The sequence below is a fragment of the Campylobacter lari genome (assembly GCF_001017575.1).
GTDB lineage: Bacteria > Campylobacterota > Campylobacteria > Campylobacterales > Campylobacteraceae > Campylobacter_D > Campylobacter_D lari_C.
The window spans coordinates 1,438,587-1,496,257 of record NZ_CP011372.1 but is presented as its reverse complement, the minus strand read 5'-3'; the positions used below and the strand labels follow the sequence as shown (position 1 = coordinate 1,496,257).

Annotated in this window: 49 protein-coding genes, 8 tRNA genes, 2 rRNA genes and 3 pseudogenes (2 of these 62 cut by a window edge); 38 read left to right on the top strand and 24 right to left on the bottom strand. The window is 30.7% G+C overall.

Annotated elements, in window-relative coordinates:
• Both typA and CD56_RS07705 read left to right on the top strand, forming a co-directional pair.
• Positions 1-1,153, top strand: partial view of a translational GTPase TypA gene (gene typA / locus CD56_RS07710; protein ID WP_039629177.1) — the 3' portion only. 656 nt of this gene lie to the left of the window's left edge; the window shows 1,153 of its 1,809 coding nt (coding positions 657-1,809); its start codon lies beyond the left edge, outside the window; its stop codon occupies positions 1,151-1,153.
• The gene (locus tag CD56_RS07705; protein ID WP_047208693.1) at positions 1,153-1,785 is read left to right on the top strand and encodes a hypothetical protein; all 633 of its coding nucleotides are present in this window, start codon (positions 1,153-1,155) and stop codon (positions 1,783-1,785) included. The genes typA and CD56_RS07705 overlap by 1 nt, the downstream gene beginning before the upstream one ends.
• A gap of 11 nt (positions 1,786-1,796) precedes the next feature.
• Here CD56_RS07705 and CD56_RS07700 read toward each other — a convergent pair whose 3' ends face one another.
• Complete coding sequence (locus CD56_RS07700) at positions 1,797-2,537, bottom strand: carbonic anhydrase family protein (protein WP_052768394.1); 741 nt, start codon at positions 2,535-2,537, stop codon at positions 1,797-1,799.
• Positions 2,538-2,654: 117 nt separating this feature from the next.
• Here CD56_RS07700 and CD56_RS07695 point away from each other — a divergent pair, with 117 nt between their 5' ends.
• Positions 2,655-3,038 (top strand): GNAT family N-acetyltransferase, encoded by a 384-nt coding sequence (locus CD56_RS07695; protein WP_200897086.1) that lies wholly within the window; start codon positions 2,655-2,657, stop codon positions 3,036-3,038.
• Here the strand turns inward: CD56_RS07695 and CD56_RS07690 are convergent, their stop codons facing one another.
• The 9 genes from CD56_RS07690 to CD56_RS07650 form a co-directional block, all read right to left on the bottom strand.
• On the bottom strand, positions 3,039-3,668 hold the full coding sequence (locus tag CD56_RS07690) for a protein-L-isoaspartate(D-aspartate) O-methyltransferase (RefSeq protein WP_047208828.1): 630 nt from the start codon (positions 3,666-3,668) through the stop codon (positions 3,039-3,041).
• An 89-nt stretch (positions 3,669-3,757) separates the two neighbouring features.
• On the bottom strand, positions 3,758-5,275 hold the full coding sequence (gene dsbI, locus CD56_RS07685; protein ID WP_047208692.1) for a disulfide bond formation protein DsbI: 1,518 nt from the start codon (positions 5,273-5,275) through the stop codon (positions 3,758-3,760).
• Between the two features lie 10 nt (positions 5,276-5,285).
• On the bottom strand, positions 5,286-5,453 hold the full coding sequence (dba, locus tag CD56_RS07680; RefSeq protein WP_039619427.1) for a disulfide bond formation protein Dba: 168 nt from the start codon (positions 5,451-5,453) through the stop codon (positions 5,286-5,288).
• A gap of 124 nt (positions 5,454-5,577) precedes the next feature.
• Positions 5,578-6,600, bottom strand: a complete 1,023-nt coding sequence (locus CD56_RS07675) for an aerobic ribonucleoside-diphosphate reductase Ia, B2 protein subunit NrdB (RefSeq protein ID WP_039619426.1) — start codon at positions 6,598-6,600, stop codon at positions 5,578-5,580.
• Complete coding sequence (locus tag CD56_RS07670) at positions 6,597-7,013, bottom strand: RDD family protein (protein ID WP_039619425.1); 417 nt, start codon at positions 7,011-7,013, stop codon at positions 6,597-6,599. Before CD56_RS07670 ends, CD56_RS07675 begins: the two co-directional genes overlap by 4 nt.
• Complete coding sequence (gene pyrE, locus CD56_RS07665; protein ID WP_039629169.1) at positions 7,013-7,621, bottom strand: orotate phosphoribosyltransferase; 609 nt, start codon at positions 7,619-7,621, stop codon at positions 7,013-7,015. Before pyrE ends, CD56_RS07670 begins: the two co-directional genes overlap by 1 nt.
• A 2-nt stretch (positions 7,622-7,623) precedes the next feature.
• Positions 7,624-8,181: a ribosome recycling factor gene (gene frr / locus CD56_RS07660; RefSeq protein ID WP_047208691.1), complete on the bottom strand. Its 558-nt coding sequence runs from the start codon at positions 8,179-8,181 to the stop codon at positions 7,624-7,626.
• 12 nt (positions 8,182-8,193) lie between these two features.
• A complete protein-coding gene (secG, locus tag CD56_RS07655; protein WP_039619422.1) occupies positions 8,194-8,538 on the bottom strand; it encodes a preprotein translocase subunit SecG in 345 nt (114 codons plus the stop codon).
• Positions 8,539-8,640: 102 nt separating this feature from the next.
• A complete protein-coding gene (locus CD56_RS07650; protein WP_039619421.1) occupies positions 8,641-9,342 on the bottom strand; it encodes a Bax inhibitor-1/YccA family protein in 702 nt (233 codons plus the stop codon).
• A gap of 159 nt (positions 9,343-9,501) precedes the next feature.
• Between CD56_RS07650 and CD56_RS07645 the strand changes: the two genes are divergently transcribed.
• Both CD56_RS07645 and CD56_RS07640 read left to right on the top strand, forming a co-directional pair.
• Positions 9,502-10,143 (top strand): carbonic anhydrase beta, encoded by a 642-nt coding sequence (locus CD56_RS07645; RefSeq protein ID WP_039619420.1) that lies wholly within the window; start codon positions 9,502-9,504, stop codon positions 10,141-10,143.
• Positions 10,136-12,007, top strand: coding sequence for a mechanosensitive ion channel family protein (locus tag CD56_RS07640; protein ID WP_047208690.1), 1,872 nt, complete (start codon positions 10,136-10,138; stop codon positions 12,005-12,007). The genes CD56_RS07645 and CD56_RS07640 overlap by 8 nt, the downstream gene beginning before the upstream one ends.
• Here CD56_RS07640 and CD56_RS07635 read toward each other — a convergent pair.
• Together CD56_RS07635 and CD56_RS07630 are read right to left on the bottom strand one after the other, a co-directional pair.
• Entirely contained in the window at positions 12,004-12,318 is a 315-nt protein-coding gene (locus CD56_RS07635; RefSeq protein ID WP_047208689.1) for a hypothetical protein, read from the bottom strand. The genes CD56_RS07640 and CD56_RS07635 overlap by 4 nt on opposite strands.
• Positions 12,319-12,349: 31 nt before the next feature.
• Positions 12,350-12,712, bottom strand: a complete 363-nt coding sequence (locus CD56_RS07630) for a hypothetical protein (RefSeq protein ID WP_039629156.1) — start codon at positions 12,710-12,712, stop codon at positions 12,350-12,352.
• A 99-nt stretch (positions 12,713-12,811) separates the two neighbouring features.
• On the opposite strand from CD56_RS07630, the gene CD56_RS07625 reads away from it, so the two are divergent.
• The 4 genes and pseudogenes from CD56_RS07625 to CD56_RS08585 form a co-directional block, all read left to right on the top strand.
• Positions 12,812-18,097, top strand: a complete 5,286-nt coding sequence (locus CD56_RS07625) for an Ig-like domain-containing alpha-2-macroglobulin family protein (protein WP_047208688.1) — start codon at positions 12,812-12,814, stop codon at positions 18,095-18,097.
• Positions 18,094-20,298: a penicillin-binding protein 1C gene (gene pbpC, locus CD56_RS07620; RefSeq protein ID WP_052768392.1), complete on the top strand. Its 2,205-nt coding sequence runs from the start codon at positions 18,094-18,096 to the stop codon at positions 20,296-20,298. The genes CD56_RS07625 and pbpC overlap by 4 nt, the downstream gene beginning before the upstream one ends.
• Before the next feature lie 175 nt (positions 20,299-20,473).
• Positions 20,474-21,112, top strand: a pseudogene (locus CD56_RS08590) (PDC sensor domain-containing protein); the annotation flags it as partial.
• Positions 21,113-22,180: 1,068 nt separating this feature from the next.
• A pseudogene (locus CD56_RS08585) lies at positions 22,181-22,561 on the top strand (methyl-accepting chemotaxis protein); the annotation flags it as partial.
• 23 nt (positions 22,562-22,584) lie between these two features.
• On the opposite strand, the gene CD56_RS07610 reads toward CD56_RS08585, so the two are convergent.
• Together CD56_RS07610 and dnaG are read right to left on the bottom strand one after the other, a co-directional pair.
• Positions 22,585-23,568 carry an argininosuccinate synthase gene (locus tag CD56_RS07610; RefSeq protein WP_047208687.1) on the bottom strand — a complete coding sequence of 328 codons (984 nt, stop codon included), beginning with the start codon at positions 23,566-23,568 and terminating at the stop codon, positions 22,585-22,587.
• A gap of 65 nt (positions 23,569-23,633) precedes the next feature.
• Positions 23,634-25,418: a DNA primase gene (gene dnaG, locus CD56_RS07605; RefSeq protein ID WP_047208686.1), complete on the bottom strand. Its 1,785-nt coding sequence runs from the start codon at positions 25,416-25,418 to the stop codon at positions 23,634-23,636.
• A 74-nt stretch (positions 25,419-25,492) separates the two neighbouring features.
• Between dnaG and CD56_RS07600 the strand changes: the two genes are divergently transcribed.
• Genes CD56_RS07600 through CD56_RS07575 form a run of 6 tightly spaced genes read left to right on the top strand, consistent with a single transcriptional unit; the run spans position 25,493 to position 30,398 of the window.
• On the top strand, positions 25,493-26,455 hold the full coding sequence (locus tag CD56_RS07600) for a tetratricopeptide repeat protein (RefSeq protein WP_047208685.1): 963 nt from the start codon (positions 25,493-25,495) through the stop codon (positions 26,453-26,455).
• Entirely contained in the window at positions 26,452-26,892 is a 441-nt protein-coding gene (rnhA, locus tag CD56_RS07595) for a ribonuclease HI (protein ID WP_039619410.1), read from the top strand. The genes CD56_RS07600 and rnhA overlap by 4 nt, the downstream gene beginning before the upstream one ends.
• The gene (gene rnc, locus CD56_RS07590) at positions 26,885-27,553 is read left to right on the top strand and encodes a ribonuclease III (RefSeq protein WP_039619409.1); all 669 of its coding nucleotides are present in this window, start codon (positions 26,885-26,887) and stop codon (positions 27,551-27,553) included. The genes rnhA and rnc overlap by 8 nt, the downstream gene beginning before the upstream one ends.
• Positions 27,550-28,638 (top strand): chorismate synthase, encoded by a 1,089-nt coding sequence (gene aroC, locus CD56_RS07585; RefSeq protein ID WP_047208684.1) that lies wholly within the window; start codon positions 27,550-27,552, stop codon positions 28,636-28,638. The genes rnc and aroC overlap by 4 nt, the downstream gene beginning before the upstream one ends.
• Positions 28,639-28,692: 54 nt before the next feature.
• A complete protein-coding gene (locus tag CD56_RS07580; protein ID WP_039619407.1) occupies positions 28,693-29,736 on the top strand; it encodes a Cj0069 family protein in 1,044 nt (347 codons plus the stop codon).
• A 35-nt stretch (positions 29,737-29,771) separates the two neighbouring features.
• A complete protein-coding gene (locus tag CD56_RS07575) occupies positions 29,772-30,398 on the top strand; it encodes a trimeric intracellular cation channel family protein (RefSeq protein ID WP_047208683.1) in 627 nt (208 codons plus the stop codon).
• A gap of 190 nt (positions 30,399-30,588) precedes the next feature.
• Here the strand turns inward: CD56_RS07575 and CD56_RS07570 are convergent.
• From CD56_RS07570 to folE, 10 genes and pseudogenes are all read right to left on the bottom strand, one after another.
• Positions 30,589-30,663, bottom strand: a tRNA-Glu gene (locus CD56_RS07570).
• A 54-nt stretch (positions 30,664-30,717) separates the two neighbouring features.
• Positions 30,718-31,872 carry a Na+/H+ antiporter NhaA gene (nhaA, locus tag CD56_RS07565; RefSeq protein ID WP_039629139.1) on the bottom strand — a complete coding sequence of 385 codons (1,155 nt, stop codon included), beginning with the start codon at positions 31,870-31,872 and terminating at the stop codon, positions 30,718-30,720.
• Positions 31,869-33,029: a Na+/H+ antiporter NhaA gene (gene nhaA, locus CD56_RS07560; RefSeq protein WP_047208682.1), complete on the bottom strand. Its 1,161-nt coding sequence runs from the start codon at positions 33,027-33,029 to the stop codon at positions 31,869-31,871. The genes nhaA (CD56_RS07565) and nhaA (CD56_RS07560) overlap by 4 nt, the downstream gene beginning before the upstream one ends.
• A gap of 82 nt (positions 33,030-33,111) precedes the next feature.
• The gene (locus tag CD56_RS07555; RefSeq protein ID WP_039619400.1) at positions 33,112-34,083 is read right to left on the bottom strand and encodes a Fe-S cluster assembly scaffold protein IscU; all 972 of its coding nucleotides are present in this window, start codon (positions 34,081-34,083) and stop codon (positions 33,112-33,114) included.
• Positions 34,084-34,093: 10 nt separating this feature from the next.
• Positions 34,094-35,272 (bottom strand): NifS family cysteine desulfurase, encoded by a 1,179-nt coding sequence (locus CD56_RS07550; protein ID WP_047208681.1) that lies wholly within the window; start codon positions 35,270-35,272, stop codon positions 34,094-34,096.
• A 127-nt stretch (positions 35,273-35,399) separates the two neighbouring features.
• The gene (locus CD56_RS07545) at positions 35,400-36,545 is read right to left on the bottom strand and encodes a hypothetical protein (protein WP_047208680.1); all 1,146 of its coding nucleotides are present in this window, start codon (positions 36,543-36,545) and stop codon (positions 35,400-35,402) included.
• A gap of 77 nt (positions 36,546-36,622) precedes the next feature.
• A complete protein-coding gene (locus CD56_RS07540) occupies positions 36,623-36,802 on the bottom strand; it encodes a putative motility protein (RefSeq protein WP_039619394.1) in 180 nt (59 codons plus the stop codon).
• A 53-nt stretch (positions 36,803-36,855) separates the two neighbouring features.
• On the bottom strand, positions 36,856-37,344 hold the full coding sequence (locus CD56_RS07535) for a hypothetical protein (RefSeq protein ID WP_039619392.1): 489 nt from the start codon (positions 37,342-37,344) through the stop codon (positions 36,856-36,858).
• A gap of 53 nt (positions 37,345-37,397) precedes the next feature.
• Positions 37,398-38,709: pseudogene (fliI, locus tag CD56_RS07530) on the bottom strand (flagellar protein export ATPase FliI).
• On the bottom strand, positions 38,709-39,281 hold the full coding sequence (folE, locus tag CD56_RS07525) for a GTP cyclohydrolase I FolE (protein WP_012662169.1): 573 nt from the start codon (positions 39,279-39,281) through the stop codon (positions 38,709-38,711). The pseudogene fliI and the gene folE overlap by 1 nt, the downstream one beginning before the upstream one ends.
• Before the next feature lie 109 nt (positions 39,282-39,390).
• Between folE and tig the strand changes: the two genes are divergently transcribed.
• The 23 genes from tig to CD56_RS07410 all read left to right on the top strand — a co-directional run.
• Complete coding sequence (tig, locus tag CD56_RS07520) at positions 39,391-40,710, top strand: trigger factor (protein ID WP_047208679.1); 1,320 nt, start codon at positions 39,391-39,393, stop codon at positions 40,708-40,710.
• Complete coding sequence (gene clpP, locus CD56_RS07515) at positions 40,710-41,300, top strand: ATP-dependent Clp endopeptidase proteolytic subunit ClpP (RefSeq protein WP_039619386.1); 591 nt, start codon at positions 40,710-40,712, stop codon at positions 41,298-41,300. The genes tig and clpP overlap by 1 nt, the downstream gene beginning before the upstream one ends.
• Positions 41,301-41,314: 14 nt before the next feature.
• Positions 41,315-42,355, top strand: coding sequence for a GGDEF domain-containing protein (locus CD56_RS07510; protein ID WP_039619384.1), 1,041 nt, complete (start codon positions 41,315-41,317; stop codon positions 42,353-42,355).
• On the top strand, positions 42,352-42,876 hold the full coding sequence (gene def, locus CD56_RS07505; RefSeq protein ID WP_047208678.1) for a peptide deformylase: 525 nt from the start codon (positions 42,352-42,354) through the stop codon (positions 42,874-42,876). The genes CD56_RS07510 and def overlap by 4 nt, the downstream gene beginning before the upstream one ends.
• Complete coding sequence (locus CD56_RS07500; RefSeq protein WP_047208677.1) at positions 42,873-44,381, top strand: YifB family Mg chelatase-like AAA ATPase; 1,509 nt, start codon at positions 42,873-42,875, stop codon at positions 44,379-44,381. The genes def and CD56_RS07500 overlap by 4 nt, the downstream gene beginning before the upstream one ends.
• A gap of 8 nt (positions 44,382-44,389) precedes the next feature.
• Positions 44,390-45,079: an NYN domain-containing protein gene (locus CD56_RS07495; RefSeq protein WP_039619378.1), complete on the top strand. Its 690-nt coding sequence runs from the start codon at positions 44,390-44,392 to the stop codon at positions 45,077-45,079.
• A gap of 2 nt (positions 45,080-45,081) precedes the next feature.
• Complete coding sequence (gene rmuC / locus CD56_RS07490) at positions 45,082-46,422, top strand: DNA recombination protein RmuC (protein WP_047208676.1); 1,341 nt, start codon at positions 45,082-45,084, stop codon at positions 46,420-46,422.
• Positions 46,406-47,752, top strand: coding sequence for a bifunctional ADP-dependent NAD(P)H-hydrate dehydratase/NAD(P)H-hydrate epimerase (locus CD56_RS07485; RefSeq protein ID WP_047208675.1), 1,347 nt, complete (start codon positions 46,406-46,408; stop codon positions 47,750-47,752). Before rmuC ends, CD56_RS07485 begins: the two co-directional genes overlap by 17 nt.
• Positions 47,743-48,315 carry a phosphoribosylglycinamide formyltransferase gene (gene purN / locus CD56_RS07480; protein WP_039619373.1) on the top strand — a complete coding sequence of 191 codons (573 nt, stop codon included), beginning with the start codon at positions 47,743-47,745 and terminating at the stop codon, positions 48,313-48,315. The genes CD56_RS07485 and purN overlap by 10 nt, the downstream gene beginning before the upstream one ends.
• Positions 48,316-48,357: 42 nt before the next feature.
• Entirely contained in the window at positions 48,358-49,080 is a 723-nt protein-coding gene (locus CD56_RS07475) for a TerC family protein (RefSeq protein WP_047208674.1), read from the top strand.
• Positions 49,081-49,166: 86 nt separating this feature from the next.
• Positions 49,167-49,244: transfer RNA gene (locus CD56_RS07470), tRNA-Pro, on the top strand.
• A gap of 12 nt (positions 49,245-49,256) precedes the next feature.
• Positions 49,257-49,333, top strand: a tRNA-His gene (locus CD56_RS07465).
• Between the two features lie 3 nt (positions 49,334-49,336).
• Positions 49,337-49,413, top strand: a tRNA-Arg gene (locus CD56_RS07460).
• Positions 49,414-49,440: 27 nt separating this feature from the next.
• Positions 49,441-49,517: transfer RNA gene (locus tag CD56_RS07455), tRNA-Arg, on the top strand.
• Between the two features lie 5 nt (positions 49,518-49,522).
• Positions 49,523-49,607: transfer RNA gene (locus CD56_RS07450), tRNA-Leu, on the top strand.
• 152 nt (positions 49,608-49,759) lie between these two features.
• Positions 49,760-50,647: a choline kinase family protein gene (locus CD56_RS07445; protein WP_047208673.1), complete on the top strand. Its 888-nt coding sequence runs from the start codon at positions 49,760-49,762 to the stop codon at positions 50,645-50,647.
• Positions 50,647-51,513: a DMT family transporter gene (locus CD56_RS07440; protein WP_047208672.1), complete on the top strand. Its 867-nt coding sequence runs from the start codon at positions 50,647-50,649 to the stop codon at positions 51,511-51,513. Before CD56_RS07445 ends, CD56_RS07440 begins: the two co-directional genes overlap by 1 nt.
• On the top strand, positions 51,510-52,187 hold the full coding sequence (locus CD56_RS07435) for an NTP transferase domain-containing protein (protein WP_047208671.1): 678 nt from the start codon (positions 51,510-51,512) through the stop codon (positions 52,185-52,187). Before CD56_RS07440 ends, CD56_RS07435 begins: the two co-directional genes overlap by 4 nt.
• Positions 52,175-52,960: a LicD family protein gene (locus CD56_RS07430; RefSeq protein WP_047208670.1), complete on the top strand. Its 786-nt coding sequence runs from the start codon at positions 52,175-52,177 to the stop codon at positions 52,958-52,960. The genes CD56_RS07435 and CD56_RS07430 overlap by 13 nt, the downstream gene beginning before the upstream one ends.
• A 710-nt stretch (positions 52,961-53,670) precedes the next feature.
• Positions 53,671-55,184 (top strand): 16S ribosomal RNA (locus tag CD56_RS07425).
• Positions 55,185-55,279: 95 nt separating this feature from the next.
• Positions 55,280-55,355 (top strand) — tRNA-Ala (locus CD56_RS07420).
• Positions 55,356-55,362: 7 nt separating this feature from the next.
• Positions 55,363-55,439: transfer RNA gene (locus CD56_RS07415), tRNA-Ile, on the top strand.
• 455 nt (positions 55,440-55,894) lie between these two features.
• A 23S ribosomal RNA gene (locus tag CD56_RS07410) occupies positions 55,895-57,671 on the top strand; it runs 1,130 nt beyond the window's last position.
• Together the 16S and 23S rRNA genes with 2 tRNA genes alongside form the textbook arrangement of a ribosomal RNA operon.

Here is a 57,671-nt window from a genome sequence, read left to right as displayed (position 1 = left end):
AATAGGAATTGCAAGAATTTTTAATGGTAAAGTAAAGAAAAATCAAAATGTAATGCTTGCTAAGGCAGATGGTTCTAAAATCAATGGAAGAATTTCAAAACTTATTGGTTTTATGGGTCTAGAAAAAATGGATATTGAAGAAGCAGGGACAGGCGATATTGTAGCGATTGCAGGTTTTGAAGCTTTAGATGTGGGAGATAGTGTGGTAGATCCAAACAACCCTATGCCACTTGATCCTTTACATATAGAAGAACCAACTTTAAGTATAGTATTTTCAGTAAATGATGGTCCTTTAGCAGGTACTGAAGGCAAACATGTAACTTCAAATAAAATCGCAGAACGCTTAGAAGCGGAAATGAAAACTAATATTGCTATGAAATATGAAAGTACAGGCGAGGGTAAATTTAAAGTAAGCGGAAGAGGTGAGCTTCAAATAACTATCTTAGCTGAAAATATGCGTAGAGAAGGCTTTGAGTTTTGTATGGGAAGACCTGAGGTTATCGTTAAGGTAGAAGATGGGGTTAAAACAGAGCCGTTTGAGCATTTAGTGATTGATGTGCCTGATGATTTTACTGGAGTGGTGATTGAAAAACTAGGTAAAAGAAAAGCTGAAATGAAAACTATGACACCAACTGGAGATGGTCAAACAAGACTTGAGTTTGAAATTCCTGCGCGCGGGCTTATAGGATTTAGATCACAATTTTTAACAGATACTAAAGGCGAGGGTGTGATGAACCATAGCTTTTTAGAGTTTCGTCCATTTAGCGGGGCAGTTGAAAAAAGAAATAATGGTGCATTAATTTCTATGGAAAATGGTGTTGCGCTAGGGTATTCTTTATTTAATTTGCAAGATAGAGGGGTGTTATTTATCGATCCTCAAACAAAAGTATATACAGGTATGATTATAGGCGAGCATTCACGTCCAAATGATTTAGATGTTAATCCGATTAAAGGTAAAAATTTAACGAATGTTAGAGCAAGTGGAAGCGATGATGCGATTAAGCTTGTGCCACCTAGAAAATTAAGCCTTGAAAGAGCATTGGAATGGATAGAAGAAGATGAGCTTGTAGAGGTTACTCCACAAAATATTAGAGTTAGAAAAAGATATCTTGATCCTACTCAAAGAAAAAGAATGGAAAAGGCTAAGTCTTAATGGATTTTGAAGCCATAAGACAAGCTTTAAATAAAAGACTCAAAGCTTTGCAAATTTTAGCATTTGCTGAAGCTTTGGTTATATTTTTTCTTGCTTTTCAATTTAGCAAGGATGTGATTATAGCTTTATTTTTTGCTGTTTTAGCAGGAGTTTTGTTTTTTAGAATTTTAGGAAGAAAGCTTATGTGGGGACGCAATGAGCTTGTATTTAAAATGTGTGAAGAATTTTTAAAACAAAACAATGCTAAATTTGACAAACAAGGTTTTGATCAAAAAGATTTTGAAAAAATTGCTTTTGATTTTTCTTTAAAAACTTATCATTCTCAAAATTCTTTTATTTTCGATGATTTTATTCTTTATGATGTGAAATTTAAAGATGAATTTGGGAATTTCTTTTGTGGAATTTTGCTTTATAGTAAGAAATTAAAAGAAGATATTAACTCAAATGAAAGTATTTTTGAAAAAGTAAAAGATAAAGAATTTTCTGCACAAAGAGTTTTAAAAAAAGATGATTACTTGCTTATAGCAAGTTTGAAAAATCCTTTTTTTGCTGATTTAAAAATATCTTGCGAGTTAAATTTTAAACTTTTTAGAGCTAATTTAGAAAAAATTCAAGCTTTTATAAATGATTAAGTTTAGCTTACTTAATCATTTTGTTCTAAATTATTAATTTCTTGTATTTTTAAATTCTCATTTTTTCCCATTAAATTTTGTATGGTTTGGATTTGCTCTTTAGAGGCATAGCTCATATCTTTTAAAACTATCCAAGTGATTTTTTGATTACAAGGCTTGTTGAGTTTGTTTTTAAAGATATAAAAAGATTGAAGGTCATTTGGTAATAACTCATTAGCACTTAAGCCTTGAACATAAAGCTTATCGCCTTCTTTTTTAGGAAAAGCACGAATGATTTTTTTAATAAAAGGATTTTCCACGCCTTCTTGTAAAAATAATGCAACCACTGCTATATCGCCTTTTTGACTTACATGACTAAAATGAATTTCTAAAGGGTAAGACTTTTTATCAATAGAAATTTTTGATGGAGCGTGAAAGTGAAAATGAGATAAATTATAGGCTGTATTATCTAGCACGATATGGCTTCCATTGCTTGCAAAATGCATTTTTATAGTATAACCATCATTTATTAAGCCAAAAGAATCGTTTGAATAGTTAAATTCTAAAGAATGATTTTTATTTGTAACCTTTTTACTGTTTATATTGATAAAATCTTGATTTAATCCACTTTCACAATAAATCCAGTTTTTATCTAAATTTTTCCATTTGTCTTTGTCTAAGAAATTTCCATGTGAGGCATTTTGAGGCATTTGCTCATAGGCAAAAAGCATGCTAGTGGTAAATAAACCAAAAAGTATTTTTTTAAAACTCATAATATTCCTTTTTTAGTATAATTATAAAAAAATAAATCCTATAAGAAGCTTATGTTTAAAAATAATTATATTAAAATTAAATATTTTAAAAAAATTACAGATAATATTAAGGATAAATTGATTGATATATGGGAGGATAGTGTAAAACATTCCCATGATTTTTTATCTGATTTTGATAGAGAAAAGATTAAAAATGATCTTTTAAATTCTCAAGTATTCTTTGGTTTAAATTATTTGATTTGCTATGATAAAGATGAAATGATTGGATTTTTAGCATTTGTGGACGATAAAATTGAAATGTTGTTTTTAAGGTCAAAATATTTTAACAAAGGTATAGGCACTGCTTTAATATCTAAAGCTGTAAATAATTATCATTTGAAATATGTTGAAGTAAATAAAGATAATTATAAGGCATATAAATTTTATCGGAAAAATGGTTTTTTACAAGAGAGTGAATATAAAGATGAATATGGTTTTATTGTTTTAAAAATGAAATTTTAACTATTCTTTACCATCTTTGATAGGCACAAAAAGACATTCGTCTAAAACTTCTTTACTAATCTTGCCATCTTTTTTGGTAAATTTAGTGATAAATTGTTGATTTTCTATGAGTAAAGGAGCTACTAAAATTCCATTGTTTTCAAGTTGATCAAATAATACATTTGGGATATGCTCTATATAAGCTGAGAGTAAAATTCTATCATAAGGCGCATAATTTTTCCAACCATTTTGCCCATCATCAAATTTTACATGAATATTAGCATAGTTTAGTTTTTTAAATTTTTCTATAGCGCTAATTGCAAGTTTTTCAATGCGCTCTATGGTAAAAACTCTTCTAATAAGCTTACTTAAAATTGCAGCTTGATACCCGCTACCACAGCCTATTTCTAAAACACTATCTGCATCTTTAAAATCAAGCGCCATAGTCATTTTAGCTACGGTTAAAGGCGAGCTTATCCATTGATTTCCCATTAGAGGAAGTGCATCAAGCCTATAAGCATGCATTTTTAACGGTGAAAAAATTTCTCTTGGAGTAGAACAAAAAGCTTCAAATAATTCATCGTTGATAAACGTATTTTTGCGAATTTCTTCTGCCATTGTTTGACATTGTTTTTGTTCAAATATATGAATCAATAAGCACTCCTTGGTAAAAAAGTGTTATTTTATCTTAAAAATTATTTATTTATCTTAAAATTCTTAAGGCGTAGAACGCCTTAAGATTAATCAAGTGTATAAAGGATATTTGATCCATCTTGATAAGATAAGATGTGTGCTTTGCCATCTTTGAAGAATAAACTTCTTGCATTAGTGATATTTTCTGGATAAGAAATAGTTTTTACAATTTCTTCTTTATCTAAATCAATTACAGCAATAACATTATGTTTTTTACTTAATGCATAAATTTTACCATCTTTAAATGCCATTGAAGTTACATAAAGATCGCCTAAAGTTTTTCCTTCTTTTAAGTCAGCTTTAGGAGTAAATTCAGCTGAAAGAACTCTATCTGCTAAAGAAATTTTAGAGATTACAAAAGTTTTAGCATCTTTATTGTTTGGAACAGTAGCAAGATACATATATTTTCCATCTGTTGTTGTGCTTAAAACATGATGGAATTTAGCTCTAACTGTATCAATTCTACCACGACCAAGATCTTTACCTTGTCCTTCGAAATTATTTGCTCCTCTCATAAAATCAGCATATTGTAATGTTTCATCTGCATTAGGATTTTGAGTAAATCTCAAGAAAGATTTATTAGAGCCCATTAAGATGTATTTATTGTCCAAATAAGGAATAATTCCTACAATAGGGTTAATTGTAGCTGAAAAATATGGATCTAATAGAAAGTCTGCTTTAGTGCTAAAGTTATCATCTAAGAAAAATACTTCCCATTTAGAACTTGCAACATACTCTCCATTAATATAATCAAGAGTATTAATAGCCTTAGGAAGATCAATTTTCATTTCGCCTGTAATTTTTAGATTATCATCAATATTTGCAAATGGAGCATTGCTAATGTTATTATCAAATTGAATACCTAATTTTTCACTAGCAGGTGCAAAAGCAAAATCAGGTTCCTTAACATCGCGTTTTCCTAAGAAAGAAACACTTTTCCAGCTTTTACTCCAGCCTGAATCATCCCAAATGATGTATTTTGGATTTAAACTAAAGCGAACTGGATCGCCTTGTCCACTATATGGAATAGGACCAGTGCTTACGAAAGCTTGAAATACATTTGAAGCTACAATAAAAGCAACAATAACCATAGCAGCTAAGTTAAATTTAGTTAATTTTCTAAAGCTTGCGCCTTCCATTTCTTTTTCAAATGAGCCAAATTTTGGAGCAAAAGCAAAAATAACACCAAGCAATAAAACCACAGCCCAAAATACCACTTCAGCCCAAAAATAAGTATGTAAACCAAAAATAGGTAAGCCAAAACCTTGATCAAGATCGCGATGTGCATGGCCACTTACATGGTTGAATGATTGCCATAAACCAAATGCAGTTGCAATCAAAAGGAAAGCTAAAAATTTACCTTTCATACCATAGCGTACAATAAATAAAGCCGCTACACCGATATAAATCATAGATTCTCTTTGACCCCAGCAAGAAGTACAAGGGCTATCACCCAACATATAGCCAAAAATTAAATTTGCTGTTCCAACAGGCATTAAAATAACTAAAAAACCTGCCAAACACATTAAAAAGTAAAAGAATTTAGTTTTGTTAATATCACACATGTTTGCCACCTTATAGATTCATTAGGCCTAAGATTGCGCCTGATTTACGACCTAGATAGTCAAATACCATAATAGCCCATGAAATTACAAGTATAGAAAAAGCTAGTTTTTCTTTTTCAGGTTTAACTATCATGAGAACTATGGCGATAAAGATTAACAAAAGTTCTAAAAACTCCATAATTACCCCTTTAAATTAAAATAAAAACTGCGAATTATATAATATTATTTTTAATAAATTAGAAATATTAAACAATAAAAAAGAATTAATTTAAGAAGTGTAAAAAAATGAGTAGTTTTGTGACTTAAAAGTCATCAAAACTTAAACTACCTTTGGAGTAATTTGTAACTTTACTTTCAAAGAAATTACTTTTTTGATCATTAAATTTAGAAAAATCATCCACCCATTTGATAGGATGTTTTGCGTTGTAGATTTTATCAAGGTTAATAGCAGTGAGTCTTTGATCAACAAGATAGTGAATATATTCTTCTATAATATCATCTGTAAAACCCATGATTTGATTTTGAGTGATGTATTTACCCCATTTGATTTCAAGCTCACCTGCTTTTTTAAACATGTCATAGATTTTACTTACATTAGTATCATTAAATAAATCAGGTCTTTCTTTGCGTACAGAATTAATCATATTTTGAAATAATAACAAATGCGTGATCTCATCTCTTTGTATAAAACGTATCATTTGTGCTGAACCTAGCATTTTTCCTGCGCGCGCTAAAGCATAAATAGCAGTAAAGCCACTGTAAAAATATACCCCTTCTAAAATTTGATTTGCTACCATTGCAAGTAAAAGTTTATTATCATCTACTTCGCCAGCTAGTTCTTCATAAATACTTGAAATGAAATCGTTTTTTTCTCTTAAAGTTTCATCATGTTTTTCCATTTCATAAATTAAGTCTGTATTTTCACAGATTGCTTCAACCATTACCGCATAAGATTTTGAGTGGTTTGCTTCTTCGTAAGCTTGTCTTGCTAAAACTGCATTGATTTCAGGTGCTGTGATGTAAGGATTGATATTATCAGCAAGATTATTTGTTTGAAAACTATCCATTGAGATAAGTTGAGACCAAACTAAATCATACATTCTTTTTTCTGCTACGGTTAGATTACAGCGATAATCTAGCGCATCTTTAGTTGTATCCACTTCTTTTGGAAACCAAGTATTTGCTTCCATTAAATCCCAAAGCTTTAAAGCCCAAGTGTATTTTGCTTTAGTAAAATTTAAAATGCCATGAGGATTACCATTAAATACTTTTCTATCATTTAAAGTTTCATTTGATTTTGGATTATAAATTCTTTTTCTATTCATTTTTCTACCTTTGTTACAATAGCACTTTGGCTTAAAATATCATGCAAAGCCAAAGTGTCTTTTCTTAAAAAACTTACCAAAAACCCAATTAACAAACCAAAACTTACGATAAAAATCATATAGCGCAAGAGTATTCTAAAAAAATTAAGTTTTTGACCGTTTTTAAGATCAATTAAATACAAGTCATAAGCTTTAAGTCCAGGACTTTGGGCTTTTTTTGCTAAAAATAAGGCTTGCAAAAGCCCAAAAATCAAAGAACATAAAAAAATTATAAGTTGATTGTTTAAAAAGGCTTCTTTAGAGCCAAGTGTAAAATAAAATAAATATAAAATAGGCACATAAAGCAAAAATAGATCAATCAAAAAAGCTTTAAATCTTAAAAAGCGAGTAGCTATTTTTGCTTTAGTTTTCATTAGTTTCCACGACTACCAGGTTTGATAGCTTTGGTGCCTTTTTCACAAAGTGGACAAGCGTTTGCTTCATGAATGTCAAATTCGAAATTTCCTAGTGCAAAAAGTGGTAAATTTTCAGGCAATTTTGCATTTTCTTTTCTTGGATTGTTTAAATTTTTTACCGCACAAAAGCCACGATTTGCCAAAGCTGCAAAGCCTACCACTTCCCCGCCTAAACTTTCGATGATTTTTGCGCTCTCAAGTGCAGAACCACCTGTTGTAATAATATCTTCACAAACGATAAATTTTTCACCTTTTTTTACTTCAAAACCACGTCTAAGGCTCATTACTCCTTCTACGCGCTCAGTGAAAATAAAGCGTTTGTTGCAAGCTCTAGCAAGCTCATAGCCTGCTAAAATTCCACCCAAAGCAGGGGAGCAAATGCTATCAAATTCAATGTTAAAACTAGCAATAACTTTTGCAAGTTCATCACAAAGCTCACCTGCTAGTTTTGGATTTTCTAAAACTTTAGCACTTTGAAGGTAAAACTCAGAATGTTTTCCTGAGCTAAGCAAGAAATGTCCTTGTAAATATGCTCCACAGTCTTTATAAATTTGTTCTAAGTTCATTATCAAACCTTTAAAAGTTCTGCTTCTTTATTTTTGACTAATTCATCTACTTTTGCTGTGTAGTTATCGGTTTGTTTTTGGACTTCATCATAAGCTTTTTTGGCTTCATCTTCTGAAATTGTTTTATCTTTTTCTAGCTTTTTAACCGCATCATTTGCATCTTTTCTAATGTTTCTAATGGCCACTTTAGCTTTTTCTCCCATAGCTTTGGCATTTTTAGCATTTTCTTCTCTTTGTTCTCTTGTCATAGGAGGGAAGAATAATTTCACGCTTTCACCATCGTTGTTTGGATTTACTCCTATGTTTGCTGCAGCTATGGCGCTTTCTATAGCTTTTAGCATCGATTTTTCCCAAGGAGTAATGCTAATGGTTGAAGCATCGGTTGCTAAAACTGTTGCTACTTGATTAAGTGGGGTTGCGCTACCATAATAATCAACATGAATATGATCAAGTATATTGATGTTTACTTTGCCAGTTCTTATGGTAGTAAAATCTTTTTTTAAAGCTTCTAAGCTTTTATCTGATTGTTGTTTTTGTTTAGTATAAATTTCATTTAGCATGGTTTGTCCTTTTTATTTGCTAGTATTACTTTCACTAATTGGGGCACTTGGTGCAACTGGAATGCTAGTTGTATTTGTTTCAGGTGCTTTTGGTAAAATTTGCTCTGCTTTTTCAGCAAGTGAGTTAGAATTAGCATTATTATACATATAGCTAAGAGCAATTGTATTAGCAATAAGTAAAACACCCATTATAAAAGTAAATTTAGCTAAAAATCCCGCAGGACCTTTTGCTCCAAATAAACTTTCATTGCTTCCGCTATATGCTCCAAGTCCTATGCTTGAACTTTTTTGTAATAAAACCGCAATACAAATAATCACAACAATTGCAAATTGCAAAATAATTAAAAGAGTAGTCATAAATTTTCCTTATTGAAAATAAAATGAGTATTTTAACTTAAAAAGTTTGATAAAAACTTGAAAGAGGTAAAGAAAATTTGCGAGATTATTTCTCGCAAATTTTTATCTGCTATTAAAGCTTCTTAAAATATTAAGAAGAGAGATGAAAAGGTTGATAAAATCAAGATAAAGTGCAACAGCACCTTCGATTGGTGTTTCATAGTTTCCTCTAATGATGTTTTGAGTATCATAAAGGATGTAAAAAGAAAATAAAATTGCACCAATACCAGAAATAGCTAAGCTTACAAGTGAGCTTTGGAAAAATAGATTAATTAAAGAAGCTACTACGATAACGATTAAAGCTATAAAAAGCATTTTCCCCATCATAGTGAAATCTCTTTTTGTATTCATAGCAAATACACTTAAAGCACCAAAAGCTACTGTTGTTAAAGCAAAAGCTTGAGCGATAATGCTAGCTCCTGCAGGAAGTGCTAAAACTGAATATAAAAGCGGTGTTAAAGTAAGTCCTGAAACAAAAGTAAAGGCAAAAAGTAAAATTAAATTAAGCGGAGCTTCTCTTTTTTTCCATTGCAATGCAAACAATAAACCAATTTCAACAATAAATAAAATCCAAAAAGTTGCTTGAGATTGTGCAAATAAATGTGCTAGTGCAAAAATTCCTATATAAGCACCCGCTGTCGCAGCTAACAATGAAGCAGCAAAAAGCTGATAAGTTTGTTTTATAAAAATGCTTAAATCACTTCTAGCATAACCTTCAAATTCTTGAGTTTTAGAGTTAGAATAATCTCTATCATAAAGACTCATTAAAATCCTCCAATAATTTTTAAAACTAAAATTTACAAAAAAAAGATAAACGAAAGATTAAAACCACATAAAAATATAACAAAAAATAAATTAATGATTTGTTTTAAGTAGAAATAATTTAGTATAATGCTTCATTAAAACTCAAAAAAAGGACTTTTCTTGAAAGACTTGATCGAAGGCGCTTTGAAATTTATGCAAGAAGATTTTAAAGAGCATGCAGAGCTTTTTGAAAGTTTAAAAAACAAGCAAAATCCTCATACGCTTTTTATAGGTTGTGCTGATTCAAGGGTGATACCCAATTTAATCACCAATACAGGACCAGGAGAGCTTTTTGTTATAAGAAATATAGGCAATATAGTCCCACCTTATAGAGTTGGAGATGATTTTTTAGCAACTACTTCAGCTATTGAATATGCTTTTAACTCTTTACATATAAAAAATATTATAGTTTGTGGTCATAGTAACTGTGGAGGCTGCGCAGCTTTATATGCAAACGAAAATGATTTAAAAAATATGCCCAATGTTAAAAAATGGCTTACCTTGCTTGAACCTATAAAAAGTAAGGTTTTAAAAGTTGCAGGTAGTGATTTAGCTATGCGTGCTTGGATGACTGAAAAGATGAATTTGGTTAATTCTTTGCAAAATTTATTAACTTATCCAGGTGTCGAAGAGGCTTTAAATAAAAAAGAAATTGAACTTCATGCTTGGTATTACATTATAGAAACAGGTGAAATTTATGAGTATGATTTTAATTTTGAAAATTTTGTTTTAATTCAAGAAAGGATAAAAAAATATGAATAAAATCTTTAAACTTGTTTTAGTATTTTTGTTTGTTAATATCTTGCATGCGCAAGAAAAAAATATTTTAGAAGATAAAAATAGTATTTTTGCTTTAGTGCAAAATTACATAGAACTTAATTTGCTTTTGGATAGTTTTAAAAATAGCGATACAAATAGCACTGAATTTCAAGATAATATTAAAGAAATAGAAAAACAAAAAAATACTATTTTGACTACTTTACCCTTAAAGATTGTTTCTCAAAAAATTGATGATAAAGAAGCAAAAGAATTTTTAAAAACTAAAAATGATTTGCAAAAGAGTGTTGAAAATGCTCAAACTAAAAAAAGATATTATGATTATGTAGATAATAAAATCAAACTTTTAAATTTAACCTCTGCAGAGCATTTTTACCTATGTATTTTTGAATTAGAAAAAGTTTTTATTGAAGGAGCTCAAAGTCAGACCATAAAAAACATTATCGATAAAAGTATTGATGTGCTTAAAGAAGATATGGTGTTTAATTTTACTTTAGATAAAGAAAAAATTAATGATATTGCTCAGCTTAGAACCTTAGAAATCAATGAAAATAATTTAAGAAATGCTATTAAATCTTACAATGAAATTTTAGTTTATCTAAGAAACAATGCTAGTTTGCTTGAGACTAACTTTTTATTTACAGGCTTGGGCTTGCAAAATGCAATTAATTATATTAACGAACAAACTTCTATAAGTAGTGTGAATGTTGGAAAAATAGTTATTTCTGTTGCTGTGATAGTCTTTTTTTATTCTTTGAAGTTTTATCTAGCAAAGATTTTATATTTTATACTCATACGTTTGTTTGGAAAAAATTCAGCTAATATGGAGATAAAAACTCATTTTCTAGAAAAGCTCCAAGGGCCAGTGGGTTGGTTTTTATTTGCTTATGCTATAGGAATTTGTTTTACTATTTTTTACTATCCTGCACCTGTTGATATAAGAATTAGCAATATTTTATCAATTGCCTATGTTATTTTAACTGCTTGGCTTGTGATAAATATCTTTGATAGTTATGGTATGGTGATTGTTGCAAAGCTTGCTGAAAAAAGTGGCAAACGTGAAGTGGTAAATTTAATCATTAAAATTTTATATTTTATCATTATAGTGATAGCTGTTTTATTTGTTTTAGCGCATTTAGGGTTTAATATTTCAGCATTGATTGCATCTTTAGGTATTGGTGGTTTAGCTGTGGCATTAGCAGCTAAGGATATTATCGCAAATTTCTTTGCTTCTGTGCTTTTGCTTTTTGATAATAGTTTTAATCAAGGCGATTGGGTGGAAATTTCAGGCATAGAAGGAACCATAGTAGAGATTGGACTTAGAAAAACTACTATTAGAACTTTTGATAATTCTTTAGTATTTTTACCAAACTCAACTATTATGGGAACAAATATAAAAAATTGGAGCAAAAGAAAAATAGGGCGCCATGTGAAATTATTTATCGGTGTAACTTATGATGCAAGACCTGAGCAACTTGAACAATGCGTAGAAGATATAAGATATTTATTAGCAACTAGTCCTTTGATAGCTCAAGTTGATGATAGCGCGTTAAATCATGGTGGAACACGCGCTAGGTATAGACAAAATTTAGTTTCAGTAAATGACTTAGAAGGATATAAAAATAGTACTTATGTAGCCGTGAGTGGTTTTGGTGCAAGTTCTATCGATATAGAAGTGTATTTTTATACTAAAGCAGTAGATGCTGCAGGTTTTAGGGCAGCAAGACAAAGCATATTGCTTGAGTTGATGAAAATTGTTGAAAGAAATAAACTTAGCTTTGCTTTTCCTTCACAAAGTCTTTATATAGAAAAAATCAACAAAGAAGACAAAGAAGAGTTGTTATCTTAATAAGCTCTTCTTTGATCATCACATTCTACTATAATTTTTTCAGCAATGATAATACTTCTATTTTTATTGCCTTTAATTTTAACAAGACTTCCTTTTTTTAAATCTTGTACATTAGCTTGCTTTTTATTACTTCCAAAAATTCCACAACTATAAATATCAATATGTGTTTGGGGTAAAACCGTGATGATTAAATTATTGTCAAAACTTGTTTGAATGCTTAATGAATTTGTAGTGGTGTTTTTTAAGATACCCTGAACTTTATAAGCAAATGCAAAAGTGCTAATGCAAATTAATATAAGAAAAAAACGCATTAAAATAACTCCTTTTTAGGAGTTATTTTACTTAATAAGCTCTTTTTTTGCATTCGATTTTGATTTCTTTGGCAGTTATATTTTGAACTTGATTTGGCGTTTGTGGATTTGGTGTTGTTTGGGCATAGCCATGGAAAACTTCAGCTTCTATAAAAGTTCCTACTTTTAAATCTCTAAAAGTGCCGTATTTGTCCATACCAAAAATACCACAATCATCCATGTCAATTTCTGTATTTGGTAGAATTTTTACATTCATTTTCTCTCCATAAGTAGTGTCAATTAAAATAGTTTTTGCACCATCATTTACATCTACTATTACACCATAAATTCCATCTGCATAAGCAAGACTTGAAAGGCTTAAAGCCGTTAATAATGTAGCGATTTTCTTTTTCATTTTTTCTCCTTTATTTTTTATGCAAGAATTATATAATTTTTTGAGTGAAGCAAGAGTGAATTTAGATATAATTTAAAAAAATTGCTAAACGAGGTTTATATGAAAGGATTTTTACATTGTTTTTTTGCTTTTTTACTTGCAAGTTTATTGCTTGCTTGTTCTAAAAATGAGGATAAAAGCTCTGCTATAAGAGCTTATGGTTTTAATGAAAATACACAAAGTGTTTTTGTAGAGTTTAACACTAATATTATTAATCAAGAAATAGGTGTTATAAAAGAAAGAGAGATTATTGTTAATAATCAAAAGACAAAAGTAAAATATGAGCTTGAAACGCCTACAAGATTAAATATTTTTACAGCTTTAAAAGCAAATCAAAAATACGATATTTTTATAGATTTAAATGATATTTTAGCAAATGAAAAAGTGCAATTAAAAGTTCAAACTCCTTTTGAAAAACTAGATATTAAAGGATATTTTCAAAATATTTCAAATGATGAGAGTGTATTAGTTTTAAATATTCAAAGTTTTTATACTCTTAATAAAGATGAATTGTTAAAAGCTATTAAGATTACTACACAAGAAAAAGAAATTCAAATAGATAAAATCATTATTCAAGGTGATATGGCAAGTGTATATTCTAAAGCACTAAGTATCAAAAATACTAATACTAATGTAAAAGTGGTTTTCAATAAAGACATTTTAGGTTTAGAAAACAATATAGATTTAGAATATATTTTGCTTGCAAAGAGCGAATTTGTTTTTCAAAATGCAAATATAGTTAATAAAAACATAGAATTACTTTTTTCTCAAAATATTTCGCAAGATCAAAATTTAAAAGAATTGATTTTTATTACTCCCAAAGTAGATTTTAAAGCATTAGCTTTTGGAAATAAAATCAAACTTACAGGTGATTTTTCTCCAAATAAAACTTATGAAATACAACTTGCTCAAGGGATTAAAAGTGCTGATGGAATTAGCACAAAAGAAAATTATAAAACTCAAGTAAGTTTAAAAGACTATGAGCCTGCTATAAGTTTTACAAATCAAGGGGTGTTTTTATCTAGCAAAGCAAGTAAAAAAATAGCTTTTAAGAGTATGAATATTAAAAAGGTTCGTTTGGAAGTTCATCAAGTATTTTCAAATAACTTAAGTGAATATTTAAGATATAAAAATCTTCAAGGTGCTAAAAATTTAAGTGATTATGATAGTGATATTTTTTCAGAGAGTGATTATACTAGTGAAATAGTGTTAAAAAAAGACTTTGATATAAAAAATACCAAAAATCAGTGGCAAGAAAATGAGATCGTATTAGACGGTTTAAAAGATTTAAGCAGTGTGTTTATAGTCAAGCTTTATTTTAAAGAAGAAGATGTTGATTATGTTTTTGATGAGAGAATGGAGAGTTGGAAAAAATATAGATTTTTTAATCAAAAAGCAAAAGTAAGCAAGAACTTAATTTTTTCAGATATAGCTTTGATTGCTCAAAATTTAAATAAAAAGCTTTTTGTAGATGTGAGAGATTTTACCACGCAAAAGGCTTTAGGTGGGGTTAAGGTTGATGTGATTAGTAAAAGTAATCAAGTTTTAGCTTCTAAAATGAGTGATGATAATGGTTTGGCTGTTTTTGATGATATTGATGAATCAAAAGCTTTATTTGTCATTGCTTCAAAAGACAAACAAGCTTCTATTTTGCGCTTAAGTTCACCTTTATTATATGATGGTTTTGATGTTGATGGTTTTGATTTAACTTCTCAAAATAAAGTATTTATTTACACAGAAAGAGGGGTTTATAGACCAGGTGATGCTATCTATCTAACTATGGTTGCAAGAAATGATAAAGGAGCTGTTTATCATCCTATATTTTTAACTTTTTTTGACCCGCGCAATAAAAAGCTTTTAGATAAAATCAAACTTGAACCTTTAAGTAATGGAACTTTTTATAAAAAGATTTCACTTGATCAACAAGCTTTAAGTGGAGTGTATTTGGCTAGGGTTGAATTTGCAAATGCTGTTTTTGATAAAGAAATCTTAGTGCAAAATATAGTGCCAAATCGTATAAAAGTATCCATGCAAGCTCCAAAAAGTATAAAAGAAAATGAAAAATTAGATTTTAATATTAGTTCAAAATATCTTTTTGGAACACCAGCAAGTAATTTACAATATCAAGCTGATTTATTTGTAAGTAAAAAAGAATATAAAAATTCAAAATACCCAGAATACATTTTTTCAAATCCTAGTGTTTTAGTACAAAAATATCAAGATAATTTAAAAGGTATGTTAGATGAAAATGGCTTTACAAAGCAAGAATTTACTTTAAATGACTTTTTAAAAAATACCCCATATAACCTTGAAGCTAGTATAAGGGCTAGAGTTTTTGAAAAAGGTTCAAGGTCGGTTGAAGCACTTGTAAATTCACAAGTAATATTGCATGAGTATTTTGTAGGTATTAAGCGTTTAAAAAATCACTATTTAAGCTCGGGTTCTATTATCAATTTTGAAGCCATTGTAAGTGATTTAGATGAGAATTTGATAGCAAATAGGGAGATTAAATATACTATTTATGCAAATGATTATTCTTGGTGGTGGGATTATGATAATTATGATGATTTTTTAAAATCACTCAAAAAAGATAAAAACACACAAATCGTTACTCAAGGAAGTATTTTAAGTAAGGATAAACCGGTTAAAATAGAATTTGATCCAAAAGAATATCATGGTGAAATGTTCATAGAACTTGAAGATGTACAAAGTAAAACAAGCACAGGAGAGTTTTTTTATATTAGTAGTTTTGGTGCGCCAAGTAATGCTGATATAGTGAGTTCTTTAAAGATTAAAAGTGATAAAAAAGAATACAAGCCAAATGAAACAGCTTTTATAGAATTTGAAAGTGTTAAGGGTGCAAAAGCTATTGTTACTTTAAATGATAATGCAAAGGTTTTAAAACGCTTTGTGATAGATACATATGAAGATATTACAAAGGTTGAAATTCCTATTCTTAAAGAATATATGCCAAATGTTTATGTGAGCGTGATTTTACTTCAAGATTATGATCAATATACCAACGATAGAGCCTTAAGACTTTTTGGCGTGGTGCCTTTAAATGTAGTAGATGAGCAAAGTAAAATCGAGCTTGATTTAAAAGTGCCAGATAAAATCATGCCAAAACAAGATTTTGAAGTAGAAATTCAAAGTAAAAACAAGCAAAGTTATACTTATACTGTAGCTATTGTAGATGAGGGCTTGCTTGATGTGAATGCTTTTAAAACTCCAGATATTTGGGGGTATTTTTACCAAAAAACACGCTTTAACATGAGTATATATGATACCTATGATAAAATCATTGCTAAAAATATTTCTAATGCTTCTAAGGTATTAACTACGGGTGGTGATGTTTTCTTAGAAAGTAGAGCAAATAAAAGCAAAAATGATGAAAAAGCAAGACGCTTTAAACCTGTTGTGTTGTTTCAAGAGCCAGTACAAAGTGATGAAAATGGTTATGCAAAATTAAAATTTAATATGCCATCGTACTTAGGTTCGGTTAGAGTTATGGTAGTGGCAAACAACTTAGCAGGTTTTGGTAGCGCTTCTAAAGATATCCAAGTTAGCGCACCTGCTGTAATGCTTGAAACTTTGCCAAGGGCCTTAAGGCTAGATGATGAGTTTAAGCTTTTGGTGCAAGTGTTTAAAGTAGATGATGATGTAAAAAATGCAAAACTTAAATTAAAAACAAAAAATTCACTCATAAATTTTGAAAATGATGAAATTTTAATTGATTTTGGCAATGAAAAAACAAAAGATATTTATGTTGATGCAAAAGTAAATTCAAACAAGCTTGGAGTAGAAGAAATAGAGTTAAGTTTAAATGCAAAAGATTACACCTATACTCAAAATATGCAAATTGATATAAAAGCGCTAAATACCATTACTTATGAGGGTAAATCTTTTAAAATTCCTGCAAATACTTCTATGGAGTTTAAAATCACACAAGATTATATTAATCCAGTGGCATTTTTAAGTGTGAGTTCTAAGCCTATTTTAAATATAAATCATAGATTAAAATACTTGCAAAATTATCCTTATGGATGTATAGAGCAAAGTACTTCAGCAGTTTTACCACAACTCTTTTTGCAAAAACTTGATCAAGGGGCAAATGAGCAAAAAAATATTAACAATATCAATGCATTGTTAAGTAAATACGCAAATTTTCAAACTGCTAATGGTGGTTTTGCTTATTGGCAAGGACTTAAAGATTCTGATGCTTGGGGAAGTAATTATGCGGGTATGTTTATGATTTTAGCCAAAGAAAGAGGTTATTATGTGAGTGAGGGTATGTTTAAAGCATGGCTTGATTATCAAAAACGCTATGTTTTAAAAGCTCAAACAAATAAAGAAATTAGAATAAATTCTTTATATCTTTTAGCTTTAGCTAAAGAGCCAAATTTAAGTATAATGAATGCCATTTATGAAGATAGTGCTTATTTGCAAAGCCTAAATAATGTAAGTCTTTGGCAACTTAGCGCAGCTTATAAATTAGCAGGTTTTGATGAGGTAGCTTTGAATATAGCTAAAAATTTAAGCACAAAGCCTGATGAAAAAGCTAATTATACTCACACCTATGGATCTTTTCTAAGAGATGAAGCTATTATTGCGAATGCGTATAAAATAATCTACGGTAAAGATAATGATGAATTATTAGATGATATTAAAAAAACTTTAGAAGGCCAAGCTTGGCTTAGCACTCAAAGCATAGGTTATGCTTTATATGCTTTGGCAAATAGCTTTAGTGATGAAAGCTCTAAAACCATCAATGCAAGTGTAAAAATTAATGGTGAGAGTAAAAAGCTCAATACAAGTTTTTCTAAATTTGAGTTTAATCAAGGCAGCGCTTTGATAGAAGCTAAAGAAGATACTTATGTGCATTTTGGAGTAGAGGGTATTAAAAAAGGTATTGCTGAACCTTTTGCACAGCGTATGTATATAGAAAGAAGTTTTTATGATGAAAATGGAAACGAAATAGATGAAAGCACTATAAAAAGTTCTCAAATTTTTTATATGAAATTAAAAATATCAAATAAAAATTATCCAGGTACTTCTAATATAGCTTTAACTCAAATTTTACCAAGTGGATGGGAGATAGTGCATGATCTTTTAGATGATGAAGCTCCTGATTTTGTGAAAAATTCTTATTATGACTTTGTCGATATAAGAGATGATAAAATCATGTATTTCTTTCCTTTGTATTCTGATGAATCAAGAGAATTTTTTGTGAAATTAAGTGCTGTTACTCCGGGTGTTTATACTTTGAGCGGAGCTTATGCTGAGGCAATGTATGATAATGCTTATAAAGCTTTAAGTGAGAGTAAAAGAGTCAAAGTAGTGCAGTGAAAATCAAAATAAGCCTTGCAATATGCTTTTTAAGCCTATGTTTTTACATAGGCTTAGTTTATTTTAGTTTTGATAGTAAGGATTTATTTAAAGGCACTTATAGCAAGGTTTTGCTTGATAAAAACAAAGAAATTCTTAGTGTGTTTTTAGATGCTAATGAACAATGGCATTTAGAGAGTGAGTTTATACCACAAAAATTAAAAAGTGCAGTTCTTTTATATGAAGATAAAAATTTTTATTCTCATTATGGAGTAGATTTTTTAGCACTTATAAGAGCTTTTAAAAATAATCTTTTTTCAAGTAAAAGAAGTGGTGCAAGCACGATTTCTATGCAAACAATCAAACTTCTAGAGCAAAACAAACGCACATATTTTAATAAATTTAACGAAATCATTAAAGCTTTTGCTTTAGAAAGTGCTTATGAAAAAGATGAAATTCTAAAGCTTTATTTAAACAATGCTCCTTATGGTGGAAATTTAGTAGGTGTTGCAAGTGCGGGTTTGTTTTATTTTGAAAAAGATTTAAAAGATCTTACTTGGAGTGAAGCAGCTTTGCTTGCTGTGCTTCCTAATAATCCAGGTTTGATTAATCTTGAAAAAAACAAAGATAAGCTTTTAAAAAAACGCAATGTTTTACTTGATAGACTTTTTGAAAAGGGATATTTTTCTAAAGATATTTTAACTCTTGCAAAGGCTGAAAAACTTCCTAGTTTTAAAGCAAGAAAAAACTTAGCTCCGCATTTAGCACGTAGACTTTTAGCGGATAAAGAAAAAATCATTTCTAGTATAGATAAAAAAATTCAAATTAAATTTGAAGAAAAGGCCAAAGAATATTCTTATAAACTACAACAAAAAGGTATAAAAAATTTAGCTATATTGTTAGCAGATACCAAAACAAATAAAGTTTTAGCTTATGTAGGTTCTAATGATTTTTATGATTTTGCAAGTTTTGGTCAAGTTGATGGGGTGATAGCAAAGCGTAGTGTGGGTTCAACCCTAAAACCTTTGCTTTTTGCTTTTGCTATAGACGAGGGACTTATAGTGCCTGAATCTTTAATGCTTGATGTGCCTACGTATTTTTCTAATTTTGCTCCACAAAATGCAAATAAAAAATACCATGGTTTTGTTAGCGCAAAAGAATCTTTGCAAAAATCACTTAATATCCCTTTTGTAAGCTTACTTGCAGAATATGGGTATGAGAAGTTTTTTTATAAACTCAAAGATATCTTAGATTTTGAAGATGAAAATTTTAAAAAATACGGACTTTCTTTGATTTTGGGTACAAAAGAATTGAGTTTAGAAGATATGGTAAAAATTTATCTAGGGCTTGGAAATTGTGGAAATTTTAAAGAACTTTTATATGAAGAAAATGCATTTACTAAAGAAGATAAAAAGCTTATTAGTGATGGAGCAAGTTTTTTAACCTTACAAACTTTAAAGGATTTAGATAGAGTAGGTTTAAGACAATATGATTTTAATACTATTATTTCTTGGAAAACAGGTACAAGTTATGGCAGAAAAGACGCTTGGGCTATAGGAACTTCTCCAAAATATACTTTAGGAGTATGGGTTGGAAATTTTAATGGTGAAGCAAATGCAAATTTATATGGGGTAAATATAGCGGGAGAATTGTTTTTTGAGCTTTTAGCTTTACTTGATGGGGTTAATTTAGAATTTGAAAAACCTAGTGATTTAGTTACTATCAAAATTGAAAATCAAACAGGATATAGATATGATTATAAATTTGACTTTAAAGAAGTACTTTACCCACAAAGTGCAAATGTTTTAAGGACTTCACCATTTTTAAAAGAAGTTTTTATGTATAAAAACAAAGAAGTTGATTCTTTAGATGAAAATTTCATCCATGCCAAGAAAAAGATTATATTAAATTTACCTTCTAACGCTCAAGCATTTTTTGCAAAAGAAAAGCAAAATTTACAAAGCTCTAGCCAAAATTTAAAAATCATATATCCGCTAAATAATCTTAATATCATTTTGCCAAAAGATCTAAATGGCAAACAAAAATTGTTAATTAAACTTATAAATCCTAAAAAAGAAAAGCTTTTTTGGTATTTAAATCAAGAATTGATTTTTGAAGGAAAAGAAGAGATCTTGCCTTTAGATTTAAAGAAAGGTAAATATACTCTTAATATTATTAGCGAAAATGGACAAAATGATTTTATCAATTTTAATATATTTTAAATATAAATAATAAATTTTATTAGCTAAAAATCCATTCCCCCCCCCATTTTATAGATATCTCAGCAATGTTGCTAAATATTTAATATTTTTTTATTTTAGTTAATATTTTTTTATTTTAGTTTAATAATAAGTTTTTATAATTGCAAAAAATATTTTATTATGTTTAAGGAGTATTATGATGTGGAAGCAATTAAAACTTAGTACAAAAGTTATTGCTATTGTTGTTGTAACAGTTGTTTTGATTTTAGCTAGTTTGTCTTTGTTGATTGTGCAAAAATCTACAAATACTTTAACTCAGCAGATTGATAAAACACTTGTCACTTCTGTTTTTCGGTATACAAATTCTGCTGAAGCTGCTATAAAATCATTTTTTATTTCTGCTATTGGTACACAAAAAATATTCAATACTTTACTTGAAGAAGGTCCTATATCAGAAAAAAGAATAGAAAACATTCTTGGTGAAACTATAGACGCTAGCTCTACTATTGCTTATGGGTATTATTATTTAAAAGATGGATCAACTTACAAAAATATGGGGTTGGATAATAAATACTTTACAAGTAAGAATGAATTTATGGTATTAATGAAAGACTCAGATGTATTGAAACCTGGAGGCATGAGAACTTTACAAGCAAGTAGTGATATAGTTCAGTTAAGAGGTATCGGGCATATTATGGGTGGTGATAAAATGTATTTTGGAGAGCCTAGATGGTTTAATATTAACGGAGAAAAAATCTTTGGCTCAAACATAGCTGTGCCTTTGATGGATAAAAAAGGAAAAGTGTTAGGTGTGCTTGGTATGATATTTGACATGAAAGTGTTAGCTAATGATTTTAATGATCCTTCTAGATCTGTTTTTGAAGGAGATAGAAGAATATTATTATCTAATGGTGGAGTTATAGCTACACACCCAAATGAAGATTTTGTTACAAGAAAAATAACCGATGTAAATAAAAATGCTACTAATGTTATTGAAGTAACCCAAAAAGCACAAGTTAAAAGTATTGATTATATTGCAGATGATGGCTCGAAATATCATGGTGCAATAAGGGTTTTTGAAGTATGGCCTAACACTGGAATTTTATGGTCTATGCTTGCTGTTGCACCGCAAAAGGTTATTATTGCGCCTATTGCTGAATTAAGAAATGTTATACTAATAAGCGGCTTGGTTGCTATAGTTATTATAATATTAGTTCTTGGAATTAGTATGAAAACTATAATAACAAATAGAATTGCAAGATTGCAAGAGCATATGATGAAATTCTTTAAATATTTAAATCATGAAATTTCAACAGTTGAAGTTGTTAAACCTAGATATAATGATGAAATTGGTAAAATGGCTGGTGTGATTAATGATAATGTTCAGTATATTCATACTTGTTTAGAAAAAGATGATATCACTGTACAAAACATCTTAGAAGTTTCTTGTGAAATAGAAAAAGGATATTTTACTCAAAGGATAGAAGCAAATCCTGTAAATCCAAAACTTGTAGAGTTAAAAGAAGTATTAAATAAAATGCTTGATGATATGCAAATGAAAATAGGTAAAGATTTAAATGAAATAGAAAGAGTTTTTGCTAGTTTTCAAAATCTTGATTTCTCAGATAAACTTGACAATGCAGAAGGAGAGATAGAAAAATCACTTAATGCAGTAGGTGCAGAGATTAGAAAAATGCTTCAAGCTTCATTAAGTCAAGGAGAAATGCTTCAAACTAAAGCTGATGCTTTAAAAGAAAGTGTATTAAAACTTAATGATGGTGCGCAAAAACAAGCTGATTCTTTACAAGAAAGCGCTGCTGCGGTTGAGGAAATGAGTGCTTCTATGAATGCAGTAGCAGCAAGAACTGAAGAGGTTATTAAACAAAGTAGCGATATCAAAGATGTAACTGATGTTATTAGAGATATTGCTGATCAAATTAACTTGCTTGCATTAAATGCTGCTATTGAAGCAGCTCGTGCAGGAGAACACGGACGTGGCTTTGCCGTTGTTGCAGATGAAGTTAGAAATCTAGCTGAAAGAACTCAAAAGTCTTTAGGTGAGATTGAAGCTAATACTAATATCTTAGTTCAATCTATTAATGAAATGGGTGAGAGTATTAAAGAGCAAGCTTTAGGAATTTCACAAATTAATCAATCTGTCTCAGTAATAGATGGTTTAACTAAAGAAAATTCACAAATTGCGCACGCAACAAATTCTGTAGCAAATGAAGTTGATTCTATGTCAGCTGATATTGTAGCAGAGGTTAGAAGAAAGAAATTCTAAAAAACTACCCTTTAAAGGGTAGTTTAATTTATAAAATATTCTTGAATTTTATTTTTATCTTCAAAAGCCATACTTTGGAAAATTTTATCTTTAAAGCCTATTTTGTATTTTGTATTATTTTGAGTTTTAGCATAAGTTAGTGCTATGCTTAGAGCAAGTTCAAGATCTTGTGGATTGATGTTTTCATCCACCAAAGAATAAGCACCTACTAAATCAAAAAGTTTTAATTCTTCATACTTTTGAGTTTTTAATTCTTTTAAAAATTGATTTTCTAACTCATTTCTACCTACTATCATTTTAGAGCCATTTGGAAGTCTTAAGTGGCGTCCGTATTTTAAAAGTTGCGCATCATTAACTTGCATATTTTTATCAAATTTAATAAAATCTTTGATTTTATTTGAAAAACTCTCAAGTGTAAGCAAACATCCACCACCTGGACTTTCAAAATCTTCAAAACCAAATTTGGCAGCTAGTTCAAGTTGTCTTTTTCTGCTTCTTCCACTTATGTTTTCTAACTTTTCTCTATCAACCCAACCCTCACGCTCAGGTTTGGTTAGAGGTAAATTTTTAGCACACATTGGACGCAAGATTAAATCTTCTTCATCAAGTGCTAGTTTTTTAACCTTTGCCATAGCATCATTTCTTTGGCTCATTGGGCGTTGGCCAACCACTTCTCCTGTGATGATAAAGCTTGCGTTTTCATCTTTTAACATAGAAAGAGCAGTTTTAAACATAAAAGCATGACAATCTATACAAGGGTTAAAATGTTTTCCATATCCATATTGAGGATTAAATAAAACTTCTTGCAAATAAGCATTTCTTACATCTATCATCTCAAAACTAGCTCCTGCCATAGCAGCACGTTTTGCCATGAGTTCGCTTTTATCACTTGTGCTACCAAAGCCTATATTGATATTTAAAGCTTTTACTTCTATGCCTTGAGAGCTTATGAGTTTTATAGCAAGCATAGAATCAAGGCCACCACTAAAAAGTGCTAATGCTTTCATTTTTTCCTTTCGAAATTTTTGGCATATTGTAGTGAATATTTTTTAATTTTTGTGCAAGTTTTTATTTAAAAAACTTCTTCTTCGAAGTTATAATGAATTGCTTTTTTATCTTTGATATTTTTTTGTAGTCTATTTAAAAATAATTCCAAACTTTCTTCATCATCTAAAAAATGTACGCTTTTTAAAACTTCTATCAAGTGATTAAAAAAAACTTCATCGTTTTGATAGCTTTTTTTGATTTTTTCTAAATTTTGATTGAGCAAATTATAAATTTGTTTTTTAAAGGCTTGTTTTAAATTTAAACTTTTTAATTTATTAAAATATGCAAGGTTGATCTTGCAAATAGCATATAAAAATTCTTCTAAATTGCTTAAGTTTTTGATATTTTCAAATTCATAAAGCTCTCTTATGCTAGGATTTTCAAAGTTTTTTTGTTCTAAAATAGCTTTAGTGATATCTTGGTGTAAAAAATATTCTTTTGCGCTTAAAAGTTTAAAAAGCCCTATAATTTCATTATTTTCATATAAAAATTTCAAAAGCTCTAATTCGCTTATATTATTGATTTTACTTTGTTTGATGGGATTAGTGAAGCTTATTTTTCTTGTATTTTTAGAAAGTTTAATATCATTAATATTTACACCCAAAAGATTTGCTACTAAGGTAGTGTAAGAATTTGCTACTAAAGGCTCAAGATTAAAAGTGTATTTTTGTACCTCTTCTAAAGCCTTTTGTTTACTAAGTGCTGAGCTTAAATCACAACTTGCAATCAAACTTCTTATATAAAATTCTCCAAGCTCTATGCCTTTTTCTAAAATATTAAAAAGTAATTTTTCTTGATGGCTTGCTACGAGTTCAGCTGGATCTTTTCCACCTTCTATTAAGACTACTTTTCCATCAATTTTTGCTAAACTAAGCAAATGTGCTGAACGCACAGCAGCATTAAGTCCTGCATTATCATTGTCAAAACACAAAATCGCTCTTGCCTCTAATCTTTTTATCAAAGGTATGTGATTTTCACCCAAAGCTGTTCCTAAAACCGCTACAGCATTTTTAAATCCTGCTTTATGAAAGGCTATAGCGTCCATATAGCCCTCGCAAATTATCATTTCTTTTTGTTTATAAATGGTATCTTTTGCTAAATTGAGTGCGTAAAAAACGCGTGATTTATCAAAAAGTTTGCTTTGGGGAGAATTAACGTATTTTGCCATATTGTTTTCATCTAAAGTTCTACCACCAAAGCCTATGAGTAAATTTTTATGATCATAAATGCTAAAAGTAATGCGGTTGATAAAACTTGCATAAGCGCCATTTTCATTTTGTTTTATCGCACCTACCTCTAAAGCTTCTTCTTGAGTAATTTGCTCATTTTGTAAAAGTCTTAGTGTTTCATTAGAACTTGGCGCAAAGCCTAATTCAAAGGTTCTAATATCCTCATCATTTAAGCCTCTTTTATAAAGATAAGCTAAGGCTTCTTTGTTTTTAGCTAGGTTTTGTTTGTAAAAAGCATTAAGAGTAGGCAAGATATGAATGATGGATTTTTTATTATCTTGTTTTTGTGAGGTGTAAGTAAGTGAAAAATTACTCCATGAAGCAACTTTTTCTACTGCTTCAACAAAGTTTAATTTCTCATAATCCATTACAAATTTAAAAACATTACCCCCGGCCTTGCATGCAAAACAATGATAAAATCCTTTAATAGAATTAATATGCATACTAGGATTTTTATCATCATGAAAAGGACAAACGCAAACATAGCTTGAGCCTTGTTTTTTTACTTCAACATAATGAGCTATGATATCAACAATATCTGTTTTTTGTAAAAGTTGTTCTATACTTGCTTGTTCTATCATCTTTAAACCTTAAAGAAAATTATATAAGCATTTAGCTATAATTGTTATAAATTTGAAAATTAAGTTGCAAGGTTATGGATTTTTTCTTTGTAGAATACCGCGATCCTTTATTTGGTCTTATTGTTTTAACTGCTTTGGTTTTTATCATAGCTAGTTCGCATTATATATGGCGTATTTTTGCAAATAAAGATCAAAAAAGCAAACTTGATCGTTTTGTAAAAAAATTTGAAATCAATTCTACACATCAACAAATTTTAAAAAATGCTAATTTAAGCATAGAAAATTTAAATTTCTTAGCTCAAATTTTTACCAAAAGTGGTGAATTTGAAAAAGCTGTGGGGATTTATCTCATAGCTTTGCAAAAAGCAAATGAAGCAAGCCAAAAAGAATTTATCTTTTTTTCACTAGCACAAGTTTATTTAAAAGCAGGGTTTTTAGAGCGTAGCGTAGAGGCTTTATTAAATGCTTTAAAAATCAAAGCACGCAATAAAGAAAGCTTAAAACTTTTAAAAATTGTTTATTTAAAACTCAAAGATTATGATAAGGTTTTGGATGTTTTAGAGTGTTTGTTTGAGCTAGGAGAAAATATATATGCAGAAAAAGCTTTGATAAAAGCTTTGAAAATTCAAGCAAGTTCTAAAGAGCAAGAGCAAAAACTAAAAAAAATTTTAGCTTTAAGCAAGGATAATGAGTATATTTTAAGACTTTGTTTTTTACATTATAAAGATAAACTTACTCAAATGCCTCAATTTGAAAATGTCATTGACTTGCTTAATGAATGCAAAAGTCCGCTTAATCTTGAAGATGAAAAATACCATGAGTTTTTTTATGCAAAAAATTTAAGCACAAAAGCTATTCTTATCAAAAATCATAAACTAAAAATTTTAAAAATTTTAAATGATAATAAGCTAAGTGCAAATCTTAGCTTTACTTATGTGTGTAATAATTGTAAAAATCAAAGTCCTTTGTTTTTTTATCATTGTCCATTTTGTTATGAATTTGGAAAATGTGAGATTTATTATGAGGTAAAAGCTTGAAAAATATTGAAATTTATACTGATGGTTCTTGTTTAAACAACCCTGGTTTTGGAGGGTGGGCTTATGTTTTAACTTATAAAAATCATCAAAAAGAACAAAGTGGGGCGTGTGAGAATACAACAAATAACCGCATGGAGTTAATGGCTATTATAGAGGCTTTAAAAGCTTTAAAAGAACCATGTGAGGTAAAATTATATACAGATTCAAATTTAATGGTACAAAGTATTAATGAATGGCTTGAAGGTTGGGTAAAAAAAGATTTTAAGGGTAAAAAAAATATTGATCTTTGGAAAGAGTATTTAAAAGTAGCTAAAGATCATAAAATAACTGCTTTTTGGATCAAAGCACACAATGGCCATGAATTAAATGAGCGTTGCGATGAATTAGCAAGAAATGCAGCCTTAAAGCTCCAAGAAGAAAGGTCAATAAATGCTTAAAAAACTCCAAGAAAGACTAAATTATCATTTTAAAAATGAGCAATTACTCATCGAAGCTTTGACACATAAAAGCTACAAAAAGCCTTATAATAATGAAAGATTAGAGTTTTTGGGTGATGCTGTAATGGATTTAGTAGTAGGGGAGTTTTTGTTTTTTAAATTTCAAAAAGACTCAGAAGGAAACCTTTCTAAACTTAGAGCAGCTTTGGTGAATGAAAAATCTTTTGCAACTTTAGCACAAAAACTTGATCTTGGAGCATGTATTTTTATGTCTATTGCAGAAGAAAATAACGATGGACGCAATAAGCCTTCCATACTTTCTGATGCTTTTGAGGCACTAATGGGAGCTTTGTATTTAGAAATAGGTTTTGAAAAAACTAAAAATATAGCATTAAATTTACTTAACGAAGTTTATCCGCATATTGACACGCAAAGTTTATTTAAAGACTATAAAACAAGACTTCAAGAAATCACGCAGGCAAATATGGCAGGCACACCTGAGTATATTGTAGTAAAGGCTTTTGGACCTGATCATAAAAAGCAATTTGAAATTGCAGTGAAAATTCAAGGCATAGAAGTAGCAAGATCTACAGCAGGTAGTAAAAAAGAAGCCCAGCAACAATGTGCTAAAATCGCACTTGAAAAATTAGGAAAACTATGAATAGTTTTGGAGCAAGATTTAAATTTACAAGCTTTGGCGAATCTCATGGTCAAGCTATAGGTTGTGTGATAGATGGTATGCCAGCAGGAGTAAAGTTTGACTTTGATTTTTTGCAAGAAATGTTAGATAAAAGAAAACCAGGTCAAAATAAATTTAGCACCCCTAGAAAAGAAGAAGATAAAGCTCAAGTTTTAAGTGGGGTTTTTGAGGGTTATACAACAGGAACTCCTATAAGTGTTTTGGTGTATAATGAAAATACACGCTCAAAAGATTATGAAAAAGATGTATTTCGTCCTGCGCATGCTGATTTTACTTATTATCACAAATATGGCATTAGAGATTATAGAGGCGGTGGAAGAGCTAGTGCTAGAGAAAGTGTAGCAAGAGTAGCAGCAGGAGCTGTGGCACAAATGCTTTTAAAAGAATTTGACATAGAGATAATGAGCGGAGTTTTTGGGGTAGGAAGTATTGATAGCAAACTTAGTAATGATGAGTTTGATTTTGATTATGCTAAAAATAGTGAAGTTTATGCTTTAGATAAAAATTTAGAGCAAAGTTTTAAAGATGAGATTTTAAAAGCTAAAAAGGCAAAAAACAGCATAGGTGCTAGAGTTTTTACTAGAGTGAAAAACCCTATAAAAGGCTTAGGCGAGCCTTTGTATGATAAGCTTGATTCTAAACTTGCTCATGCAATTATGGGAGTCAATGCGGTTAAAGCTATAGAAATAGGAAGTGGCATTCAAAGTAGCTATATGTATGGAAGTCAAAATAATGATGAGCTAAAAGATGGAGTGTTTTTAAGCAATCATAGCGGTGGGATCTTAGGTGGAATTTCTAATGGGGATTTTATTGATATAAAAACATATTTTAAACCAACGCCCTCTATATTTTTACCCCAACAAACGCAAAATATTCAAGGAGAAAATATTATACATGAGTTACAAGGCAGGCATGATCCTTGTGTGGGTATAAGGGGTAGTGTTGTGGTAAATGCTATGGTGGCAATTTGCATGGCTGATGCTTTGCTTTTAAATGCAAGTTCAAATTTGCAAAATTTACAACGAGTTTATGTAAAAAATAAATAAAAATTTAATACTTATTTAGATATGATGATAAAATATCTTTAAAAAGGGAGAAATATGAAAAAAAATATTGTGTTTTTTGAAGTTAGAGGTGGTAGTGATAAAGGTGAGGATGGTCATAGAAAAGATACTATGCCTATGGTAAATGCCTTAAAAGAACAAGGTTGGAATGCTGAGGTTATCTTTTTTGAAGTAGAGAAAAAAGATGAAATTTATGAATATGTAAAAAACAATGCTGATGCTTATGTTTCTAGAATCAACCCAGGAAATTTAAAAGAAGAAAATGAGTATTTTGATATGCTTAGAAAACTTTGCGCAAATGGTGTTATAGGTATGCCTCATCCTGATGCGATGATAGGATATGGCGCTAAAGATGCGCTTACTAAGCTTAATAAAACAGCTTTAGTACCTGAAGATACTTATGCGTATTATGATATCAAAACTTTTAAAGAAAGTTTTCCAAAAACTTTAGCAAAGGGTGAGAGGGTTTTAAAACAAAATCGTGGCTCAACAGGTGAGGGAATTTGGCGTGTAAGATTGATAGATGAGTTACCAGCAGGAGCTGTGAGCGTGCCATTAAATGCAAAAATCAAATGCACAGAAGCAAAAGATAATCACACAGAAGAAAGAGAACTTGGTGAGTTTATGGACTTTTGTGAGCAATACATTATAGGTGATAATGGTATGCTTGTAGATATGACTTTCTTACCGCGTATTAAAGAAGGTGAAATTAGAATTTTAATGCTTTATCATACTCCAATTTATGTAGTACATAAAAAGCCTGCAGAAGGTGCTGATGCATTCTCTGCTACACTTTTTTCAGGTGCAAAATATAGATATGATGAGCCAAAAGATTGGCAAGGATTGGTTGATTGGTTTTTAGCAACCTTACCTGAAATTCGTTCAAAACTTGGAAATTATGATATTCCTTTGATTTGGACTGCTGATTTTATTTTAGATACAGATGAAAATGGTAAAGATAAATATGTCTTAGGTGAGATTAACTGCTCTTGCGTAGGATTTACCTCTCCTGCTGAATTTGTTGAGCCTATTGCTAAAAAAGTAGCTCAAAATATCATTGATATCGTAAGTAAAAATTAACCCTTGTTTTAACAAGGGTTTTTTAAAAACTCATTATGCTTTTAACTATACTTTATATTATCGGAATTACTGTTGATGCAATGACAGGAGCTATTGCTGCAGGAAGGCATAAAATGGATCTTTTTGGAGTGATATTTATAGCTTTGGTAACGGCTATTGGCGGAGGTTCGATTAGAGATATTTTACTTGATCATCATCCGCTAACTTGGATTAAAACTCCTGAGTATGTGATTTTAATTTGTGTTGCAGCTATGATTACAACAAAAATTGCTAAATATGTTATAAGGCTTGAAAAACTTTTTTTGATTTTAGATGCTATAGGTTTGGTTGTTTTTAGTGTTTTAGGTGCACAAATTGCAATACAAATGGGGTATGGTTTTATAGTGGCTGTGAGTTCAGCTGTGATTACTGGTGTATTTGGTGGGATATTAAGAGATATATTGTGTGCTAGGATACCACTTGTATTTCAAAAAGAAATTTATGCGGGTGTTGCTATATTAACAGGGGCTTTGTATTATATATTGTATATTTTAGGCGTAGATGAGTTGTGGGTAATTCTTGCTTCATTGATTGTAGGAACCATAGCAAGACTTTTAGCGATATATTATGGTTTAAGTTTACCTATATTTTCTTTTAAGGATGGAGAGAATAGAGAAAGTTAAATTTATCTTTTAGATTTTAAAATGCAAGTTTTGTTATTTATAATGTTTTTGTAAAATCCCTGCGAGCTTTGCTAGTAAGCAATGTTTATTTATATTTTATTTTAGAATATTTATTTGATATATTAAATCTATATTAATCTTAAATATTTAAACCATTGTTTATGTTATTTTTATTTAGGAGTTAAAAGAGTGGTGACCCATACGAGACTCGAACTCGTGTTACCGCCGTGAAAGGGCGATGTCCTAACCGCTAGACGAATGGGCCAAAAATTAAATTAAGAAATGAAATTATACCTTATTTAATTTAAAAAAAGCTTAATTATTTTACAAAACGTAGATAAAAATAGCCAAAAACACCAGAAGCTAAGGAAGCTAGTAAAATAGCAAAATTATCCACAAAATTAAATATATCGCTTACCTCGTAAGCAAGAGCGTCTATAAAAAAGCTCATGGTAAAACCTATACCTGTGAGTATGCAAACTCCATAGAGTTGTTTAAAATTAGCATCTTTTGGCAGTTTTGCAAGTTTAAGTTTGATTGCCATATAAGCAAAGCCAAATACACCTAGTTGTTTTCCAACAAATAAGCCCAAGAAAATTCCTACACTTACACCACTAAATAACATATGTGCTTCAATTTTTGAAAGATCAACCCCTGCGTTCGCAAAAGCAAAAAGTGGTAGTATTATAAAAGCTATCCAAAATTTTAAACCATGCTCAATTTCTTCTAATAGGCCATGGTTGTTTTTTGTATTTACAGGTATAAATAAAGCCGTAATGATACCTGCTAAAGTTGCATGTACTCCACTTTTTAACACACTAAGCCAAAGTAATGCGCCGAGTATATAATAAAATGATTTTCTTTCATTACCCAAACGATTAAGTAAAAATAAACCTACAATACAGCAAAAGGCAACAAAAAAAGCTAAAGTGGAAAGCTCTCCTGTGTAAAAAATAGCAATGATTAAAATAGCTCCTACATCATCAAAAATCGCTAAAGATACTAAGAATATTTTTAAAGAACTTGGTATACGTTGTTTTAGCATTGCAAGTATAACTAGAGCAAATGCAGTATCAGTTGCAGTAGGTATAGCCCAGCCTTTTAAAACATAAGCATCGTTAAAATTGATAGCACAAAATATTAAAGCAGGTACAACTATACCACCTATAGCAGCCATTAAGGGTAGGGTAATATTGCTAAGAGTTTTAAATTCCCCTTGAACAAATTCTTTTTTTAATTCAAGTCCTATGGCGAAGAAAAAGATTGCAATAAGACCATCGTTAATCCACAATAAAGAAGGCTTAAAAAGTTCCCAAGTGCCTACCTTTACACCCATTTCTACACTTAAAAAGTCCATATAGTGTTGCCCATAAGGACTATTTTTAAGTAGCAAGGCAAAGATTGTTGCTAATAAAAGCAACAATCCTCCTAAAATTTCAAGCGATAAAAAGTTTTGGAATTGTTTTAGTTTCATTTTTTAAAGCTATAAATAAGTTTTAAATAAACATATCCAACTATGGCACTTAATAACGAAGCTACTAAAATAGCTAATTTATCAGAATATGCAAAAATATCACTATTTTGATAAGCTAAGCCATCTATAAAAAAGCTCATAGTAAAACCTATACCTGTGAGTATACAAACCCCGTAAAGTTGTTTGAAATTAACATTTTGTGGAAGTTTTGCTAGTCCTAGTTTTATACTAATATATGAAAATAAAAATACCCCAATTTGTTTTCCTAAAAATAATCCTAAAATAATACCTAAGCTAACCGAAGAAAACATAAAACTTGGATCCATATCTTTTAAATCAACTCCCGCATTCGCAAAAGCAAAAATAGGCAAGATAAAATAACTCACCCAAGGCGCTAAGTCATGTTCTATTTCTTTTAAAAAAGACTCACCACTTTTTGTTTGAAGTGGTATAAATAAAGCAGTAATCACGCCTGCTAAAGTTGCATGCACCCCACTTTTTAACATACTTATCCAAAATACTATAGCTATGATGATATAAAAAGATTTTTTGGTAGCGTGGAAATGATTTAGCAAATAAAGTGCTAAAATACACACCAAAGCAGCAATCATAGCAAAAACTGAAAGTTCACTTGTATAAAATAAAGCAATTACAATAATTGCGCCCAAATCATCAAAAATAGCCAAAGAAAGTAAGAATAATTTTAAAGAAGTAGGTACTTTTTTACCTAAAAGCATTAAAATTCCAACTGCAAAGGCCACATCAGTAGCAGTTGGTATAGCCCAACCTTGTAAAGCAAAAGGATCTTTATAATTAAAAAATGCAAAAATTAAAGCAGGTACTATCATACCACCAAGTGCAGCAAATACAGGTAAAGACATGGCTTTTATGCTGTTGAGCTGACCTCTTGTTATTTCATATTTTAATTCAAGTCCTATGGCGAAGAAAAAAATTGCAATAAGACCATCATTAATCCACAAAAGTAAAGGTTTAAAAATTTCTAAACTTCCTGCTTGAAATCCAAAAGGAATATTTAAAAAATTGGTATATTGATCCGTTAAAGAACTATTTTGTAAAATGAGTGCAAGTACGGTAAAAAATATAAGCAAAACACCGGGAAAAGTTTCGCTTTTAACAAAGGTTTGAAGTCTTTGCATAAATAGCCTTTTTAATTTTTTATTAATATGTTATTTTAACATAAAAAGGCTTTAAATTTAAAAGTTTAAGCAGAAAAACTGCTTAAACAGGTATAACGCGTATATTTGGGCTAAGTTCTTCTTGCAAAATATTTTCTATAGCATATAAGGTTGCACCGCTCCCGCTTGAACAGCCACTACATGCTCCAAGATAGCGTATGTAAATATCTATGTTTTTATTATCACTTTTTTGAATATCAATTACTTCCAAATCTCCACCATCACCGTGTAACATAGGACGCACATCGCTATCTAAAACAGCCTCTACTGCTTTTAGTTGTTTAACCATGGTCATATCATCAAAAGCAATATCGGCTTTGCTTTGATCTTTTAGCTTTTCTCTTTCCATTTCAGCCCTAGTTTCAGCTAAAATATCTACAAGGTAATAATCTTTTTTCTCATGTCCTCCAGGCTTAACACAAGATTTACAAAAAGCACCTGCTTTGGTAAATTGCGTGATTTCTTCTACTGTATGTAAATCATTTAGTTTGATTACTTCTTTGATGGTTCCAAGGCTTACCCTAGCACACTCACAAACTATAATTTGATCTTCAAAATCTTCAGGATTAACACCTTTATAATGCGCTGCAGCTTGTTTGATAACATCATAAGCCATAACCGAACAGTGCATTTTTTGCGGTGGAACTGCAGGAGTTTCAGGGTTATCTCTCATAGCAAATTCAACATCTAAATTTGTAATTTTTACAGCCTCATCTACGGTTTTACCTATACAAAGATCAACCATAGTATCACTACTTGCTATTGCTGTACCACAGCCAAAGCTTTTAAATTTAGCATCAATGATTTTATCAGTTTTTTCATCTACTAACCAATAAAGCCTAACCGCATCACCACAGCTTTCAGCTCCAAAATCTGCAACAATAAGTTTTGCATTTGCTTTTTGTGCATCTTCTTGTGTGAATTCGCCCATATGTTGAGGGTTATTCATTCTATCTTGTACTTTTTGAGAATACTCATCCCAAATTGATCCGCCAATTAAATTATTCTTTGCCATTTTTTATCCTTTAAATATTTTCAGGCTTATATGCATAAGTACTTGAGATTGCTCTAAGTCTTTGCGTTGCTTTTTTTATTTGCTCTGCTGCATAATCAATTTCATCTTCTGTGTTAAATCTTGATAAAGAAAGTCTTAGGGCAGTATGAGCTAAATCATTTTCAGCACCAATTGCTTCCATGATAGGATTACTCTCAAGTGCTTCGCTAGCACAGGCTGAACCAGTGCTTGCTGCTATACCATTTTTGTTTAAATCCCAAAGCATAGCCTCGCCTTCTACGCCTTTAATGCTTGCTAAGATGGTATTAGGAACCCTTCTTGATCTATCTCCAACTACACTTGTATCAGGCATAGCTAAAATTAAATCTTCTAATTTGTCTCTTAATCTTCTAATGTGTGAGTTTTCAAAATCAAGCATAGTATTTGCAATTCTTAAAGCTTCTGCCATTGCTATAATATATGGTACATTTAAAGTTCCGCTTCTTCTACCACCCATATGCTCACCACCATGTAAAAGTGGAGTTAATTCTATATCTTTTTTAATATAAAGTCCACCTACGCCTTTTGGACCATGGAATTTATGTGCAGAAAATGAAGCAAAATCAACTCCAGCTTTTGCAAAATTAACCTTGATTTTCCCAACAGCTTGAGTTGCATCAGTATGAAATAATGCTCCATATTCATGAGCAATCTGAGCCATTTCTTCTATAGGAAAAATCATACCAGTTTCATTATTTGCCCACATAATGCTTACTAGGGCAGTTTTATCTGAAATAGCTTCTTTTAAATCTTTTACACTAGAAACACCCTCATGATCAACGCCAAGTTCTATGACTTTTACTCCTAAAGATTTTAAAAACATAGCACTAGCTGCTACTGCAGGATGTTCTACACTAGAAATAATTACTTCATTTCTATCGCTATTTAAAATTCTATCAAAATACACACCTTTTAATACCCAATTAATACTTTCTGTAGCACAGGAAGTGATAATGATATCATCTAAATCGCTTGCTCCAAGTCCTGTATAAAGTTTATCCATAGCTTCTTTTAAAGCAGGATGGGTTGCACTACCCCATTGATGAAGGCTGTTTGGATTGCCATAATGTTCTTTTAAAAAAGGTTTCATAAGCTCGTAAGCTTCTGGTGCAAGTTGTGTTGTTGCATTGTTATCTAAATATACTCTCAAATTATACTCCTTTAATTAGGATAATTTTTATCTTTTTTGTTAATATACACTAAAATATTAAATTTAATATTAAATCAAGTAAGTTTTTAACTTGTGCAAAAATTTTTGTTATTATTTTAGCACAAGTTTAAGCCATAGCATTTAAATAAGAGTGTAAAATTTTATTAATACTTGCTTGTCTTTTGCGATTTTCTAAAAATTGAGTATCTAAAAGTTCTTTTTGGGTGTTTATTTTTTCAAGATCGATATTAGAATCATTTTGATTGAACTCTTTTTTTAAAGCTTCAAAATCTTTACTAATTTGCTCGCTATAAAGACTATAAATAGAACTTGAATTGGCAAATTCTTGCATGTTGATACTGTGTTGATAGTTGATGTATTGTTGAAAGAAAACTGAAAGCTTATCTTCTGAAGTGTTGTTTTTATCTACCCCATTAATATGTAAGTACAAATCAAAACTCATTTTCTCTTTATTGCTTTCACTTAGATAATCTTGTATACTCATTTGACCTCTCATGAGTTTTTGAAAATTTACATTAGAAGATATATCTAACTCAATAGGAGATAAAAAGAAATTAGCCTTTTGATGATTTTGTTCTTTTAAATCATGATAAATATAATTAAGCAATAATCCACTTTTAGAAACTGCGCCTTGACGGTTTAAATAAGGTTTGATAATAGGATTGCTAGCTGTGTTTTCAATGCTTGCATTGAATGCAAAATCTCCTATTTTATTATCAAGCATTAAGGTGTTTAAATTTTTATTTGTTTCTTTTGCATTTTGTAAACTTTTAGCATTTTCATAAACTTTTAAAATTTTTCCTTCATAAGTATAGCTATAACCTTGATTTAACTCAGAAATTTGTGTTTTACTTAAAAAATCATTGTCATTGTTTTGAAACTGTGGATTTATAGTTTTTAGTGTATTGTGATAAGTGTTTAAAAGTCTTGGCAAGTCTATTTTGTTATAGTTTAAATTCTCATCAAGCTTTATAAGTTGTTTTGAAATTTCTCTTATACTTTTTATATTAATATCATAATCAAGAGGTAAAGCAGCTGTTTTATTAAGATCTTTTTCAAAAAAACCTTGCTCATTGATTCTAAAACCAAATTCACTTGCATAAGTTACTTTATAATCTAAATTAGAACCTTTTATATCAAGTAAATCACTTTTAATATTGGTATTTTCTTTTTTTTCTTCTGCGTGTCCAGTTTTTGCAAAAGGATAATTTGCAAAATTCTGATACGGATTAACATTAGAATTTACAAACATAACTCTTCTCTTCAAAAATATTGCTTAGCTTTAAAAAAGCAAAAGCTATGCCAAAATTTTTGAATCGAAGAGAAAAATTAAGCGTAAATGTCAAGCAATCCTGAACTAGTGCTAGGAGTAGTAGTTGGAGCAGGGTTTGCATTTACGCCTTCAAGTACTTGCATTACTGCATTTTCATTGGCTTCTATGGTTTTTTTCATCATAGTAGTTGCAATGTTAAGCATTAAACTTGCTTGATTGTTAGTAACTTCGCCCATAACATACTCCTTTTGTTTGGATTAGTAATATTATCGGCAAAGTTTGGTTAATATTAAGCTATATTGTAAATTTTTGATAAGTAGTGATTGTGAGTGTTTTCTTTTGCTTCAAGCATATCGATATAGTTTTTAAACTCATCCATATCTTTAAAAAGATTTTTCATGGTAGTGCTAATCTCGCTAGAAAAATTTTGAAGATTGCTTTGTGTTTTTAAATATCTTTCTATTTGATAAATTCTAGCTATTTCTCTTTCATACTCATCTTGAGTCATTCTTTTTGCACTAAATTCTGCATTCAAGCTTTTTTTATCATTGATAATAAAAGATTTTTTTTGATTATTGATTTTAAACTCAACGATAAATTCTTCTTTTGAATTAATAATCTTTAAGTATTTTAACTTAGCTTTATCTTCTAGTAAAACAAAGCTTACACACTCTAAAAACATATGTGTAAAGATTTCTCTTTCAAAAATATTTTGACAAATATCAGTATATTTTAAACCTAGGTTTTGTTGATGATCTAAAAATGCTACATTTGACATGATCCATCCTTTTTTCATGACTTTTTATCATAAAAAAGCAAAAATCATTCCAATTATTGCATATCAATCATCTTAAGCATATTAATCGTATCTTCAAATTCAAAACTTTCTTCAGGATTTTGACTTAGAAATTGTTGCATAAAGTCTTTTTTAGCAATGGCTTGATCGAGTTCTTTATCAGTGCCTTTTTGATAAGCACCAATTCTAAGTAAAACTTCATTTTCTTTAAGTAAGGAATTTAAACGCTTAAATTTTCTAGCAGCTAGCTTGTGTTCATCGCTAATAATATCCCCCATAACCCTTGAGGCTGAATTTTGTATATTTATAGGTGGATAAATTCCAAAGTCAGTGAGTTCGCGACTAAGTACTATATGTCCATCAAGTATTGATCTGCTTTGATCAGCTATTGGATCACTCATATCATCTCCATCAACTAAAACGGTAAAAAAAGCTGTTATAGTACCTTTGCCTTCTTCTTTTCCTGCGCGTTCCATAAGCTGAGGTAAAAGACTTAAAACACTTGGTGGGTAACCTTTTGTTGTAGGAGGCTCACCTAGAGCTAGGCCTATTTCTCTTTGAGCCATAGCAAAACGCGTTACGCTATCCATGATAAATAACACATCTTTGCCTTGTTCTTTAAAATACTCTGCCACACTCATAGCGCAAAATGCTCCGTATTTTCTCATCAGCGCGCTATCATCACTTGTTGCAACGATTATGACAGTATCATCAAGTTTACCACCAAGATTTTTTTTGTATAAATTCAGGAATTTCCCTGCCACGCTCCCCGATTAAAGCTATGACTTTGATGGGAGCTTTGGAATTTTTTACTATCATACCCATAAGGGTTGATTTTCCTACCCCGCTTCCTGCAAAAATCCCAAGCTTTTGTCCTACCCCGCAAGTTAAAAGCGCATCTATTGTTTTAACACCTACTGGAAAAACTTCCTCTATTAAACCTCGTTTCATCGCATCAATAGGTGCGCGCATAATAGGCATAAATTTACTTGCTTCAATAGGTCCTTTACCATCTTTTGGTCGCATAAAAGGATCAACCACTCTTCCTAAAAGTTCATCACTAACTCCTATTTGCATACCCGCATCGTTAATAAAAGCACGATCGCCTATTTTAAAACCTTCCACAAAACCAAAAGGACTTAAATAGCTTAAATTTTCATCTACTTCTACTACCATAGCCATAGCTTCTTTGTTCTCATCCTCACTAGAAACTATTTTAATAATATCACCTATGCTGGTTTTTAAGCCATTTATTTCTATGCTAGTGCTTGAAATTTTAGTTATTTGTCCAAAAACACTAGCAAGATTTTGTGAAGCAATTTTGCTACGAAGTTTTTCTAAACCCATTAAAATCTAACCTGTTTTGCTGAGTTAATTAAGGTAAAAAATTCTTTTCTTGTTTTTTCACTTTTTAAAAAGCTACCTCTTAATGCTGAAGTGCTAGTAGTAGAATTTGCCTTTTGTACCCCACGCATTTCAACACACATATGTCTTGCTTCAATAACCACCCCAACGCCTTTTGCACCTACATGTTCCATTAGTGCTTCTGCGATTTGCTCTGTGAGTTGTTCTTGAATTTGTAAGCGTCTTGCAAAAACTTCTACAAGGCGTGGAATTTTACTAAGTCCTACGACTTTTTTATCTGGTATATACGCAACATGCACGCGCCCAAAAAAAGGCAAAAGATGATGTTCACAAAGACTATAAAATTCTATATCTCTTACTAAAACCATTTCATTGTTTGAGCTTTCAAATAAGGCATCATTTAGTATTTGTTTTGGATCTTGTTTATAGCCACTATTTAAAAATTCAAAAGCCTTAAAAACTCTTGTAGGGGTTTTTAAAAGTCCTTCTCTTTGTGGATTTTCCCCGATAATTTCTAACATATTTTTTACTGATTGTTCAAATTTTTCTTGCATTTTTTCTCCATCAAAAATTAAAATTTTAACATATTTTTATTTTTATATAAAGTGATAAGGAAAATTTTGGTATATTATCAAAAAATTTTATTTAAAAAGGGAAAATATTATGGAAGTTACAGCAAAACTAATTGATTTTGCAAATGCAAATGCTACTGTGAAAATTGCTCAAGGAGCTATTAAAGCAGAAGTTGAAAAATTAGCTAAAAAAGCGTCTAAAACTATGAAAATGGATGGTTTTAGAGCAGGAAAGGTTCCTGTTGCTGCTATACTTAAAAGATATGAAAAAGAGCTTACAAGAGATGCGGAGCAAGATCTTTTAAGAAATGCTGTAGATGGTGCTTTAAAAGAAGTTAAAAAAGAGGCTAAAGATTTAGTAGGCGAGCCATATTTTGAAAAATTTGATAGAAAAGATGGTGCTATTGAAGCCCAAATGGTATTATCTTTTAGACCAGAAGTAAAATTAGATGGATATGAAGAACTAATTCCAACTTATAATACACCAAAAGTAACTCAAAAAGAAATTGATGCAAAAAAAGAAGAATTATTAAAAAGATTTGCTACTCCTGAAGCGATTAAAGAATCAAGAGCTTTAAAAGAAGGTGATTTTGCTAAATTTGATTTTGAAGGTTTTGTTGATGGTAAAGCTTTTGATGGTGGAAAAGCTCAAAATTATGTTTTAGAAATTGGTTCAAAACAATTCATACCAGGATTTGAAGAAGGTATGATTGGTTTAAAAGCAGGTGAAGAAAAAGATATTAATGTAACTTTTCCAAAAGAATATGGTGCAGCACATTTAGCAGGAAAAGATGCGGTATTTAAAGTAAAAATTCATGAAATTCAAGAACTTAAATTACCTGAGTTAAACGAAGAGCTTTTAAAAAGCTTGTTGCCTGAAGAAAAAGAACCAAGTGTTGAAAAATTAGACGCAAAATTAAAAGAGCAACTAAAAAATGAAAAAATCTTTAAACTTATCAATGATGAGCTTAAAAATCAATTTGCAGAAGCTTTGGTAGCTAAGTTTGACTTTGTTTTACCAAGAAATATAGTAGAACAAGAAACAGATATGCAATTTAGAAGCTCTTTGAGAACTTTAAGCGAAGAAGAATTAAAAGAATTTAAAGATGAGGCTAAATATAAAGAAAAAAGAGAAAGTTTCAAAGAAGATGCACAAAAAAGCGTAAAATTAACTTTCATTATAGATGAGCTAGCAAAACTTAGAAATGTTACAGTAAGTGATCAAGAATTAATCCAAGCGATTTATTTTGAAGCTTATAGATATGGCTTTAACCCGCAAGAACATTTGGACAATTACAAAAAACAAGGTGCATTGCCTGCTATTAAAATGTCTTTAATTGAAGAAAAACTTTTTGCTGATATTTTCAAAAAAAATGACAAAAAGAAAACTGAAAAAGAAAGTGAAAAATAATGAGCTCATACATACCTTATGTGGTTGAAAAAACAAGCAGAGGCGAAAGAAGTTATGATATTTATTCAAGACTTTTAAAAGATAGAATTATCATGCTAAGTGGCGAGATCAATGATGATCTTGCTGCTTCTATTGTAGCTCAACTTTTGTTTTTAGAGGCTGAAGATCCTCAAAAAGATATTTATCTTTACATTAACTCACCAGGTGGGGTTGTAACCAGTGGATTTAGTATTTATGATACGATGAATTATATTAAAGCTGACGTAAGTACTATTTGTATTGGTCAAGCTGCTTCAATGGGTGCATTTTTGCTTAGTTGTGGTGCTCCAGGGAAAAGATTTGCTTTACCAAATTCAAGAATTATGATCCATCAACCACTAGGTGGAGCAAGAGGACAAGCAACTGATATAGAAATTCAAGCAAAAGAAATTCTAAGATTAAAAGCGATTTTAAATGATATTTTGGCTAAAAACACCAAACAAAAACTCTCTAAAATAGAAAAAGACACTGATAGAGACTTTTTTATGAGTGCGCTAGAGGCTAAAGAATACGGCTTAATCGATAAGGTTTTGGAAAAAAGTTTTAAATAAGGAAAAACATAGCAATGTTAGATGATGATTTATTTGCTGATTTAAATTTAAGTAGTGATCCAACTCCAGCCAAAGAAGCTCCAAAAATTCAAAAAATTAGTGGAGGTGAATTTGAAAAATTTGCAAAGTCTATTTTGACTGAGCTTGTAAAAGACAATGTACCTCCAACACCAACTAATTATGGAGTTTATTTTCAAAAAATGCTTGAAGAACGTCCGGTGGCTTTTAAGAAAAAAGTTAGCGAGATTATGGAATTTGAGCAAAATGATGATGGTATCAAACGTGCAAATATAGAGCAAGAAATCAAAAAAAGTTTTAGTTCTACTTCGGCATTATTGCAATACATTGCTATGATTTATAGACATCTTGAAACAGTTAAAGATATGCTAAGAAGACGTAATTCAGAACTTGCAATTAGCACAGGAAATTTAGCAGTATCTAATGTAATTCATGCTCTTGAAGCAGATCTTTCAAGGTTTTCTAGTATTTTAGATAAATATTCAGATGAGATTAAAGAAAATTTTGATGAGGTTAGACAAACTTATAAACATATAGAAGAGCAAAGTGATTTTGACTCTAAATTTGGAGTTTATAATAAAAAATATTTTTTAGAAAATTTAGAAAAAAGCATTGAAAGTAATGCAAAATATAATTACCATACTTCCTTAATATTTTTTAGAGTAAAAGAAGAAATTCTTGAGCAAACTTATACTCAAAAAGAAAAAAATGCTTTTTTAAAAGGCGTGTGCAGAATTTTTAGCAAAAATGTCTCTTCAAGTGATATAGTAGCTCATTGTGGAAACAATATTTTTGCTATGATGATTTCTCATACAAATTTAGAAAAAGCACAAGAAATATGCAATAAAATTTTAGAATCTTTAGAAAATTCAAATTTTTTCCTAGCAGATAAAGAAATAGAAGTAGATGTTGAAGTGGCTATAAGTGCTGTTAATCAAGATAGCAAGAGTGAAGAATTAATAGAAAAATGCATTGAAGCTTTAAAAGATTCAGGAAAAAATTTAGAACCCTTTATAATAGTGGAAAAAGAAAAATGATAAGAAAGATAATTACCTATCCTAATCCAAGATTATTTTTAGAGTCAAAAAAAGTAGAAAATTTTGATAAAGATTTACATATACTTTTAGATGATATGTATGAAACAATGATAGCTAATAAGGGTGTAGGTTTAGCTGCTATTCAAGTTGATGTGTCAATTAGAGCTTTACTTGTAGATATTGGTGATGAAGAAGGTGAGCAAAAAGAAGATAAGCAAACTCTTTTAGAAATTATTAATCCTATTATAACACCTTTAGATGATGAAAAAATTTCTTGCAATGAAGGTTGTTTAAGCATACCAGGTTTTTATGAAGATGTAATGCGTTATAAAAATATACAACTTGATTATCAAGATAGATTTGGTAAGCCACAAAGTTTACAAGCGCATGATTTTTTAGCAGTGGCTATTCAACATGAGGTTGATCATCTTGATGGACATTTATTTATAGAAAAACTTTCTTTTTTAAAACGCCAAAAATTTGACAAAGACTTTAAGAAAAAATCCAAAAAGAACAAATGAAAAAACTAAAATGTGCAAGTTTTTCTACAGAGCTTGATATTATCGATGTAGAATCAACTTTCACAAGAGGTTTGCCAGGTTTTAGTATAGTGGGTCTTGCAAATTCCACTATCAAAGAAAGCACAGAAAGAGTTAAGGCAACTTTATTAAGTCAAAATTTCAATTTTCCAGCACAAAAAATCACTATCAATCTTAGTCCTTCAGATATCCCTAAAAATGGCTCTCATTTTGACTTAGCCATTGCGATTTTGATTTTATTTCAAAAAGAAAATTTAGATGACTTTTTTGTTTTTGGAGAACTTGGTTTAGATGGAAGTATAAAAAGCACTGCTAGTTTATTTTCTATCTTACTTTTTTTAAGTGCAAAAGTACAAAATGCCAAAGTAGTGGTGCCAAAAGCCATAGCACAAAAAGCTTCGATGATACCTAACTTAACAATCTATGCTTTGGAAAATTTAGCTCAAGCTATGGATTTTTTTAAAGAAAAAAACTATGAGAATTATCATATAAATAATGCTCATCCTTTGTTTGAAAATGCCATAGAAATTAATAATCAAAAATATATAAAAAATTCTATTTATCCTTATGATTTTAAAGAAGTTAAGGGTCAAGAAAATGCTAAATTTGCTTGTATAATAGCAGCTTTGGGTATGCATAATATTTTATTTGAAGGCAGTCCAGGTAGTGGTAAAAGCATGTGTGCTAAAAGACTTCCTTTCATCATGCCGCCACAAAGTTTGAAAGAAATTTTAGCTCAAAATGCCTATAAGTCATTAAATTCTTTAGATGATGATTTTAGTGCTAGTAGGGTTTTTAGAAGTCCTCATCATACAAGTACTAGGGCTAGTATTTTTGGTGGAGGAGCCAAAAATGCCAAGATAGGAGAAATAGCACTTGCAAATGGAGGAGTTTTGTTTTTTGATGAGTTTCCTCATTTTTCAAAACAAATCATAGAAAGTTTGAGAGAGCCATTAGAGGATTTTAAAATTCTTATTTCAAGAGTTAATACCAAAGTGATTTATGAAACTAAATTTTTATTTGCTTGTGCGCAAAATCCTTGTCCTTGTGGGAATTTATTTTCTAAAAGTCTTGCATGTCGTTGCCAAGAGATGGAAATTAAAAAATATAAAAATAAAATTTCATCTCCTATTTTAGACAGAATTGATCTTTATGTGGCTATGGATGAGATTTCGCATGAAGATAAAACAAGCTTGACTTCTAAGCAAATGAGTGAAATGGTTTTTAAAGGATTTTTATTTCAAAAGCAAAGAAAACAAGAAGAATTTAATGCTAAATTAAATGATGAACAGCTGAAACAATTTTGTATTTTAGATTCTACTGCGAATGAAATTTTACAAAAGGCTATAAATTCATATAATCTTTCTCAAAGAGGGGTAAATAAAACCATAAAAGTAGCAAGAACCATTGCAGATTTAGAGCAAAGTGAGTTGATCTTAAAAACTCATATTTTAAAAGCATTAAGTTTTAGAATGAGAACTACATAGGAGAAAAAATGGATAACAAAAGCGTGGCGATCTTTATTGATGCAGAAAATATTCCTTCAAAATATGCAAAATCTATTTTTGACATCGCTTCTGATTATGGAGAAATTGTTATAAAACGAATTTATGGAGATTGGACACAAAAAAATATACAAAATTGGAAAGAACAAATCGCACAATATTCTATCATCGCTATGCAACAATTTAATTTTATAGCTAATAAAAACTCAAGTGATATGTACTTAATCACTGAGATTATGAGTTTTTTTTATGAAAAAGATATTGATATTTTTGTCATTGTCTCAAGTGATAGTGATTATACTAGTTTAATCCAAAGGCTTAAAGAGGGCAAAAAGCAAGTTATAGGTATGGGTTTAAAACAAGCTGTAAAATCTTATGTGAATTCTTTTAGTGAATTTTTTTATTTAGATCAAGATGAATCTAAAGAAAAAATATTAAGCACTAAAGAATATATCAAAGATTTAATCAATATCACAGAAGCCTTAATAGAAGAAAAAGGTCGTGCTGAATATGCTCAAATTCGCACTAATATGAATAGAAAACACGCAAATTTTATCCCTCAAAATTTTGGTTTTAAAAATTTTAGAGCTTTAGTAAAAGAGTTTTTACCACAAATGAAACAATTTAAAGAAGGTAATGAAAAAAATATTTATTTTCTTATTGAAAAAACAAAGGCTTAAAAATGGAAAATATCTTGATAGCCTTTTTAGTTGTTGTAATTTTAGCTTTTATATGGTATGTGTTTAAAAGCCAAAAAGAAAAAGCAAAATTGGAGTTTTTAAACCAAAGCAATATAGCATTGCAAAATCAACTTGCTAATTTAGAGCTTGAAAAAACTACACTTATGGAAAAAAATTCCAAACTTTTAGATGAAAAAATATTATATTTATCTAAAAATGAAGCTTTAGAAGCAAAATTAGCTCAAAAAGAACAAACTCAGCAAGAACTTTTAAATATACATTTAAAAGAGCGTGCGAACTTAAAAGAAGAATACACTCAAACTTTAATAAAACTAGAAGAAAAATACAAGCAAGGTTTGGTAGAATTAAAACAAGAATTAGAGCAAAATTTACAAAAACAAAATGCTAATATTTTAAGCCAAAACAAACTTATGCTCAATGAAGATACAAAAAAAATCTTAGAAGAAATTTTCTTGCCTGTGAAAAAAAGTGTTAAAGAATACAGTGAAAAACTTAGCCAAAATGAAGTTAGCATTAAAACACAAATCGATCATATGTTTAAATTTAGTCAAAATATAACAGAAAACGCAGATAAGCTAGCTAAAATTTTAAAGGGTGATAAAAAAATTCGTGGTAATTTCGCAGAATTACAATTAAAATCTGTTTTAGAAAATAGTGGTTTGGTAGAGGGCGTGCAGTATAAATTGCAAGAGAGATTTCAAGATGAGGGTAAAACCTATATTCCCGATGCGGTAGTATTTTTAGATAAACAAAAAAGTATAATTATAGATGCAAAATTTTCTTTGCCAAGTGATTTTGCTTTTGAAGATATTAGTCAAAATACCTGTCTTGATTTAGCTTATAATCTAAAATCAAGGATTGATGAGTTAGCCAAAAAGCCTTATATGCAGTATGATAAACACACTTATGAGTTTGTTTTGCTTTTTATACCTTATCAAAATATCTTAGATTTGATTTTAAATGTAGATCTTGAAATTTATCAATACGCTTATAAAAAAAGGGTTTATTTAACCACACCAAACACTCTTTTTATGGCACTAAATACGATAAATATTTCATGGAAAAATATACAAAGTAATGAAAATATCCTAAAAGCTTTTGATGAGCTTGGCAAATTTCATGATAAATTTGCAGGTGTTTTAGATGATTTTGAAAAAATCAAAGAAAATATCAAAAGATTAAACTCAAATGTAGATAATATGCAAACAAAGCTTACTCATGGAAGTGGAAATATCGCTTCAAGAGTGATAAAGCTTAAAGAGCTAGGCGCTAAAACCCAAAAGCTTATAAAATGTGAGATGAGTGATGAAAGTAGTATTTAAAGATAATATTTCTTATGAAAAAGAGCTCATTGAAAAAGGTTTGGATGAGCTTTTAATGATGGAAAATGCAGGTATAGAGCTTGCAAATTTGATTAAGAAAAAAAGTAAAAATATAAAAAATGCTAAAATTTTATTCTTGCTTGGTACTGGTGGAAATGGAGCTGATGGACTTGTGGCCATTAGACACTTAAAAAAAGCTTTTGCTTATATTATGCCATATAAAAAAAGTACAATGTTTATCAAGCAAGAGCAAATTTTAAAAAATGTAGGTTTTAAATTTTTAAAAAAAGAACCTAAATTTAAAGATTTTGACATTATAGTTGATTGCGTTTTTGGAAGCGGTTTAAATAAAGCTTTAGATGAAAATTTACAAAGAATTTTTAAAAAAATTGCTAAAAGTAAGGCTTTAAAAATAGCTTGTGATATTCCTAGCGGGCTTGGACAAGAACTATGTTTTAAGGCTGATTATACTCTTTGCATGGGGGTAATTAAAGAAATTTTATTAGAAGATTTCGCAAAAGAATTTGTAGGTAAAATTAAAATTGCGAATTTGGGTTTAAAACCTTATATGCAAAATACTTCAAGCTTTTTACTAGAAAAAAAAGATTTAAAACTCATTACAAAAAAGGCCAACTCAAACAAAGGTGATTTTGGTCATGTTTATATTTTTGCCAATAAAAGCGCGGGTACTTTAGCTGGACTTGGTGCTTTGGAGTTTGGGGCAGGGCTTGTGTCTTTGGTGGCTAAAGAAAGCTTTTCGCCTTTGATTATGCTAAAAGATGATATTGAAGGCAAAATAAATGCAGCTGCTATAGGTATGGGACTTGATGATTTAAGTATTTTAAAAGATGAAAGATTAAAAAATATTCCTTTAGTCTTAGATGCAAATTGCTTTCAAAGTGAAAATTTACTTTCTTATCTTAATAGAGAAGATGTTGTTTTAACTCCTCATCCTAAAGAGTTTTCTATGCTTTTAAAACTTTATTTTAATGAGGATGTAAGTGTAGAAGAAATTCAAAACAAACGCTTTTTTTATGCAAGAAAATTTAGTTCTAAATTCCAATGTGCTTTGGTGTTAAAAGGGGCTAATCCCATCATCACTCAAAAAGAAAAACTTTTTGTAGTAAATTGTGGCAATGAAGCTTTAGCAAAAGGTGGAAGTGGGGATGTACTAAGTGGTATGATAGCGGCTTTACTTGGAGCTAAATTTAATGCTTTAGAAGCTGCAAAAAATGCAGTATTAGCTCATGCTTTGGTGGCTAAAAATTATAAGAAAAATAAAATTAGTTTTGATGCTTTAAAATTAATAAAGGGGTTAAAATGCTTATAAAATTAGCAGTTTTATTTAGTGGTAATGGAAGCAATTTGGAAAATATTTTAGAAAAATTACATAAAAAAACTTTTGGTAAAAATACCTTTGAAGTGGTTTTGTGTGTATGCAATAAAAAAGAAGCTTATGGCATACAAAGAGCTTTAAAATATAACCTTGATACTAAAATCATAGAACATGAAAAATTTACTTCAAGAGAAGAATTTGATGCAGAATTAGTAAAAATTATAAAAGAAAGTCAAGCAGATTTGACCATCTTGGCAGGATTTATGCGAATTTTAAGTCCTATTTTCACTCAAAATATAAAAGCTATTAATCTTCATCCTTCTTTGCTTCCTTTATTCAAAGGTGCTCATGCTATCAAAGAAAGCTATGAAAGTGATATGAAAGTAGCAGGCATTAGTGTGCATTGGGTTAATGAAGAGCTTGATGGTGGTAAAATCATTGCACAAAAGGCGTTTGAAAAAGCTAAGTTAAGCTTTGAAGAATTTGAAGCGAAAATTCATGAGCTTGAACATACACTTTTACCTGAAACCATTGTAAAAATTTTTGAAAATGATTAATTTTTCATCATTATAATTACTCTTTTTGTTTAAGGAAAGTAAATGTTTGAATGGATTTTTAGTGTAGATGCTTGGGTGGTATTGCTTACTCTTACAGCTTTGGAGATTGTACTAGGGATTGATAATATCATTTTTCTAGCGATTTTAGTTTCTAAATTACCACCAGAACATAGAGATAAGGGTAGAATTCTAGGTCTTGCTTTTGCGATGATTACTAGAATTTTATTATTATTATCTTTATTTTGGGTGATGAAGCTTGTCACGCCTTTATTTAGTGTATTAGGCAATGAAATTTCAGGTAGAGATTTGGTGCTTTTGCTTGGAGGGCTGTTTTTAATAGTTAAGTCTATTAAGGAAATTAAAGAAAGTATAATGCACCAAGAGGAAAGTCAAAGTAATATAAAAATTAGCAATAAGCTTTGGGTTGTAGTTGCTGAAATAGCTGTGATAGACATAGTATTTTCTCTTGATAGTGTTATTACTGCTGTGGGTATTGCTCAAGATATAGAGATTATGATTATTGCTGTGATTATTGCAGTTTTAGTTATGCTTTTTGCCTCTAAACCAATTGCAGATTTTGTAGAAAAATATCCAAGCATTAAAATCTTAGCCTTGGCATTTTTAGTAATGATAGGCTTTGTTTTAGTGTGCGAAAGTTTTGATATCCATATAGATAAAGCATATATTTATACAGCTATGGCTTTTTCTTTGATAGTAGAAATTTTAAACATCATTTCACAAAAAAAACAAACAGACAATTCTTAAAATATTTAGCATTTTTTATGCTAAATATTTTTTTATCTTGACTTTTAATATTTTTTTATGTAAAATAACGCTTTATTTTTGTACATCGGGGTGTAGCGCAGTCTGGTTAGCGCACTTGGTTTGGGACCAAGGGGCCGAAGGTTCGAATCCTTTCACCCCGACCATTTTTATAAATGGTGAGTGTAGCTCAGTCGGTTAGAGCATCAGATTGTGGTCCTGAGGGTCGTGGGTTCGATTCCCATCACTCACCCCATCAGCGCTCGTAGCTCAACTGGATAGAGCGACAGACTTCGGATCTGTAGGTTATGGGTTCGATTCCTATCGGGCGCACCATAAGCCTATTGTTACTTTTATTTTTATGCGCTCATAGCTCAGCTGGATAGAGCAACGGCCTTCTAAGCCGTAGGTCAGAGGTTCGAATCCTCTTGAGCGTACCACTTTTGCGGATGTGGTGAAATTGGCAGACACGCCAGACTTAGGATCTGGTGCAGCAATGCGTGAAGGTTCAAGTCCTTTCATCCGCACCACTTGTATAAATCTTGAAAATTGAAAATAGATCTACAAAGTTATTTAAATAATTTTTGTGTATTGTAATAATGAAATATTTAGCATTAGTTTTTAAGTTATAATTTGATAAAATTAAAACCTTTTTTTAAATCAAAATATGGATCAGTGTTTTATGGATGAATTGGTAAGTATTCTAAGTCATGCTCTTGGAGTTTCAAGGGATGAGATTTTCAGTATAGAGAAAATTGGAGGTATGACAAATCAAAACTACCTTGTGAAAATCCAAAAAAAATCCACTAATTTAGAGAGCTATTGTTTAAGATTAACAAATCAAAAAACAAACCAACTGATTCATAGAAAAAATGAAAAAATTAATGATTTTCTAGCAAGTCAAGCAAAATTTAGTGTAGAATGTGTTTATTTTGATGAAAAAACTGGGATTAAAATCACTAAATTTCTAGATAATTCTTATGCACTTAATCACGAGAAAATCCAAAATAAAACCATATTAAAAGAAATAGCACTTAAGCTTGAAGAATTTCACAAAAGTGATTTAGAATTTAAAAACACCTTTAATGTATTTAATTTGTATGAGCAATATTTTTCTTTGTTAAACAACAAAAGTATTTTTTACAAGTATCACGGTCAAATGGATTGTATTCTAAAAGTTTTTAATAAAATTGCATTGTATTTTCAAAAGCAAAACATTACTGTTTTACCGTGCCATAATGATCTCGTCCCTGAAAATATTTTAATAAAAGATAGAGTTTATTTTATTGATTGGGAGTATTCTGGAAAAAATGATATTTTATGGGAATTAGCAAATTTTATGATAGAATGTAGATTGGATGAAGAGTTAAAGAGATATTTTTTAGAATGTTATTTTAATCGCGAGGTCACAAAAAAAGAAAAAATGCATTTAGATTTTTATGCTTTTTCGTGTGATGTTTTATGGACGCTTTGGACTGCCTTAAAAGAAGAAAATAACGAATTTTATGGTGACTATGGTTTTATTAGGATTAATAGAGCATACCAGCGATTAGAAAGTTTAAATTTATAATGAATAAAATAGGATATATTTCTGGTATTTTATCCGGATTGTTTTGGGCTTTAGCTGGAATATTTTATGTAAAAGTTACAGATAAGGTTGTTGATTCTTCTTATTTTGTTTTTATATTGCTTTTTTGTATCGAGTTTATACCTTGGTTATTTTTAACATTGCTTATTTTATTTTTTAAAAAAGAAGTTGTTTTTAAAAGAAAACTTATATTTCCGTTTTTCGCTGGATTGCTCGCAGGTCCTGTTGCAATGTATTGTTATCTTAATGCAATTTCACTTATAGGCTTAAGTTTCAGTGCTTCAATTACTAGTTTATATCCAGTTTTCGCAACTTTTTTAGCATTTATATTTTTAAAACAAAAAATAAACATACAAGGTTTTTTTGGTTTATTATTGGCTTTAACATCTTTATTTTTGTTATTTTTTAATGGTTTAAGTTTTAATTTTTTTGGGATAATTTTGGCTTTAATATGTGCATTATCTTGGGGAACTGAATTGGTTTTAAGTTCTATTGTTTTAAAGGAGTTGTCTACGACGAGTGTTTATTATTCAAGGCAAACTGGAGCAAGTTTTGGATATGCGATATTAATTTTTGTTCAAGAACCAAATTTTACTTTCGATGATATCTTATCATTTAATTTTATTGTATTGCTGTTATGTGCTGTATCTTTTTGGGGGTTATCTTATTTTTTATATTATTTTACGATTTCAAAAATTGGATTAATAAAAGCCATGATGTTGAATATCTCTTATGTAATATGGCTTGTTATAATACAAAGTGAGTTTGACTTTAAACAAATAGCTTTAATTTTTTTAGTGTTTATTGGAGCAAATTTGGTTTTATTTTCTAAAAAGGATAAAGATTGAATGCGATTATTTTAGCGGCTGGGTCAGGAAGCAGATTTCAAGAGCTTTCAAAGATAACTCATAAAGCTATGCTTAAAATACAAGGAGTCGCCAACATAGAGCGTACTATTGTTTATCTTAAAGAAGCAATGGTTGATGATATTTATATAGTAATAGGACATCTAAAAGAGCAATTTTTATATCTAGAAAAAAAATATAATGTCAAATTAATTTTTAATGAAAATTATGGAAAATATAATAGCATTTATTCTTTTTATAAAGCTAGTAGTTTTTTCAGTGATAGTTTTGTGATTGATTGTGATGTGGTTTTAAATGAAAATATTTTTTTGCAAAAACAAATTTTGAGTACCTATTATTGTATCCTAAGAAATTCTAAAGGTGAGTGGTATGTAAAAACAAAAGATGGGCTGATAGAAGAAATCGATACTACTTTATCGAGTGGACTTGCTTTATTGGGAGTTTCTTATTTTTGTACAGAAGATTGTAAAAAAATAAGAAAAAATTTAAAAAAATATCTTACATCTAGTTATTTGTTAGACGAGAAAATGTATTGGGATAATATTGTCTTGGATTTACTCTCAGAGCTTAAAATACAAGCAATTGAAGTTGAAAAATGTTATGAAATGGATAATTTAAAAGAATACGAGGAGATTTTAAATAAATGCAAGAGGTAACTTTAGAAGAGCAAAAGAAAGCTTTAGTAAAATTACTTAACTATTTTGATGAATTTTGCAAAAAACATAACATTATTTATTCTTTAGGTGGCGGAACATTAATAGGAGCGGTAAGACATAAAGGTTTTATTCCATGGGATGATGATATTGATATTTATATGCACTATGATGAATATGAAAAGTTAAGAAAATATTGGAAAAATTTGGAAAATATTTATATGGAAGATATATATGATAAAAATTGCAAATATTTTTATTTTCTTGCAAAAATTTATAATAGAAATTATTTGATAGAAGATTACGAAGGACAAAGATGTCCAATATTTTTAGATATTTTTATTTATGATTATATACCAAACGATATTAATCTCGTGAGAAAAACAGCTAAAAAAATAAAATTTTTAAGAAAACTTACTAGATCTTTTGTTAAACGTTCAAAAGATTTTACTTTTTTAAGTAAACTTTGTCTTTTTTGCGCTGAATATCTTAACAAACAACTCGATAAAACACTAAAACATTGGCGTTTAATATATACAAGTAATAATTGTGAAAATATAGCGTTATTTATAAGTGAATGCTCAGGATGGAACAACTCTATCATGCATAAAAAATACTTTAGTAATACCATTAATCTTTGTTTTGAAGATGGAAAATATCCATGCATGGATGGTTATGATGAGCATTTAAAAAAATATTATGGTGATTATATGAAATTACCTCCGGAAAATCAAAGAGTACCAAAACATAGTTCTAAAATTTACAAGTTAGATTAATAAATAAACTATTTAAAATTATCTATGTGAAACAAAAGTAGCTAGTATTGCTATATATGAAAGTATGGAAAATTTAGATTTTACCACAGCTCATATTTATAGTCTCATACTTTTAATTTTTAGTTTTATTGTTTTACTAAGTGTGAATCTTCTTAATAAACAAAAAAGATAATATACCTATATTGTCTTGCAACATAATCAATATTATTGTTTTCATATATTTTGATCATAAATTTATCTAATCATATTTTATCTTTAACTATTTATTTTTTCTTTCATTTTCTTAATTTATATTTATATTTAAAATATTATTTTCTTTATATTTGACACAAAATTCCCACATTTTTTATAATAACTTATTTTCCATTATTTTTACTAAAAACTCTACTACATGTTATAAGCAAATACCCCCCCCCTTTTTTTTTTTATCCTAAAACAAATTCCTTTAAATATATAATCTATTTAATAAAACTTTAAGCTTTTATTGCTATAATTTCATTTCCTTTTTAAACGAAAGGGTTTTAAAAAGCTAAGACTTTTTGTCTTAATTTTTTAGTATTTGTTCTTTAAATTATTAATATTGTTAATCAAATCTTATAGTCAATCTTTGAAATCTAAATAAGTGATCGATTGAGCCAGAAAGATTTATTTTTAAATCTTAACAATCAACTTTTTCTTTGAAGAAAAAGATTAAACTTATCCAATTATTTTTTATGGAGAGTTTGATCCTGGCTCAGAGTGAACGCTGGCGGCGTGCCTAATACATGCAAGTCGAACGATGAAGCTTTTAGCTTGCTAGAAGTGGATTAGTGGCGCACGGGTGAGTAAGGTATAGTTAATCTGCCCTACACAAGAGGACAACAGTTGGAAACGACTGCTAATACTCTATACTCCTGCTTAACACAAGTTGAGTAGGGAAAGTTTTTTCGGTGTAGGATGAGACTATATAGTATCAGCTAGTTGGTGAGGTAATGGCCCACCAAGGCTATGACGCTTAACTGGTCTGAGAGGATGATCAGTCACACTGGAACTGAGACACGGTCCAGACTCCTACGGGAGGCAGCAGTAGGGAATATTGCGCAATGGGGGAAACCCTGACGCAGCAACGCCGCGTGGAGGATGACACTTTTCGGAGCGTAAACTCCTTTTCTTAGGGAAGAATTCTGACGGTACCTAAGGAATAAGCACCGGCTAACTCCGTGCCAGCAGCCGCGGTAATACGGAGGGTGCAAGCGTTACTCGGAATCACTGGGCGTAAAGGGCGCGTAGGCGGATTATCAAGTCTCTTGTGAAATCCAACGGCTTAACCGTTGAACTGCTTGGGAAACTGGTAGTCTAGAGTGAGGGAGAGGCAGATGGAATTGGTGGTGTAGGGGTAAAATCCGTAGATATCACCAAGAATACCCATTGCGAAGGCGATCTGCTGGAACTTAACTGACGCTAAGGCGCGAAAGCGTGGGGAGCAAACAGGATTAGATACCCTGGTAGTCCACGCCCTAAACGATGTACACTAGTTGTTGGGGTGCTAGTCATCTCAGTAATGCAGCTAACGCATTAAGTGTACCGCCTGGGGAGTACGGTCGCAAGATTAAAACTCAAAGGAATAGACGGGGACCCGCACAAGCGGTGGAGCATGTGGTTTAATTCGAAGATACGCGAAGAACCTTACCTGGGCTTGATATCCTAAGAACCTTTTAGAGATAAGAGGGTGCTAGCTTGCTAGAACTTAGAGACAGGTGCTGCACGGCTGTCGTCAGCTCGTGTCGTGAGATGTTGGGTTAAGTCCCGCAACGAGCGCAACCCACGTATTTAGTTGCTAACGGTTCGGCCGAGCACTCTAAATAGACTGCCTTCGTAAGGAGGAGGAAGGTGTGGACGACGTCAAGTCATCATGGCCCTTATGCCCAGGGCGACACACGTGCTACAATGGCATATACAATGAGACGCAATACCGCGAGGTGGAGCAAATCTATAAAATATGTCCCAGTTCGGATTGTTCTCTGCAACTCGAGAGCATGAAGCCGGAATCGCTAGTAATCGTAGATCAGCCATGCTACGGTGAATACGTTCCCGGGTCTTGTACTCACCGCCCGTCACACCATGGGAGTTGATTTCACTCGAAGCCGGAATACTAAACTAGTTACCGTCCACAGTGGAATCAGCGACTGGGGTGAAGTCGTAACAAGGTAACCGTAGGAGAACCTGCGGTTGGATCACCTCCTTTCTAGAGTACAAACTGATAAGTCTCACAACTATCAGTTCATATATAGACTCAATCATCCTTGTTTAGATTTCAAAGATTGATGAAAAGCTAATTTTGGGGAATTAGCTCAGCTGGGAGAGCGCCTGCTTTGCACGCAGGAGGTCAGCGGTTCGATCCCGCTATTCTCCACCATTTATAAGGGCCTATAGCTCAGCTGGTTAGAGTGCACCCCTGATAAGGGTGAGGTCACAAGTTCAAGTCTTGTTAGGCCCACCATAAAAAAGATTTGTTTATCAATCATATAATAAAGTTTTAAAACTTAAAGCAAGTATATAACTAATAATAAAGTAATAAGTAAAGTAAAATAATTTATTACTTATGTTTTTAAATTATTTAAACTCTTTATATATACTTCCTTTAGGTTTTAAGACCTAAGCTAAATAAATAATAGAATATTTTATATATTAGATTAGTTATTTAATGTTATTTGAATTATCATTGTTAAGAGTCACAAGCAAGTTTTAATAAAAACAATTTTACAGGACTTGTTAAAGGATAAAACCTAGCTATCTTTTCTTTAGCTTTTAGTTAAAGACAAGTTTTAAACTCACAACCTAGTGAGACTAATTTATTTAGTTTTATTAAGTGTTTAAATGCTTTCCGTCTTAAGATAGTAAAGTCTTATCATAAAAACTTTAACAAGGAAGTGATGCGTTTTAGAATGAATTAAAAGGTAAGCTATTAAGAGCGAATGGTGGATGCCTTGGCTGGTAAAGGCGATGAAGGACGTACTAGACTGCGATAAGCTACGGGGAGCTGTCAAGAAGCTTTGATCCGTAGATTTCCGAATGGGGCAACCCAGTATATAGAGATATATACTACCATAATGGAGCGAACGTAGGGAATTGAAACATCTTAGTACCTACAGGAAAAGAAATCAATAGAGATTGCGTCAGTAGCGGCGAGCGAAAGCGCAAGAGGGCAAACCCAGTGCTTGCACTGGGGGTTGTAGGACTGCAATGTGCAATAGGTGAGGTTAGTAGAACACTCTGGAAAGTGTAGCCATAGAGGGTGATAGTCCCGTATACGAAAACCAAACCTTAGCTAGCAGTATCCTGAGTAGGGCGGGACACGAGGAATCCTGTCTGAAGCTGGGTCGACCACGATCCAACCCTAAATACTAATACCAGACCGATAGTGCACAAGTACCGTGAGGGAAAGGTGAAAAGAACTGAGGTGATCAGAGTGAAATAGAACCTGAAACCATTTGCTTACAATCATTCAGAGCACTATGTAGCAATACAGTGTGATGGACTGCCTTTTGCATAATGAGCCTGCGAGTTGTGGTGTCTGGCAAGGTTAAGCACACGCGAAGCCGTAGCGAAAGCGAGTCTGAATAGGGCGCTTAAGTCAGATGCTGCAGACCCGAAACGAAGTGATCTATCCATGAGCAAGTTGAAGCTAGTGTAAGAACTAGTGGAGGACTGAACCGATAGGCGTTGAAAAGCCCCGGATGACTTGTGGATAGGGGTGAAAGGCCAATCAAACTTCGTGATAGCTGGTTCTCTCCGAAATATATTTAGGTATAGCGTTGTGTCGTAGTATAAGGGGGTAGAGCACTGAATGGGCTAGGGCATACACCAATGTACCAAACCCTATCAAACTCCGAATACCTTATATGTAATCACAGCAGTCAGGCGGCGAGTGATAAAATCCGTCGTCAAGAGGGAAACAACCCAGACTACCAGCTAAGGTCCCTAAATCTTACTTAAGTGGAAAACGATGTGAAGTTACTTAAACAACCAGGAGGTTGGCTTAGAAGCAGCCATCCTTTAAAGAAAGCGTAATAGCTCACTGGTCTAGTGATTTTGCGCGGAAAATATAACGGGGCTAAAGTAAGTACCGAAGCTGTAGACTTGATTTTATCAAGTGGTAGGAGAGCGTTCTATTTGCGCCGAAGGTATACCGGTAAGGAGTGCTGGAGCGAATAGAAGTGAGCATGCAGGCATGAGTAGCGATAATTAATGTGAGAATCATTAACGCCGTAAACCCAAGGTTTCCTACGCGATGCTCGTCATCGTAGGGTTAGTCGGGTCCTAAGTCGAGTCCGAAAGGGGTAGACGATGGCAAATTGGTTAATATTCCAATACCAACATTAGTGTGCGATGGAAGGACGCTTAGGGCTAAGCAAGCTAGCGGATGGAAGTGCTAGTCTAAGGTCGTAGGAGGTTATATAGGCAAATCCGTATAACAATACTCCGAGAACTGAAAGGCTCTTCAAAGTCTTCGGACAGCGAGGAGAATTGCTGATGCCGTCGAGCCAAGAAAAGTTTCTAAGTTTAGCTAATGTTGCCCGTACCGTAAACCGACACAGGTGGGTGGGATGAGTATTCTAAGGCGCGTGGAAGAACTCTCTTTAAGGAACTCTGCAAAATAGCACCGTATCTTCGGTATAAGGTGTGGTTCGCTTCGTATTAGGATTTACTCCGAAAGCGAAGAAACTTACAA

Excerpts from the sequence above, each read along its gene's own strand:
- CD56_RS07610 (WP_047208687.1), bottom strand. The coding sequence starts at position 23,568 with ATGAAAGCATTAGCACTTTTTAGTGGTGGCCTTGATTCTATGCTTGCT.
- clpP (WP_039619386.1), top strand. The coding sequence starts at position 40,710 with ATGAGCTCATACATACCTTATGTGGTTGAAAAAACAAGCAGAGGCGAA.
- CD56_RS07705 (WP_047208693.1), top strand. The coding sequence starts at position 1,153 with ATGGATTTTGAAGCCATAAGACAAGCTTTAAATAAAAGACTCAAAGCT.
- CD56_RS07430 (WP_047208670.1), top strand. The coding sequence starts at position 52,175 with ATGCAAGAGGTAACTTTAGAAGAGCAAAAGAAAGCTTTAGTAAAATTA.
- CD56_RS07630 (WP_039629156.1), bottom strand. The coding sequence starts at position 12,712 with ATGAAAAAGAAAATCGCTACATTATTAACGGCTTTAAGCCTTTCAAGT.
- folE (WP_012662169.1), bottom strand. The coding sequence starts at position 39,281 with ATGCAAGAAAAATTTGAACAATCAGTAAAAAATATGTTAGAAATTATC.
- pyrE (WP_039629169.1), bottom strand. The coding sequence starts at position 7,621 with ATGAACTTAGAACAAATTTATAAAGACTGTGGAGCATATTTACAAGGA.
- tig (WP_047208679.1), top strand. The coding sequence starts at position 39,391 with ATGGAAGTTACAGCAAAACTAATTGATTTTGCAAATGCAAATGCTACT.
- CD56_RS07640 (WP_047208690.1), top strand. The coding sequence starts at position 10,136 with ATGAATAAAATCTTTAAACTTGTTTTAGTATTTTTGTTTGTTAATATC.
- CD56_RS07545 (WP_047208680.1), bottom strand. The coding sequence starts at position 36,545 with ATGTTTGTAAATTCTAATGTTAATCCGTATCAGAATTTTGCAAATTAT.
- CD56_RS07510 (WP_039619384.1), top strand. The coding sequence starts at position 41,315 with ATGTTAGATGATGATTTATTTGCTGATTTAAATTTAAGTAGTGATCCA.
- CD56_RS07475 (WP_047208674.1), top strand. The coding sequence starts at position 48,358 with ATGTTTGAATGGATTTTTAGTGTAGATGCTTGGGTGGTATTGCTTACT.
- rnc (WP_039619409.1), top strand. The coding sequence starts at position 26,885 with ATGCTTAAAAAACTCCAAGAAAGACTAAATTATCATTTTAAAAATGAG.
- CD56_RS07445 (WP_047208673.1), top strand. The coding sequence starts at position 49,760 with ATGGATGAATTGGTAAGTATTCTAAGTCATGCTCTTGGAGTTTCAAGG.
- CD56_RS07600 (WP_047208685.1), top strand. The coding sequence starts at position 25,493 with ATGGATTTTTTCTTTGTAGAATACCGCGATCCTTTATTTGGTCTTATT.
- nhaA (WP_047208682.1), bottom strand. The coding sequence starts at position 33,029 with ATGCAAAGACTTCAAACCTTTGTTAAAAGCGAAACTTTTCCCGGTGTT.
- dsbI (WP_047208692.1), bottom strand. The coding sequence starts at position 5,275 with ATGTGTGATATTAACAAAACTAAATTCTTTTACTTTTTAATGTGTTTG.
- CD56_RS07625 (WP_047208688.1), top strand. The coding sequence starts at position 12,812 with ATGAAAGGATTTTTACATTGTTTTTTTGCTTTTTTACTTGCAAGTTTA.
- dba (WP_039619427.1), bottom strand. The coding sequence starts at position 5,453 with ATGGAGTTTTTAGAACTTTTGTTAATCTTTATCGCCATAGTTCTCATG.
- CD56_RS07535 (WP_039619392.1), bottom strand. The coding sequence starts at position 37,344 with ATGTCAAATGTAGCATTTTTAGATCATCAACAAAACCTAGGTTTAAAA.
- CD56_RS07650 (WP_039619421.1), bottom strand. The coding sequence starts at position 9,342 with ATGAGTCTTTATGATAGAGATTATTCTAACTCTAAAACTCAAGAATTT.
- CD56_RS07635 (WP_047208689.1), bottom strand. The coding sequence starts at position 12,318 with ATGCGTTTTTTTCTTATATTAATTTGCATTAGCACTTTTGCATTTGCT.
- aroC (WP_047208684.1), top strand. The coding sequence starts at position 27,550 with ATGAATAGTTTTGGAGCAAGATTTAAATTTACAAGCTTTGGCGAATCT.
- CD56_RS07580 (WP_039619407.1), top strand. The coding sequence starts at position 28,693 with ATGAAAAAAAATATTGTGTTTTTTGAAGTTAGAGGTGGTAGTGATAAA.
- purN (WP_039619373.1), top strand. The coding sequence starts at position 47,743 with ATGCTTATAAAATTAGCAGTTTTATTTAGTGGTAATGGAAGCAATTTG.
- CD56_RS07555 (WP_039619400.1), bottom strand. The coding sequence starts at position 34,083 with ATGGCAAAGAATAATTTAATTGGCGGATCAATTTGGGATGAGTATTCT.
- CD56_RS07500 (WP_047208677.1), top strand. The coding sequence starts at position 42,873 with ATGAAAAAACTAAAATGTGCAAGTTTTTCTACAGAGCTTGATATTATC.
- CD56_RS07700 (WP_052768394.1), bottom strand. The coding sequence starts at position 2,537 with ATGAGTTTTAAAAAAATACTTTTTGGTTTATTTACCACTAGCATGCTT.
- CD56_RS07495 (WP_039619378.1), top strand. The coding sequence starts at position 44,390 with ATGGATAACAAAAGCGTGGCGATCTTTATTGATGCAGAAAATATTCCT.
- secG (WP_039619422.1), bottom strand. The coding sequence starts at position 8,538 with ATGACTACTCTTTTAATTATTTTGCAATTTGCAATTGTTGTGATTATT.
- def (WP_047208678.1), top strand. The coding sequence starts at position 42,352 with ATGATAAGAAAGATAATTACCTATCCTAATCCAAGATTATTTTTAGAG.
- dnaG (WP_047208686.1), bottom strand. The coding sequence starts at position 25,418 with ATGATAGAACAAGCAAGTATAGAACAACTTTTACAAAAAACAGATATT.
- CD56_RS07575 (WP_047208683.1), top strand. The coding sequence starts at position 29,772 with ATGCTTTTAACTATACTTTATATTATCGGAATTACTGTTGATGCAATG.
- CD56_RS07440 (WP_047208672.1), top strand. The coding sequence starts at position 50,647 with ATGAATAAAATAGGATATATTTCTGGTATTTTATCCGGATTGTTTTGG.
- CD56_RS07675 (WP_039619426.1), bottom strand. The coding sequence starts at position 6,600 with ATGAATAGAAAAAGAATTTATAATCCAAAATCAAATGAAACTTTAAAT.
- nhaA (WP_039629139.1), bottom strand. The coding sequence starts at position 31,872 with ATGAAACTAAAACAATTCCAAAACTTTTTATCGCTTGAAATTTTAGGA.
- frr (WP_047208691.1), bottom strand. The coding sequence starts at position 8,181 with ATGCTAAATGAAATTTATACTAAACAAAAACAACAATCAGATAAAAGC.
- CD56_RS07485 (WP_047208675.1), top strand. The coding sequence starts at position 46,406 with ATGAAAGTAGTATTTAAAGATAATATTTCTTATGAAAAAGAGCTCATT.
- rmuC (WP_047208676.1), top strand. The coding sequence starts at position 45,082 with ATGGAAAATATCTTGATAGCCTTTTTAGTTGTTGTAATTTTAGCTTTT.
- CD56_RS07540 (WP_039619394.1), bottom strand. The coding sequence starts at position 36,802 with ATGGGCGAAGTTACTAACAATCAAGCAAGTTTAATGCTTAACATTGCA.
- CD56_RS07670 (WP_039619425.1), bottom strand. The coding sequence starts at position 7,013 with ATGAAAACTAAAGCAAAAATAGCTACTCGCTTTTTAAGATTTAAAGCT.